We start from the raw sequence: 56,831 nt of genomic DNA on the forward strand, positions 1-56,831 counted from the left end.
TTGGCAACAGCTACCTTCAACTTGGAAGATGGCATGCTTACGACGGACTTTTCAGCCATCTGGGCATTACGGATACGAGTTAGCATGTCCGCTAACGGGTCCTGCATACTCATGGGCTAGACGCTCCTAATACAAAAAAATTAGCCTTGCGGCTACATATGTCGCCGAGAATCTCCGAGCGTAAAACACACGGGCTCAGGCGAGCCGCGTATTTTAGACACACTCCAGAAATGAAACAAGCCCCAAAAGGGGCTTGTTCCAGATTCAAGGCCACCGGCGGTCAGTATCTTGCGATACCAACCGCCTGGACTCTGAAAGTACTTACCAGCTGGCTTTAACCAGACCTGGTACGTCACCACGCATTGCCGCTTCACGCAGTTTGTTACGGCCGAGGCCGAACTTGCGGTAAACGCCGTGTGGACGACCGGTCAGGCGGCAGCGGTTACGCATGCGCGAAGCGCTTGCGTCACGTGGCTGCTTCTGCAGAGCTACTGTAGCTTCCCAACGTGCTTCTGGACTTGCGTTCAGATCAACGATGATTGCTTTCAGTGCTGCACGCTTCTTGGCGTACTTGGCAACCGTGAGCTGACGCTTCAGCTCGCGGTTTTTCATGCTCATCTTGGCCATGGTCCTACTCCAATCAGTTGCGGAACGGGAATTTGAACGCACGCAGCAGAGCGCGGCCTTCATCATCGTTCTTGGCAGTGGTGGTCAGGGTGATGTCCAGACCGCGGAGAGCATCGATCTTGTCGTAGTCGATTTCCGGGAAGATGATCTGCTCTTTCACGCCCATGCTGTAGTTACCACGACCATCGAAGGACTTGGCATTCAGGCCGCGGAAGTCGCGGACCCGAGGCAGGGAGATCGACAGCAGACGATCCAGGAATTCGTACATACGCTCACGGCGCAGAGTCACTTTGACGCCGATCGGCCAACCTTCACGGACTTTAAAGCCAGCGATGGATTTCCGAGCGTAAGTCACAACGACTTTTTGACCGGTGATCTTTTCCAGGTCAGCAACAGCGTGTTCGATGACTTTTTTGTCGCCGACCGCTTCGCCCAGACCCATGTTCAGGGTGATTTTGGTAACGCGTGGAACTTCCATCACGTTCGAAAGCTTAAGTTCTTCCTTAAGCTTCGGTGCGATTTCTTTCCAGTAAATCTCTTTTAGTCGTGCCATGGTCTTCTACCTAGCAGTGTTCAAGCATCAACCGCTTTTTGGGTCGACTTGAAGACACGAATTTTCTTGCCATCTTCTACTTTGAAACCAACGCGGTCAGCCTTGTTGGTTTCGCCGTTGAAAATGGCGACGTTAGAAGCGTCCAGCGGAGCTTCTTTTTCGACGATACCGCCTTGTACGCCCGACATCGGGTTAGGCTTGGTATGACGCTTAACCAGGTTCAGACCGCCGATAACCAGACGGTTATTAGCGAGAACCTTAAGCACCTTACCGCGCTTACCTTTGTCTTTGCCGGCGATCACGATGATCTCGTCGTCACGACGAATCTTTTGCATGTCGGATCTCCTTACAGCACTTCTGGGGCGAGCGAGACGATCTTCATGAACTTCTCAGTACGAAGTTCACGGGTCACTGGCCCAAAGATACGGGTGCCGATCGGCTCTTGCTTGTTGTTCAGAAGAACAGCAGCGTTGCCATCAAAGCGGATAATGGAGCCATCTGCACGGCGTACGCCGTGACGAGTGCGGACTACAACAGCAGTCATCACTTGGCCTTTTTTCACTTTACCGCGAGGAATTGCTTCCTTCACGGTAACTTTGATGATGTCACCGATACCAGCGTAACGACGATGGGAGCCACCCAGCACCTTGATGCACATAACACGGCGAGCGCCGCTGTTATCGGCCACATCGAGCATGGATTGAGTCTGAATCATATAATTTCTCCGACCCCTAGTCCTTAGACTTCCACAGCGCGTTCGAGAACATCAACCAGTGCCCAAGACTTGGTCTTGGCCAGCGGACGAGTTTCACGAATAGTGACTTTGTCGCCGATGTGGCACTGGTTGGTTTCGTCGTGCGCGTGCAGCTTAGTCGAACGCTTAACATATTTACCGTAGATCGGGTGCTTAACGCGACGCTCGATCAAAACGGTGATGGTTTTGTCCATCTTGTCGCTGACAACACGGCCAGTCAGCGTACGGACAGTCTTTTCGGCTTCAGCCATGATCACTTACCTGCCTGCTGGTTGAGCACAGTCTTCACGCGAGCAATGTCACGCTTAACTTGCGAGAGCAGATGAGACTGCCCCAACTGGCCAGTTGCTTTCTGCATACGCAGATTGAACTGGTCGCGCAGCAGGCCGAGCAGTTGCTCGTTCAGCTGCTGTGCGGATTTTTCACGAAGTTCATTCGCTTTCATCACATCACCGTCCGTTTAACAAAGGCGGTGGCGAGCGGCAGCTTTGCAGCAGCCAGGGCAAAAGCCTCACGCGCCAGCTCTTCAGTTACACCCTCGATTTCATACAGGACTTTGCCTGGCTGAATCTGGGCTACCCAGTATTCCACGTTACCCTTACCTTTACCCATCCGAACTTCGAGGGGCTTTTTGGAAATCGGCTTGTCCGGGAATACACGGATCCAGATCTTGCCGCCACGTTTAACGTGACGGGTCAGAGCACGACGCGCTGACTCGATCTGACGAGCGGTGAGACGACCACGAGCTACAGACTTCAGCGCGAACTCGCCGAAGCTGACTTTGCTACCGCGCTGAGCCAGACCACGGTTGTGGCCTGTCATCTGCTTGCGGAACTTCGTACGCTTTGGTTGCAACATTTGGCGTACCCCTTACTTAGCAGCTTTTTTACGAGGCGCTGGTGCTTGTGGTTTCAGTTCTTCTTGGCGACCACCAATTACTTCGCCTTTGAAGATCCAAACCTTTACACCGATCACACCGTAAGTGGTGTGAGCTTCGTAGTTGGCATAGTCGATGTCGGCACGCAGGGTGTGCAGTGGCACACGACCTTCGCGATACCATTCAGTACGTGCGATTTCAGCACCGCCGAGACGACCGCTCACTTGGATTTTGATGCCTTTGGCACCAATGCGCATGGCGTTCTGTACGGCACGCTTCATAGCGCGACGGAACATTACGCGACGCTCCAGCTGCTGAGCTACGCTCTGCGCAACCAGCATACCGTCGAGCTCCGGCTTACGGATCTCTTCGATATTGATGTGCACAGGCACACCCATTTGCTTGGTCAGGTCCTGACGCAGTTTCTCAACATCTTCACCTTTCTTCCCGATAACGATACCTGGACGAGCGGTGTGGATGGTGATACGTGCAGTTTGCGCCGGACGATGGATATCGATACGGCTTACGGACGCGCTTTTTAGTTTGTCTTGGAGATACTCACGCACCTTCAGATCAGCGAACAAATAGTCCGCATAAGTCCGACCGTCTGCGTACCAGACGGAGGTGTGCTCCTTGACGATTCCCAGGCGAATGCCAATGGGATGTACTTTCTGACCCATCTCTTCGACTCCGTTACTTGTCAGCAACCTTGACAGTGATATGGCAAGACCGCTTGACGATGCGATCAGCACGGCCTTTGGCACGTGGCATGATGCGCTTCAGCGAACGCCCTTCGTTGACGAAAACGGTGCTGACCTTCAGGTCATCAACGTCTGCGCCTTCGTTATGCTCGGCGTTGGCTACGGCCGACTCCAGCACTTTCTTCATGATCTCGGCGGCTTTCTTACTGCTGAAAGCCAACAGGTTGAGCGCTTCGCCCACCTTCTTCCCGCGGATCTGGTCGGCGACCAAGCGGGCTTTCTGGGCGGAGATTCGAGCGCCCGACAACTTAGCGGCTACTTCCATTTCCTAACCCCTTAACGCTTGGCTTTCTTGTCTGCCACGTGCCCACGATAAGTGCGGGTACCGGCAAACTCGCCTAGTTTGTGGCCGACCATGTCTTCGTTAACGAGAACTGGGACGTGTTGACGACCGTTGTGTACTGCGATGGTCAGACCGACCATTTGTGGCAGGATCATCGAACGACGCGACCAGGTTTTCACCGGTTTGCGATCATTCTTTTCCGCCGCCACTTCGATCTTCTTCAGTAGGTGAAGATCAATAAAAGGACCTTTTTTCAGAGAACGTGGCACTGTCGTATCCCTCTATTTACTTGCGACGACGGACGATCATTTTGTCGGTACGCTTATTACCACGAGTCTTCGCGCCCTTAGTCGGGAAGCCCCATGGCGATACCGGATGACGACCACCAGAGGTACGACCTTCACCACCACCGTGTGGGTGGTCAACCGGGTTCATGGCAACACCACGAACGGTTGGGCGAACGCCACGCCAGCGTTTGGCACCAGCTTTACCCAGCGAACGCAGGCTGTGCTCGGAGTTCGAGACTTCACCCAGGGTCGCGCGGCATTCAGCCAGCACTTTACGCATCTCACCAGAACGCAGACGCAGGGTCACGTAGACACCTTCACGAGCGATCAGCTGAGCCGAAGCACCAGCGGAACGAGCGATTTGCGCGCCTTTACCTGGCTTCAATTCGATGCCGTGTACGGTGCTACCAACTGGAATGTTACGCAGTTGCAGAGCGTTGCCCGGCTTGATCGGTGCCAGAGCACCTGCGATCAGCTGGTCACCAGCACTCACGCCTTTAGGGGCGATGATGTAGCGACGCTCGCCATCTGCGTACAGCAGCAGAGCGATGTGAGCAGTACGGTTTGGATCGTATTCGATACGCTCGACAGTGGCAGCGATGCCATCTTTGTCGTTGCGACGGAAGTCGACCAGACGATAATGCTGTTTATGGCCACCACCAATGTGACGAGTGGTAATACGACCATTGTTGTTACGACCACCAGTCTTCGATTTCTTCTCGAGCAGCGGTGCGTGAGGAGCGCCTTTATGCAGCTCCTGGTTGACCACCTTGACCACAAAACGGCGGCCAGGGGAAGTCGGTTTGCATTTAACGATTGCCATGATGCACCCCTTCCTTACTCAGCACTGCTGCTGAAATCGAGATCTTGGCCTGGCTGAAGGGAGATAACTGCCTTCTTCCAGTCATTACGCTTGCCCAGACCGCGAGCAGTGCGCTTGCTCTTACCCAGAACATTCAGGGTAGTAACACGCTCAACTTTCACGCTGAACAGGCTTTCGACGGCCTTCTTGATTTCCAGCTTGGTTGCGTCAGTTGCAACCTTGAAAACGAACTGGCCTTTCTTGTCAGCCAGAACCGTAGCCTTTTCGGAAACGTGCGGGCCAAGCAGAACTTTAAATACGCGTTCCTGGTTCATCCCAGCAGCTCCTCGAATTTCTTCACGGCCGACACGGTGATCAACACCTTGTCGTATGCGATCAGACTAACTGGATCGGAACCTTGCACGTCACGTACATCAACGTGTGGCAGGTTGCGAGCAGCCAGGTACAGGTTCTGATCAACAGCTTCAGACACGATCAAGACGTCAGTCAGGCCCATGCCGTTCAGCTTGTTCAGCAGATCTTTGGTTTTCGGTGCTTCAACAGCGAAGTCCTGAACCACGACCAGACGATCAGTACGCACGAGTTCAGCAAGGATGGAGCGCAATGCTGCGCGGTACATCTTCTTGTTGAGCTTCTGAGTGTGATCCTGTGGACGAGCTGCGAAAGTGGTACCACCGCCACGCCAGATTGGGCTACGGATAGTACCGGCACGAGCGCGGCCAGTACCTTTCTGACGCCAAGGGCGCTTACCGCCACCACGAACGTCGGAACGGGTCTTTTGCTGCTTGCTACCTTGACGGCCGCCGGCCATGTAGGCCACGACTGCTTGGTGAACCAGCGTCTCGTTGAACTCGCCGCCAAACGTCAGTTCGGAAACTTCGATCGCTTGAGCGTCATTTACATTTAATTGCATGTCAGCTTCCCCTTAACCGCGAGCCTTGGCCGCTGGACGTACAACCAGGTTGCCGCCAGTAGCGCCAGGAACAGCACCCTTGACCAACAACAGATTGCGTTCAGCGTCGACGCGCACTACTTCGAGGGACTGCACGGTCACGCGCTCAGCGCCCATATGACCGGACATTTTTTTGCCCTTGAATACACGACCAGGAGTCTGGCACTGGCCAATAGAGCCCGGGACGCGGTGGGAAACGGAGTTACCGTGAGTGTTGTCTTGTCCACGGAAATTCCAACGCTTGATCGTACCCTGGAAGCCCTTACCTTTGGACTGACCGGTTACATCAACCAGTTGACCAGCAGCGAAGATTTCAGCGTTGATCAGATCGCCAGCCTGGTAGTCACCCTCTTCAAGACGGAACTCCATAACAGTGCGACCAGCTGCAACGTTTGCTTTAGCGAAGTGACCTGCTTGAGCAGCAGTCACGCGCGAAGCACGACGCTCGCCGACAGTGACTTGCACTGCACGATAGCCATCGGTCTCTTCAGTTTTGAACTGGGTGACGCGATTCGGTTCGATCTCAATGACCGTAACCGGAATGGAGACACCTTCTTCGGTGAAAATACGGGTCATACCGCATTTACGACCGACTACACCAATAGTCATGTTGTAAACCTCATGAGTGTACGGGGCTTTCACCCGCTATGGCCGCCCATTTCAGAGCGTTACACGACTAAGACCCAAGTCTTAGCCGAGGCTGATCTGTACTTCCACACCGGCCGCCAGATCAAGCTTCATAAGTGCATCAACGGTTTTATCCGTTGGCTGGACGATGTCCAGTACGCGCTTATGAGTACGGATCTCGTACTGGTCACGCGCGTCTTTGTTGACGTGCGGGGAGACCAGAACGGTGAACCGCTCTTTACGGGTAGGCAGTGGAATTGGACCACGCACTTGTGCACCAGTACGTTTCGCGGTTTCCACGATTTCCTGGGTGGATTGGTCGATCAGGCGATGGTCAAAAGCCTTCAACCTGATACGGATTTGCTGATTTTGCATTGGATTTCAGACTCCGGCTGCTATTCCCAGCGAGCGCAATACGCCCGTTAAAAGGAGGCGCAATTCTATAGACGGCCCAGATAGGTGTCAACCCAATAAAAAAGGCCCCCGCTGAGCGGGGGCCTTTTCAAAACATCAAGGCAATCTCAAAAGAGATAATTACTCGATGATTTTAGCTACAACGCCAGCACCAACGGTACGGCCGCCTTCGCGGATAGCGAAACGCAGACCGTCTTCCATTGCGATGGTTTTGATCAGGGTAACAACCATTTTGATGTTGTCGCCTGGCATAACCATTTCAACGCCTTCCGGCAGCTCGCAGTTACCAGTCACGTCAGTAGTACGGAAGTAGAACTGTGGACGGTAGCCTTTGAAGAACGGAGTGTGACGACCGCCTTCTTCTTTGCTCAGAACGTACACTTCAGCTTCGAACTTGGTGTGCGGCTTAACCGAACCTGGCTTAACCAGAACCTGGCCACGCTCAACGTCGTCACGCTTGGTACCACGCAGCAGAACGCCGCAGTTCTCGCCAGCACGACCTTCGTCGAGCAGCTTACGGAACATTTCAACACCGGTGCAGGTGGTGACAGTAGTGTCACGCAGACCAACGATTTCCAGTGGATCTTGAACCTTAACGATACCGCGCTCGATACGACCAGTCACAACAGTACCACGACCGGAGATCGAGAATACGTCTTCGATTGGCATCAGGAACGGCTTGTCGATAACACGAACTGGATCCGGGATGTAGCTGTCCAGAGTTTCAACCAGTTTACGAACGGACGTGGTGCCCATTTCGTTATCGTCTTTGCCTTCCAGAGCCATACGAGCAGAACCGATGATGATCGGAGTGTCGTCACCTGGGAAGTCGTAAGTGCTCAGCAGATCGCGCACTTCCATCTCAACCAGTTCCAGCAGCTCAGCGTCGTCTACCAGGTCAGCCTTGTTCAGGTAAACCACGATGTACGGAACGCCAACCTGACGGGACAGCAGGATGTGCTCACGGGTCTGTGGCATCGGACCATCAGCGGCCGAACAAACCAGAATCGCGCCGTCCATCTGGGCAGCACCGGTGATCATGTTCTTCACATAGTCAGCGTGACCTGGGCAGTCAACGTGAGCGTAGTGACGGATCAGCGAGTTGTATTCAACGTGCGCGGTGTTGATGGTGATACCACGAGCTTTTTCTTCTGGTGCGCTGTCGATTTTATCGAAATCAACGATTGCCGAACCGAATACTTCGGAGCAAACGCGAGTCAGAGCAGCAGTCAGAGTGGTTTTACCGTGGTCAACGTGACCGATGGTGCCAACGTTGACGTGCGGTAGGGAACGATCAAATTTTTCTTTAGCCACGACAATTAACTCCTTGCCTAAAGGACTGAATCAGCCTTGTTTTTTGGATACAGTTTCAGCGATGTGCGCCGGAGCTGTGTTGTATTTTTTGAATTCCATAGAGTAGCTTGCGCGACCCTGAGACATGGAGCGAACGTCGGTCGCATAACCGAACATCTCACCCAACGGAACCTCGGCGCGAATCACTTTGCCGGAAACCGTGTCTTCCATGCCCAAGATCATGCCGCGACGACGGTTAAGGTCGCCCATGACATCACCCATATAGTCTTCAGGTGTAACAACTTCTACCGCCATGATTGGCTCAAGCAACTCACCACCGCCCTTCTGGGCCAGTTGCTTGGTTGCCATGGAAGCAGCCACCTTAAACGCCATCTCGTTGGAGTCGACGTCGTGGTAAGAACCGTCAAAAACGGTTGCTTTCAGGCCGATCAGCGGATAGCCGGCAACAACACCGTTCTTCATCTGCTCTTCGATACCCTTCTGGATAGCAGGGATGTATTCCTTAGGAACCACACCACCTACTACTTCGTTCACGAATTGCAGACCTTCCTGACCTTCGTCAGCAGGAGCAAAACGGATCCAGCAGTGACCGAACTGACCACGACCGCCGGACTGACGAACGAACTTGCCTTCGATTTCACAGTTCTTCGTGATGCGCTCACGATAGGAAACCTGAGGCTTACCGATGTTGGCTTCGACGTTGAACTCACGGCGCATCCGGTCAACCAGGATGTCCAGGTGCAACTCGCCCATGCCGGAGATGATCGTTTGACCAGTCTCTTCATCAGTTTTGACGCGGAAAGATGGATCTTCCTGAGCAAGCTTGCCCAGAGCGATACCCATTTTTTCCTGGTCATCCTTGGTCTTAGGCTCTACGGCAACCGAAATAACCGGCTCCGGGAAGTCCATGCGAACCAGGATGATTGGCTTGTCAGCGTTGCACAAAGTCTCACCAGTGGTGACGTCCTTCATGCCGATCAAGGCCGCGATGTCACCAGCGCGTACTTCCTTGATCTCTTCACGGGCGTTTGCGTGCATTTGCACCATACGACCCACGCGCTCTTTTTTGCCTTTAACCGAGTTGATCACGCCGTCGCCGGAGTTCAACACGCCCGAGTAAACGCGGACGAAGGTCAAGGTACCCACGAATGGGTCAGTGGCAATTTTAAATGCCAGAGCGGAGAACGGTTCTGCGTCGTCTGCATGACGCTCCAGCTCGATAGTCTCGTCATCCGGGTCAGTACCCTTGATGGCAGGAATATCCACTGGTGCTGGCAGGTAGTCGATCACAGCATCGAGAACCAGGGGAACGCCCTTGTTCTTGAACGAGGAACCGCAAACAGCCAAGACGATCTCACCAGCGATAGTACGCTGACGCAGAGCGGCCTTGATTTCCACGTTGGTGAGTTCTTCACCTTCGAGGTACTTGTTCATCAGCTCTTCGTTGGCTTCGGCCGCAGCTTCAACCATGTTGTTGCGCCATTCGTCAGCCAGTTCCTGCAATTCAGCAGGGATAGGCTTGCGAACAGGAACCATACCCTTGTCAGCATCGTTCCAGTAAACAGCTTCCATGGTCAGCAGATCGATCTGGCCCTGGAAGTTGTCTTCGGAACCGATAGCCAACTGGATTGGCACCGGGGTGTGACCCAGGCGCTGCTTGATCTGACCGATCACGCGCAGGAAGTTAGCACCGGCACGGTCCATCTTGTTTACATAAACAAGACGTGGAACGCCGTATTTGTTGGCTTGACGCCATACGGTTTCCGACTGAGGCTCAACACCCGAGGTACCGCAGAACACAACGACAGCGCCGTCGAGTACGCGCAGGGAACGTTCAACTTCAATAGTGAAGTCTACGTGGCCCGGGGTATCGATTACGTTGAAGCGGTGCTCATCCTTGTACTGCTTCTCGGAACCTTTCCAGAAGGCGGTAATAGCAGCAGAAGTAATGGTAATACCACGCTCCTGCTCCTGAACCATCCAGTCTGTGGTCGCGGCGCCGTCATGCACCTCGCCCATCTTGTGACTTTTGCCGGTGTAAAACAGTACGCGCTCGGTGGTGGTGGTTTTACCAGCATCCACGTGAGCAACGATACCGATGTTACGGTAGCGGCTAATCGGAGTAGTACGAGCCATAAAGCCCTCGCAAAATTAGTGAAGCTAAGATTAGAAGCGGTAGTGCGAGAAAGCTTTGTTAGCTTCAGCCATACGGTGCACGTCTTCACGCTTCTTAACAGCAGCACCTTTACCTTCAGCAGCGTCCAACAGTTCGCCAGCCAAACGCAGAGCCATAGACTTCTCGCCGCGCTTACGGGCGAAGTCTACCAACCAGCGCATTGCCAGGGCGTTACGACGGGACGGACGAACTTCAACCGGAACCTGGTAAGTAGCACCGCCTACACGGCGCGACTTCACTTCGACCAGCGGAGCGATGGCGTCGAGAGCTTTCTCGAAGATTTCCAGGGGGTCGCTGTTCTTGCGTTCTTTAACCTTTTCCAGCGCGCCATAAACGATACGCTCGGCAACGGCTTTCTTGCCGCTTTCCATCACGTGGTTCATGAACTTGGCCAGAATTTGGCTTCCGTATTTTGGATCGTCAAGCACTTCGCGCTTGGCTGCTACGCGTCTTCTTGGCATGGATAAGCCCTCAAACGGTCTTCAGGTTCGCTCGGAATCGGTGCCCTTGCGGGACGCCTCCGACCTTACTCTTATCGACTCAGAAAATAAGATGATTCAGTTTTACAAAAAGCCGCTACTACTTAGGCTTCTTGGTACCGTACTTCGAACGACCCTGGTTACGACCTTTAACGCCGGAAGTATCCAAGGAGCCGCGTACGGTGTGGTAACGAACACCTGGCAAGTCTTTTACACGACCGCCGCGGATCAGTACCACGCTGTGCTCTTGCAGGTTGTGGCCTTCACCGCCGATGTACGAGGAAACCTCGAAACCATTGGTCAGACGCACACGGCATACTTTACGCAGTGCCGAGTTAGGTTTTTTCGGCGTAGTGGTATACACGCGAGTGCATACGCCACGACGTTGCGGGCAGTTCTGCAGCGCAGGCACGTCGGATTTCTCGACGATACGCTTACGCGGCTGACGTACCAGCTGGTTGATAGTTGCCATCTACTAGCTCCACTGTTGTCTTGCGACGCTATTGTCTTGCAAGAAAAGCAAAATGGCAGGAACGAATTCCCGCCAAATTTAGGGGTACAAGAGTCTAAAGAGGATCTTGCCCCCAGTCAAGGCAAGGCCCCGACCTCCCCTCTCGTCGAACCGGGGCAAACCTGCCTCGATCCGACGAATGGGGCTGCCAGGGCCCAGACTTATTTATCGCAGAACTCAGTTACCGCTTGAGTTCAGCGCTTCGGTCAGTGCAGCTTCCACTTCACTGGCGCTTACGCGCAGCGGCTTGTCAGCATCACGGCGGCGCTTGCGCTCGCTGTGGTAAGCCAAACCGGTACCCGCCGGGATCAGACGACCCACAACCACGTTTTCTTTCAGGCCGCGCAGGTAATCGCGCTTGCCGGTTACCGCTGCTTCGGTCAGTACGCGAGTGGTCTCCTGGAAGGAGGCCGCCGAGATGAACGACTCAGTGGACAACGACGCTTTGGTGATACCCAGCAACACACGAGTGAACTTGGAGACAAATTTGTCATCCGCGCCCAGACGTTCGTTTTCTACCAGTACGTGAGTCAGTTCCATCTGGTCGCCCTTGATGAAACTGGAATCGCCGGATTCAGCAATTTCAACTTTACGCAGCATCTGACGCAGGATGGTCTCGATGTGCTTATCGTTGATCTTAACGCCTTGCAGACGGTAAACGTCCTGGATCTCGTTAACGATGTACTTGGCCAGCGCACTCACACCCAGCAGACGCAGGATGTCGTGTGGATCGCTCGGACCGTCGGAGATAACTTCGCCGCGGTTTACCTGTTCGCCTTCGAAGACGTTCAGGTGACGCCACTTCGGAATCAGCTCTTCATACGGATCGCTACCGTCGTTCGGGGTAATGACCAGACGGCGCTTGCCTTTGGTCTCTTTACCGAACGCGATGGTACCGCTGACTTCAGCCAGAATCGACGCTTCTTTCGGACGACGAGCTTCGAACAAGTCGGCAACACGCGGCAGACCACCGGTGATGTCACGGGTCTTCGAAGTTTCTTGCGGGATACGAGCGATAACATCACCGATCGCGATCTTCGCACCATCCGCTACACCGACCAGGGCGTTGGCTGGCAGGAAGTACTGAGCGATTACGTCAGTGCCTGGCAGCAACAAGTCCTTGCCGTTGTCATCGACCATCTTCACGGCAGGACGGATGTCTTTACCGGCAGCTGGACGATCTTTCGCGTCGAGTACTTCAATGTTGGTCATACCGGTCAATTCGTCAGTCTGACGCTTGATCGTGATGCCTTCTTCCATGCCCACGTAGGTCACGGTACCTTTCATTTCGGTAACGATTGGGTGAGTGTGCGGATCCCACTTGGCCACGATTGCGCCAGCGTCGACCTTGTCACCTTCTTTAACCGAAATCACGGCACCGTACGGCAGCTTGTAACGCTCGCGTTCACGACCGTAGTCATCAGCGATTGCCAGCTCACCGGAACGGGACACAGCAACCAGGCAACCATCCACTCGCTCAACGTGCTTCAAGTTGTGCAGACGGACGGTACCGCCATTCTTCACCTGAACACTGTCAGCTGCGGAGGTCCGGCTTGCCGCACCACCAATGTGGAACGTACGCATGGTCAGCTGGGTACCCGGCTCACCGATGGACTGGGCAGCAATAACGCCGACCGCTTCACCGATGTTCACCTGGTGACCACGAGCCAAGTCACGGCCGTAGCACTTGGCGCAAATGCCGTAGCGGGTTTCGCAGCTGATCGGCGAGCGAACAATCACTTCGTCGATGCTGTTGAGTTCAATGAACTCGACCCACTTCTCGTCTACCAGTGTGCCGGCAGGAACGATAATTTCCTCGGTACCTGGCTTGAATACGTCACGGGCGATTACTCGACCCAGTACGCGCTCACCCAGCGGCTCTACAACGTCGCCGCCTTCGATGTGCGGAGTCATCAGCAGACCGTGTTCGGTGCCGCAGTCGACTTCAGTCACAACCAAGTCTTGCGCCACGTCTACCAGACGACGAGTCAGGTAACCGGAGTTAGCAGTTTTCAACGCGGTATCCGCAAGACCCTTACGAGCACCGTGAGTGGAGATGAAGTACTGAAGTACGCTCAAACCTTCACGGAAGTTCGCAGTAATCGGCGTTTCAATGATGGAACCGTCCGGCTTGGCCATCAGGCCACGCATACCGGCGAGCTGACGGATCTGCGCAGCAGAACCCCGTGCGCCCGAGTCGGCCATCATGTACATCGAGTTGAACGACTCTTGATCGACTTCTACGCCATGACGGTCGATAACCTTCTCTTTCGAGAGGTTAGCCATCATCGCCTTCGACACTTCGTCGTTGGCCTTGGACCAAAGGTCGATCACTTTGTTGTACTTCTCGCCCTGGGTTACCAGGCCGGAGGCGTACTGGCTTTCGATTTCTTTCACTTCATCAGTAGCAGCATTGATGATCTGGGCTTTTTCATCCGGGATAACGAAGTCGTTAACACCGATGGAAACGCCGGAAATGGTCGAGTATGCAAAGCCGGTGTACATCAACTGGTCAGCGAAGATCACAGTCTCTTTCAAACCAACCACGCGGTAGCACTGGTTGATCAGCTTGGAGATCGCCTTTTTCTTCATCGGCAAGTTGACGACGTCGTACGACAGACCTTTTGGCACAACCTGATACAGCAGCGCACGGCCGACAGTAGTGTCGACAATACGAGTGCCGCTCACGCTGCCGCCATCACGGTCGTTGACGGTTTCGTTGATCCGCACTTTGACCTTGGCATGCAGTGCGGCTTCGCCGGCACGGAACACACGGTCAACTTCTTGCAGGTCAGCGAACACACGACCTTCGCCCTTGGCGTTGATCGCTTCACGCGTCATGTAGTACAGACCCAATACAACGTCCTGCGACGGAACGATGATTGGCTCACCGTTGGCTGGCGACAGAATGTTGTTGGTCGACATCATCAACGCGCGCGCTTCCAACTGGGCTTCCAGTGTCAGCGGTACGTGCACGGCCATTTGGTCGCCGTCGAAGTCGGCGTTGTACGCAGCACAGACCAGAGGGTGCAGCTGGATAGCCTTACCTTCGATCAGTACCGGTTCAAACGCCTGGATACCCAGACGGTGAAGGGTCGGTGCACGGTTGAGGAGAACCGGGTGTTCGCGAATTACTTCAGCGAGAACGTCCCAAACCTCAGGCAGTTCGCGCTCGACCATTTTCTTGGCCGCTTTGATGGTAGTCGCGAGACCGCGCATTTCCAGCTTACCGAAGATGAACGGTTTGAACAGCTCGAGAGCCATCTTCTTAGGCAGACCGCACTGGTGCAGACGCAAGGTCGGGCCTACGGTAATTACCGAACGACCGGAGTAGTCAACACGCTTACCGAGCAAGTTCTGACGGAAACGACCTTGCTTACCCTTGATCATGTCAGCCAAGGATTTCAGAGGACGCTTGTTCGAACCAGTGATAGCGCGGCCACGACGACCGTTGTCGAGCAGAGCATCGACAGCTTCTTGCAACATACGCTTTTCGTTGCGCACGATGATGTCCGGTGCGGACAGATCGAGCAGACGCTTCAAGCGGTTGTTACGGTTGATCACGCGACGGTACAGGTCGTTGAGGTCGGAAGTCGCGAAGCGACCGCCATCCAACGGTACCAGCGGACGCAAGTCTGGCGGCAGAACCGGCAGAACGGTCAGCACCATCCACTCTGGCAAGTTGCCGGAACCTTGGAAGGCCTCCATCAACTTCAGACGCTTGGACAGCTTCTTGATCTTGGTTTCGGAGTTGGTTTGCGGAATTTCTTCACGCAGACGGCCAATCTCGTGTTCCAGGTCGATAGCGTGCAGCAGTTCGCGGACAGCTTCGGCACCCATGCGGGCATCAAAATCGTCGCCGAACTCTTCCAGCGCTTCGAAGTACTGCTCGTCGTTCAGCAGCTGACCTTTTTCAAGGGTGGTCATGCCTGGATCGATAACGACATAGCTCTCGAAGTAGAGAACGCGTTCGATATCACGCAGGGTCATGTCCATCAGCAAGCCGATACGGGACGGCAGCGATTTCAGGAACCAGATGTGGGCAACCGGCGAAGCCAGTTCGATGTGCGCCATGCGCTCACGACGAACTTTAGCCAGCGCAACTTCAACGCCGCACTTCTCGCAGATCACACCACGGTGCTTCAAGCGCTTGTACTTACCGCACAGGCACTCGTAATCCTTTACCGGGCCAAAGATCTTGGCGCAGAACAGGCCGTCACGCTCAGGTTTGAACGTACGGTAGTTGATGGTTTCCGGCTTTTTAACTTCACCGAACGACCACGAACGGATCATCTCAGGCGATGCCAATCCAATACGGATGGCGTCGAACTCTTCGACTTGACCCTGGTTTTTCAGCAAATTCAGTAGGTCTTTCAAGGCCTTTCCTCCTGGCGGAGCAGAGAGCGGGCTAAACAGCCCCGCTCTCGATTCGCGTCACGTGTTATTCGGTTTCCAGATCGATATCGATGCCGAGGGAACGAATTTCTTTGATCAACACGTTGAAGGACTCGGGCATGCCCGGCTCCATACGGTGATCGCCGTCCACGATGTTTTTGTACATCTTGGTCCGACCGTTCACATCGTCCGACTTCACTGTGAGCATTTCTTGCAGAGTGTAAGCAGCACCGTATGCTTCCAGTGCCCAGACCTCCATCTCCCCGAAACGCTGACCACCGAACTGAGCCTTACCACCCAGCGGCTGCTGGGTAACCAGGCTGTACGAACCGGTAGAACGAGCGTGCATCTTGTCGTCTACCAAGTGGTTCAGCTTCAGCATGTACATGTAGCCAACAGTAACCGGGCGCTCAAACTTGTTGCCGGTACGGCCGTCGAACAGCTGCATCTGGCCGCTTTCTGGCAGGTCTGCCAGTTTCAGCATGGCCTTGATTTCGCTTTCCTTGGCACCGTCGAACACCGGGGTAGCCATTGGAACGCCGCCGCGCAGGTTCTTCGCCAGATCCAGGATTTCCTGGTCAGTGAAGGTGTCCAGCTCTTCGTTGCGACCGCCGATCTCGTTGTAGATCTCGTGCAGGAACTTGCGCAGGTCAGCAACCTTGCGCTGCTCTTCGATCATACGGTTGATCTTCTCGCCCAGACCTTTGGCCGCGAGGCCCAGGTGGGTTTCAAGGATCTGACCAACGTTCATACGCGAAGGTACGCCCAACGGGTTGAGGACGACGTCGACCGGGGTGCCATTGGCATCGTGCGGCATGTCTTCAACCGGCATGATCACGGAGACCACACCTTTGTTACCGTGACGACCGGCCATCTTGTCGCCCGGCTGGATGCGACGACGGATTGCCAGGTAAACCTTGACGATTTTCAGCACGCCTGGAGCCAGGTCATCGCCCTGCTGCAGTTTGCGCTTCTTGTCTTCGAACTTGTCGTCCAGCAGACGGCGACGATCAACGATGTAGGCCTGGGCCTTCTCGAGCTGCTCGTTCAGAGCATCTTCAGCCATGCGCAGTTTGAACCACTGGCCGTGCTCAAGACCGTCGAGGATCTCGTCGGTGATGTCCTGACCTTTCTTCAGACCTGCGCCGCCTTCAGCCTTGTGGCCTACCAGAGCGGAACGCAGACGTTCGAAGGTCGCGCCTTCAACGATACGGAACTCTTCGTTCAGGTCCTTGCGGATCTCGTCGAGTTGAGTCTTCTCGATGGACAGTGCACGAGCATCACGCTCAACGCCGTCACGGGTGAAGACCTGTACGTCGATGACAGTACCCTTGGTACCGGTAGGTACGCGAAGGGAAGTGTCTTTAACGTCGCTGGCTTTTTCACCGAAGATGGCACGCAACAGCTTCTCTTCCGGAGTCAGTTGGGTCTCGCCTTTCGGAGTGACCTTACCCACCAGGATGTCGCCTGCGCCAACTTCAGCACCTACGTAAACGATACCGGCTTCGTCCAGCTTGTTCAGTGCAGCTTCACCCACGTTCGGGATGTCTGCAGTGATTTCCTCTGGCCCAAGCTTGGTGTCACGCGCCACACAGGTCAGTTCCTGAATGTGGATCGTGGTGAAACGATCTTCCTGAACCACACGCTCAGAGAGACAGATGGAGTCTTCGAAGTTGTAACCGTTCCAGGCCATGAACGCGATGCGCATGTTCTGACCCAGTGCCAGCTCACCCATATCGGTGGAAGGACCGTCTGCCATGATGTCGCTACGCTGAACGCGATCACCCTTGCTCACCAGCGGACGCTGGTTGATGCAGGTGTTCTGGTTCGAGCGGGTGTATTTGGTCAGGTTGTAGATGTCGACACCGGCTTCGCCAGTTTCAACTTCGTCATCGGCAACACGAACCACGATACGGCTGGCATCAACAGAGTCGATCACGCCGCCACGACGAGCCACGACGCAAACGCCGGAGTCACGGGCTACGTTACGCTCCATGCCAGTACCTACCAGCGGCTTGTCAGCGCGCAGGGTGGGTACAGCTTGACGCTGCATGTTGGAACCCATCAACGCACGGTTGGCGTCATCGTGTTCCAGGAACGGGATCAGCGACGCTGCAACCGAAACTACCTGCTTCGGCGATACGTCCATCAAGGTGACGTCTTCCGGCGCCTTGACGGTGAACTCGTTCAAGTGACGAACAGCTACCAGCTCGTCGATCAGCATTTTCTTGTCGTTCATCGTGGCCGAAGCCTGAGCGATCACGTGATCAGCTTCTTCGATGGCGGACAGGAACACGATCTCGTCGGTGACCAGTGCGTCTTTCACCACACGGTACGGGCTCTCAAGGAAGCCGTACTGGTTGGTGCGCGCATAAGCGGCCAGGGAGTTGATCAGGCCGATGTTCGGACCTTCCGGCGTTTCAATCGGGCATACACGACCGTAGTGAGTCGGGTGTACGTCACGAACTTCAAAGCCTGCGCGCTCACGCGTCAGACCGCCCGGGCCCAGTGCGGAAACACGGCGCTTGTGGGTGATCTCGGAGAGCGGGTTGTTCTGGTCCATGAACTGCGAGAGCTGGCTGGAACCGAAGAACTCTTTCACCGCGGCAGCCACTGGCTTGGCGTTGATCAAGTCTTGCGGCATCAGGCCTTCGCTTTCAGCCATCGACAGACGCTCTTTGACCGCACGCTCAACACGCACCAGGCCAACGCGGAACTGGTTCTCGGCCATTTCGCCTACGCAGCGAACACGACGGTTACCCAGGTGGTCGATGTCATCGACGATGCCTTTACCGTTACGGATGTCGACCAGGGTCTTCAGTACCGCGACGATATCTTCCTTGCACAGCACGCCCGAACCTTCGATCTCGGTACGACCGATACGACGGTTGAACTTCATCCGGCCGACCGCAGACAGGTCATAGCGCTCAGGGCTGAAGAACAGGTTGTTGAACAGGGTCTCGGCAGCGTCTTTGGTTGGTGGCTCACCAGGACGCATCATGCGATAGATCTCGACCAGCGCTTCCAATTGGTTGCTGGTGGAGTCGATCTTCAGTGTGTCGGAGATGAACGGACCGCAGTCGATGTCGTTGGTGTACAGGGTCTCGATGCGAACAACCTGAGCCTTGGCGATTTTTGCCAGGATCTCGGTGTTCAGCTCGGTGTTGCACTCAGCCAGGATTTCGCCTGTAGCTGGGTGAACGATGACCTTGGCAGTGGTGCGACCCAGGACGTAGTCCAGAGGCACGTCCAGCGACTTGATACCGGCTTTTTCGATCTGGTTGATGTGGCGCGCGGTAATACGGCGGCCGGCTTCAACGATGACCTTGCCATTTTCATCCTGGATATCCAGGACGGCAATTTCACCACGCAGACGCGAAGCAATCAGTTCCAGGCTGAGGGTTTCATCCTTCAGACTGAATACGTTGGTGGTGTAGAAAGCATCCAGCACTTGCTCAGTGGTATAGCCGAGCGCGCGCAGCAGTACCGAGGCCGGCAGCTTACGACGACGGTCGATACGCACGAACACGCAGTCTTTCGGGTCGAACTCGAAGTCCAACCACGAGCCGCGGTACGGAATGATCCGCGCGGAGTACAGGAGCTTACCGGAGCTGTGCGTCTTGCCGCGGTCGTGGTCGAAGAACACGCCCGGGGAACGGTGCAGCTGGGAAACGATAACGCGCTCGGTACCGTTGATAACGAAGGTACCGTTTTCAGTCATCAATGGGATTTCGCCCATATAGACTTCTTGCTCTTTGATGTCCTTGATCGCTTTGTTCGACGATTCTTTGTCGAAAATGATCAGACGGACTTTTACCCGCAAAGGTACGGCGTACGTAACACCGCGCAACACGCATTCTTTGACATCAAATGCCGGTTCGCCCAGGCGATAACCCACGTACTCCAGCGCAGCATTGCCGGAGTAGCTGATGATCGGGAAAACGGATTTGAAGGCCGCATGCAGGCCCACGTCGCGGAACTGATCTTTAGTCGCTCCCGCTTGCAAGAATTCACGATACGAATCCAGCTGGATAGCCAGAAGGTACGGGACATCCATGACGTCCGGCAACTTGCTAAAGTCCTTGCGGATACGTTTTTTCTCAGTATATGAGTAAGCCATCAGCGTTCCCCAGCTTGGTCACCTGCTTGTTTGGCCCCTCCCGACGGGAGCAGCCAGAAAATCTCGCAAACCCCATGGTTTGCACCACCGCATCGGGTGGCTACAGCGCGTTAATGGCGGCGACCGAGTCGACAGCCAAGAACGGAAAAAGGCCGGTGGCAAGAGCCACCAGCCATCAGCCTTCAGCTTAACGCTTGGGCTGGAGACGCAAGGTCGATGCTTACTTCAGCTCGACTTTAGCGCCTGCTTCTTCCAGCACTGCTTTGGCTTTGTCAGCGGCGTCTTTCGACACTGCTTCCAGAACCTGGGCAGGAGCGCCGTCAACTACAGCCTTGGCTTCTTTCAGGCCCAGACCGGTCAGTTCACGTACTGCCTTGATCACGTTTACTTTCTTCTCGCCAGCTTCCAGCAGCATGACGTTGAATTCGGTTTGCTCTTCAGCAACAACTGCGGCAGCAGCTGGGCCAGCAGAAGCAGCTGCAGCGGAAACGCCGAATTTTTCTTCGAAAGCTTTGATCAGCTCAACAACCTGCAGAACCGACATTTCAGCTACGGCGTTGAGGATATCGTCTTGGGAGATAGACATTGCTGTATTTCCTGAATTGGGGGACGGCCTACGCGGCCATCGAAATAAACAAAAATACGCGAAAGAAGTCGCTCAGCCTTAGGCTGCGGCAGCTTCTTTTTGCTCGCGAACTGCGGCCAGAGTACGAGCCAACTTGCTGGTAGCGCCTTGAATCACGCTCATCAGCTGAGAAATAGCTTCGTTACGGGTCGGCAGTGTTGCCAGTACGTCGATTTGGTTAGCTGCGAGGAACTTGCCCTCGAACGCAGCTGCCTTGATCTCGAACTTATCCTGACTCTTGGCGAATTCCTTGAACAAACGGGCAGCAGCACCCGGATGATCTTTGGAGAACGCGATCAGAGTCGGGCCAGTGAACACGTCGTTGAGGACACTGTATTCAGTGTCAGCAACAGCGCGCTTGAGCAGGGTATTACGTACAACACGTACGTATACGCCAGCTTCACGAGCCTCTTTACGGAGTCCGGTCATAGCGCTTACTGTCACACCACGGGCATCAGCCACGACAGCGGACAGAGCAGCTTTGGCAGCCTCGTTGACTTCAGCGACGATGGCCTTCTTGTCTTCGAGATTAATTGCCACGGGTTTAACTCCTGCTTGTTACCGTTTCATCTGGCCGAAGCCGGATGTCGTTTTGGTGTCTGATTCGGTAAGGAACCGGGAGCACCATCTGCGTAGGCTTGAGGTTTAAGGCTTGCGCCGCCTACGGTCTTGGATAGCCCCCGCCAGGCAGGGACCCCAATTTTTTCAGTTGCCGCGATCTCTCGCGACAACTTGTGTCTTATACGTCCAGCGAGCCTTGGTCGATGACCAGACCTGGGCCCATAGTGGTGCTCAGGGTAACGCGCTTAACGTAGATACCTTTCGAGGAAGCTGGCTTGATACGCTTAAGATCAGCGATCAGGGCTTCAACGTTTTCCTTCAGCTTGACGGCGTCGAAGCCGACTTTGCCAACGGAGGTGTGAATGATGCCGTTTTTGTCGGTGCGATAACGAACCTGACCAGCCTTGGCGTTTTTAACCGCGGTAGCTACGTCTGGCGTTACGGTGCCGACTTTAGGGTTAGGCATCAGACCACGTGGACCGAGGATCTGGCCCAGCTGACCTACAACGCGCATTGCATCCGGGGAAGCAATAACTACGTCGTAGTTCAGGTCGCCGCCTTTCATTTCGGCAGCCAGGTCGTCCATACCAACGCGATCGGCGCCGGCGGCCAGAGCAGCTTCAGCTGCTGGGCCTTGGGTGAAGACAGCAACACGTACAGTCTTGCCAGTACCGTGTGGCAGCACAGTAGCGCTACGAACGACCTGGTCGGATTTACGTGGGTCAACACCCAGGTTTACAGCAACGTCAACGGACTCGCTGAACTTGACAGTCGACAGCTCAGTCAGCAGGGCAGCAGCGTCTACAAAGTTGTAGGCCTTGCCTGCTTCGATTTTGCCGGCGATAGCCTTTTGGCGCTTGGTCAGCTTAGCCATTACACACCCTCCACGTTAAGGCCCATGCTACGAGCAGAACCGGCGATGGTACGCACGGCTGCATCCATATCAGCTGCAGTCAGATCCGCGTTTTTGGTTTTCGCGATTTCTTCCAGCTGAGCACGAGTTACGGTGCCAACCTTAACGGTGTTAGGACGAGCGGAACCGCTAGTCAGACCTGCAGCCTTCTTCAACAAAACCGAAGCCGGGGTCGACTTGGTTTCGAAAGTGAAGCTACGGTCGCTGTATACAGTGATGATCACTGGAGTCGGCAGACCTGGCTCAATACCCTGAGTACGGGCGTTGAAGGCCTTGCAGAATTCCATGATGTTCACGCCGTGCTGACCCAGAGCCGGGCCGACAGGTGGACTAGGGTTGGCCTGAGCGGCCTTCACTTGCAGCTTGATGTAAGCGGTAATCTTCTTGGCCATGAGGCACTCCAATTACGGGTTCAAACGCCTCGAAAGGCTCCCCGGTTACTTGCGCGTTTATCCCAGTGACGACAAAACCCCACAGCCTAAGGCTGCGGGGTTGGGATGCTTGCTCAGCTAGACCTTCTCGACCTGGCTGAACTCCAACTCTACCGGAGTAGAGCGACCGAAAATGAGCACTGCCACTTGGATCCGGCTCTTTTCGTAGTTAACTTCTTCGACGGTGCCGTTGAAATCAGCAAACGGACCATCTGTGACACGAACAACCTCACCCGGCTCGAACAACGTCTTCGGCTTAGGCTTGTCGCTACCATCAGCAACACGACGCAGAATTGCTTCCGCCTCTTTGTCAGTGATAGGAGCAGGCTTATCGGCAGTACCGCCAATGAAACCCATGACACGAGGAGTGTCCTTGACTAAGTGCCAAGTACCTTCATTCATGTCCATCTGAACCAGCACGTAGCCAGGGAAGAACTTGCGTTCGCTTTTGCGCTTCTGACCATTCCGCATTTCAACCACTTCTTCAGTGGGAACCAGAATTTCGCCGAAGCCATCTTCCATGCCTGCCAGCTTTACGCGCTCTAGCAAAGAGCGCATAACATGCTTCTCGTAACCCGAGTAAGCATGCACAACGTACCAACGCTTAGCCACGGGACACCCTTAGCCAACAATCAAGGAAACAAGCCAGCCGAGCAGGGAATCAAGCCCCCACAACAGCAACGCCATAACCAGAACAACAGCCACAACGATCAACGTGGTCTGCGTGGTTTCTTGGCGAGTCGGCCAAACGACTTTACGGATTTCGGTGCGAGCTTCCTTTACCAGGACCGCGAAAGACTTGCCTTTGGCAGTCTGCAGGCCTACAAAGGCAGCTACAGCAGCAAGGGCCAGCAAAGCGAGCACACGGTACAGGATCGGCGAAGCAGAATAATACTGATTGCCAACAACGCCTACGACCACCAACGCGACTACGGCGAGCCACTTGACGAGATCGAAACGAGAGCTTTGAGCTTCAGCCTTAGGAGTCATCTATGAAGATCCTGTGAAAAGAAAGCCAGATACACCACGTGGATCTGGCAGGTCAGGAGGGAATCGAACCCCCAACCTACGGTTTTGGAGACCGTCGCTCTGCCAATTGAGCTACTGACCTAAAACAAAATCAGGCCGACCATTATGCAGGCCTGAAAAAGACATTACAACAACCAACCCCAACAGACTTGAAATCACCTGACGATAAAGCCAGATACAACACTATCAAGCCGAGGCAGCTGTTAAAACAAAGGCAGATATTTTCATATCTGCCTTGTTATATGGAGCTCTTGAGCGGATTTGAACCGCTGACCTCACCCTTACCAAGGGTGTGCTCTACCAACTGAGCTACAAGAGCAAAACACCGTGCACAACCTGCAAACTTGGAGCGGGTAGCGGGAATCGAACCCGCATCATCAGCTTGGAAGGCTGAGGTTCTACCACTAAACTATACCCGCGGAGCTTGCAGCTCACGCTAAAAATGGTGGAGGGGGAAGGATTCGAACCTTCGAAGTCGTAGACGTCAGATTTACAGTCTGATCCCTTTGGCCGCTCGGGAACCCCTCCTAAGCGAGCCGGCATTCTACATCACGCCGGCCTTCTGTCAAGCATTTTCTCATTAAAAATATGAGGTTAGCTGCGTTGACCTTCGCTTCACGCTGTAGACCGTAAAGGTCTTCACTGCGAAGCGGGCGCCATTCTATGCAAACTATTCGACAGTTGCAACGCCTTCGCACAACATTATTTTATGTTTTAACTCATTGAATTCCTTAGCAAGGTTTTCAAACGGCAGATCGTCAGCCAGGCGCCTGCTTTCCGGGGCTACACGGAGCCAGTAGCCGGATGCCTCAGCAGTATTGAGCAATTGCACCTTGACCTTTATATCCAGGCTTGTAAGGCGCTGCTCCATCGACTGCGCCTGCCTCTGATCAGTAAAACCACCTATGTATAAGCAGGTATTTTGTGCGTCTGGGGCCTTTACTCGATCACGCCGAACCATTGGATCAGAAGACTCACTTAACAGGCGAATATCCTGCTGAGAGCCCTTATAGAGACTCAGGGGCGTTACGTCCTTAGCGCGCAACGGCGCTTCTTGTTGATGCCAAATGTAATAGAAGGCATTGAGAACGAGCAAAAGCAAAAACAGCCAACGCATAAATACCTCAGGACAAAGGGCACGCCATCGCCAGACCAACAAAAACCAGATCCGGAACATGGCGAGCCTGCGGCACAGCATCCGAGACCAGGTCAGCATCCCCACCCGTTAGAAAAACCGTGAAATTATCGCCCCAATAGCTTTGAGCCAGCTCAAGCTGAGTCAATACAAACCCCCTGAGCATTAGCGTACAACCTCGCTCAACCGCCTCCACAGTCGTTCGACCGGGTGAGAGGCGCTCCACAGCTTGCTCGGCCGCAACGTCGTCGTAGCGAATCTTGCGAGTGTGGGTTCGCAGTTGACTGCGCATGAGGGGCATCCCTGGACATATAAAGCCGCCAAGGTGCTCACCGTCAGCAGCAATGAAATCTGCAGTCGCCGCAGTACCAAAGTCGAGCACCAGACAGGCCCCTGACGCTAACTTGAACCCCCCCAGCATTGCCAACCAACGATCAAGCCCAAGACGCTCATACTCTTCGTAGCCATTACGAACGCCAGCCATTTCTCGCGCCGGGGCAGCACAGGAGACGACAACACCAAAAGCCCCCTGCAACGCCTCAACCAACTGCCCAGTCTCCTGCGAAGCACGAACACTCACCAAACGGCAACGCGTCAGAGACAGCCCTGGTATCGCTACCAGACTCTCAATCAATGCGAGATCCGAACCGACAATACCTTCGGAAGATACCCCAGCCATGTGCGAATCGAGTACACGCCATTTGATAAAGCTATTCCCACAGTCGAGCTCAAGAATCATCACGCAACCTCAGGCTTAACTCACCACCGCTGTATATTTTCTCGACACCATCGACATTCAAGCGCAGCGCGCCTTGGTGGTCGATCCCTAGCACAATCCCATCAATCTGGTTAACGCCCGCAATGAGGGATACGGCCCGTCCCTGCCACAAATGATTTTGCTCCCACTCTTCTTGGAGCGCAGTAAAGCCGAAAGCTTTATGTCGCTGCAGATAACTTTGCAATTGCAGCCCCAGCCGTGCAACCAGGTCATTGCGATCGACAGTAGAACCTGTTTCCAGCTGTGCTGAAGTCCACTGCTGATCGACCTCCGCAGCCTTTTGCATGTTTACGTTGATACCTATTCCAAGGACAACGTGGCAGATGTCTGCAGGATCTCCTACCAATTCAAGCAAGATACCGGCAATTTTTTTGTGCCCCACCAGGACATCGTTTGGCCACTTCAACGCCGCGCCTTTCACACCCAGCTCGCGGAGGCACTGCATGACCGCCAAGCCGACAACAAGACTGAGCCCCTCTAACTGCCGCAGCCCGCCGTCAATGCGCAAGACAAGGCTGTAATACACATTCTGAGCAAACGGGCTAACCCACTTACGGCCTCGCCTACCCCTTCCTGCAGTTTGCTGCTCTGCAAGCACCAGAAATGGCGCCATGCAGCCTGCGTCGACAAGCCGCAAGGCTTCGGCATTAGTGGAGTCAATGGAGTCAGAGATGTAAACGGGCCACACCAAAGAAGCAGCATTCGCTTCAATTTCTTTAGCGCTCAAGAAAACCAACGGGGACGCAAGCTGATACCCCTTGCCACGGACTTTATGAATGGGCAGGTTCAATTCAGACTCAAGATGCTGGAGCTGCTTCCAAACAGCACTGCGACTGACGCCCAAGGCAGCACCCAGCGCTTCTCCAGAGTGGAATCGGCCATCTTTCAGAAGTTCTAACAACGTCAGCATGCAAGTATCGCCTCACAATGAGGCACGCATGATAGCCATGCATAAGGCCATTGCATAGAAAGGACGGGGTTTAGCACTGTAGGCGGCTGCAATAAGCCCCTTTGCACTTTTCGACCGTCCAAAACAAAACCCCTGTCTGCGTTAGCAAACAGGGGTTCTGGAATTTAATCTTGACGATGACCTACTCTCACATGGGGAAACCCCACACTACCATCGGCGATGCATCGTTTCACTGCTGAGTTCGGGATGGGATCAGGTGGTTCCAATGCTCTATGGTCGTCAAGAAATTCGGGTACTGAGTCGTGGCCAGCTGGCCTCGCTTCAGCAAATTGGGTATGTGACAGCTTTCGGTGTTTTGTGAGATTCGAACTTTCGGTTCTATCGTCTTCACACACCGCAATCTGGTCTCTTTCGCTTTACAGCTCGGAGCATGCAAATTGCTTGGGTGTTATATGGTCAAGCCTCACGGGCAATTAGTATTGGTTAGCTCAACGCCTCACAGCGCTTACACACCCAACCTATCAACGTCGTAGTCTTCGACGGCCCTTCAGGGGACTCAAGGTCCCAGTGAGATCTCATCTTGAGGCTAGTTTCCCGCTTAGATGCTTTCAGCGGTTATCTATTCCGAACATAGCTACCCGGCAATGCCACTGGCGTGACAACCGGAACACCAGAGGTTCGTCCACTCCGGTCCTCTCGTACTAGGAGCAGCCCCTCTCAAATCTCAAACGTCCACGGCAGATAGGGACCGAACTGTCTCACGACGTTCTAAACCCAGCTCGCGTACCACTTTAAATGGCGAACAGCCATACCCTTGGGACCGGCTTCAGCCCCAGGATGTGATGAGCCGACATCGAGGTGCCAAACACCGCCGTCGATATGAACTCTTGGGCGGTATCAGCCTGTTATCCCCGGAGTACCTTTTATCCGTTGAGCGATGGCCCTTCCATACAGAACCACCGGATCACTAAGACCTACTTTCGTACCTGCTCGACGTGTCTGTCTCGCAGTCAAGCGCGCTTTTGCCTTTATACTCTACGACCGATTTCCGACCGGTCTGAGCGCACCTTCGTACTCCTCCGTTACTCTTTAGGAGGAGACCGCCCCAGTCAAACTACCCACCATACACTGTCCTCGATCCGGATAACGGACCTGAGTTAGAACCTCAAAGTTGCCAGGGTGGTATTTCAAGGTTGGCTCCACGCGAACTGGCGTCCACGCTTCAAAGCCTCCCACCTATCCTACACAAGCAAATTCAAAGTCCAGTGCAAAGCTATAGTAAAGGTTCACGGGGTCTTTCCGTCTAGCCGCGGATACACTGCATCTTCACAGCGATTTCAATTTCACTGAGTCTCGGGTGGAGACAGCGCCGCCATCGTTACGCCATTCGTGCAGGTCGGAACTTACCCGACAAGGAATTTCGCTACCTTAGGACCGTTATAGTTACGGCCGCCGTTTACCGGGGCTTCGATCAAGAGCTTCGCGTTAGCTAACCCCATCAATTAACCTTCCGGCACCGGGCAGGCGTCACACCCTATACGTCCACTTTCGTGTTTGCAGAGTGCTGTGTTTTTAATAAACAGTCGCAGCGGCCTGGTATCTTCGACCGGCATGAGCTTACGGAGCAAGTCCTTCACCCTCACCGGCGCACCTTCTCCCGAAGTTACGGTGCCATTTTGCCTAGTTCCTTCACCCGAGTTCTCTCAAGCGCCTTGGTATTCTCTACCCAACCACCTGTGTCGGTTTGGGGTACGGTTCCTGGTTACCTGAAGCTTAGAAGCTTTTCTTGGAAGCATGGCATCAACCACTTCGTCATCTAAAAGATGACTCGTCATCAGCTCTCGGCCTTAGAATCCCGGATTTACCTAAGATTCCAGCCTACCACCTTAAACTTGGACAACCAACGCCAAGCTGGCCTAGCCTTCTCCGTCCCTCCATCGCAATAACCAGAAGTACAGGAATATTAACCTGTTTTCCATCGACTACGCTTTTCAGCCTCGCCTTAGGGACCGACTAACCCTGCGTCGATTAACGTTGCGCAGGAAACCTTGGTCTTTCGGCGTGGGTGTTTTTCACACCCATTGTCGTTACTCATGTCAGCATTCGCACTTCTGATACCTCCAGCAAGCTTCTCAACTCACCTTCACAGGCTTACAGAACGCTCCTCTACCGCATCACTTACGTGATACCCGTAGCTTCGGTGTATGGTTTGAGCCCCGTTACATCTTCCGCGCAGGCCGACTCGACTAGTGAGCTATTACGCTTTCTTTAAAGGGTGGCTGCTTCTAAGCCAACCTCCTAGCTGTCTAAGCCTTCCCACATCGTTTCCCACTTAACCATAACTTTGGGACCTTAGCTGACGGTCTGGGTTGTTTCCCTTTTCACGACGGACGTTAGCACCCGCCGTGTGTCTCCCATGCTCGGCACTTGTAGGTATTCGGAGTTTGCATCGGTTTGGTAAGTCGGGATGACCCCCTAGCCGAAACAGTGCTCTACCCCCTACAGTGATACATGAGGCGCTACCTAAATAGCTTTCGAGGAGAACCAGCTATCTCCGAGCTTGATTAGCCTTTCACTCCGATCCACAGGTCATCCGCTAACTTTTCAACGGTAGTCGGTTCGGTCCTCCAGTTAGTGTTACCCAACCTTCAACCTGCCCATGGATAGATCGCCCGGTTTCGGGTCTATTCCCAGCGACTAGACGCCCTATTAAGACTCGCTTTCGCTACGCCTCCCCTATTCGGTTAAGCTCGCCACTGAAAATAAGTCGCTGACCCATTATACAAAAGGTACGCAGTCACCCAACAAAGTGGGCTCCCACTGCTTGTACGCATACGGTTTCAGGATCTATTTCACTCCCCTCTCCGGGGTTCTTTTCGCCTTTCCCTCACGGTACTAGTTCACTATCGGTCAGTCAGTAGTATTTAGCCTTGGAGGATGGTCCCCCCATATTCAGACAAAGTTTCTCGTGCTCCGTCCTACTCGATTTCATGACTAAGAGATTTTCGCGTACAGGGCTATCACCCACTATGGCCGCACTTTCCAGAGCGTTCCGCTAATCTCAAAGCCACTTAAGGGCTAGTCCCCGTTCGCTCGCCACTACTAAGGGAATCTCGGTTGATTTCTTTTCCTCAGGGTACTTAGATGTTTCAGTTCCCCTGGTTCGCTCCATACACCTATGTATTCAGTGTAAGGTAACCATCTTATGATGGCTGGGTTCCCCCATTCAGACATCTCCGGATCAAAGTCTGTTTGCCGACTCCCCGAAGCTTTTCGCAGGCTACCACGTCTTTCATCGCCTCTGACTGCCAAGGCATCCACCGTATGCGCTTCTTCACTTGACCATATAACCCCAAGCAATCTGGTTATACTGTGAAGACAACATTCGCCGAAAATTCGATAATACTCAATTACGAGTAACTCACAAATTTTACCTTAGCCTGATCCGTTACCAGTGAAAGTAACGTTCAGTCTATCTTTCTATCACATACCCAAATTTTTAAAGAACGATCTAATCAAAGACTAGAAATCAACATTCACCATCATAACGATGGAATGCTCATTTCTAAGCTTTCAAAACTTCAGAAGCAGTAGTGGTGGAGCCAAACGGGATCGAACCGTTGACCTCCTGCGTGCAAGGCAGGCGCTCTCCCAGCTGAGCTATGGCCCCGTATTTCTACAGGCGTTTCCCACACAAAATTGGTGGGTCTGGGCAGATTCGAACTGCCGACCTCACCCTTATCAGGGGTGCGCTCTAACCAACTGAGCTACAGACCCAATTTCGGGCTGCTTCTTATCGTCTTCTTCAATGAATCAAGCAATTCGTGTGGGAACTTATGGAGCAGCTGATGTCGTCGATTAAGGAGGTGATCCAGCCGCAGGTTCCCCTACGGCTACCTTGTTACGACTTCACCCCAGTCATGAATCACACCGTGGTAACCGTCCTCCCGAAGGTTAGACTAGCTACTTCTGGTGCAACCCACTCCCATGGTGTGACGGGCGGTGTGTACAAGGCCCGGGAACGTATTCACCGCGACATTCTGATTCGCGATTACTAGCGATTCCGACTTCACGCAGTCGAGTTGCAGACTGCGATCCGGACTACGATCGGTTTTGTGGGATTAGCTCCACCTCGCGGCTTGGCAACCCTCTGTACCGACCATTGTAGCACGTGTGTAGCCCAGGCCGTAAGGGCCATGATGACTTGACGTCATCCCCACCTTCCTCCGGTTTGTCACCGGCAGTCTCCTTAGAGTGCCCACCATTACGTGCTGGTAACTAAGGACAAGGGTTGCGCTCGTTACGGGACTTAACCCAACATCTCACGACACGAGCTGACGACAGCCATGCAGCACCTGTCTCAATGTTCCCGAAGGCACCAATCTATCTCTAGAAAGTTCATTGGATGTCAAGGCCTGGTAAGGTTCTTCGCGTTGCTTCGAATTAAACCACATGCTCCACCGCTTGTGCGGGCCCCCGTCAATTCATTTGAGTTTTAACCTTGCGGCCGTACTCCCCAGGCGGTCAACTTAATGCGTTAGCTGCGCCACTAAGAGCTCAAGGCTCCCAACGGCTAGTTGACATCGTTTACGGCGTGGACTACCAGGGTATCTAATCCTGTTTGCTCCCCACGCTTTCGCACCTCAGTGTCAGTATTAGTCCAGGTGGTCGCCTTCGCCACTGGTGTTCCTTCCTATATCTACGCATTTCACCGCTACACAGGAAATTCCACCACCCTCTACCATACTCTAGTCAGTCAGTTTTGAATGCAGTTCCCAGGTTGAGCCCGGGGATTTCACATCCAACTTAACAAACCACCTACGCGCGCTTTACGCCCAGTAATTCCGATTAACGCTTGCACCCTCTGTATTACCGCGGCTGCTGGCACAGAGTTAGCCGGTGCTTATTCTGTCGGTAACGTCAAAACACTAACGTATTAGGTTAATGCCCTTCCTCCCAACTTAAAGTGCTTTACAATCCGAAGACCTTCTTCACACACGCGGCATGGCTGGATCAGGCTTTCGCCCATTGTCCAATATTCCCCACTGCTGCCTCCCGTAGGAGTCTGGACCGTGTCTCAGTTCCAGTGTGACTGATCATCCTCTCAGACCAGTTACGGATCGTCGCCTTGGTGAGCCATTACCTCACCAACTAGCTAATCCGACCTAGGCTCATCTGATAGCGCAAGGCCCGAAGGTCCCCTGCTTTCTCCCGTAGGACGTATGCGGTATTAGCGTCCGTTTCCGAACGTTATCCCCCACTACCAGGCAGATTCCTAGGCATTACTCACCCGTCCGCCGCTCTCAAGAGAAGCAAGCTTCTCTCTACCGCTCGACTTGCATGTGTTAGGCCTGCCGCCAGCGTTCAATCTGAGCCATGATCAAACTCTTCAGTTCAAACATCTTTGGGTTTTTAAGAAACCCTAAACTTGGCTCAGCAATCGTTGGTTACATCTTTGATTTCTCGCGGAGTAACTTGTGATGCTGATAATCTTGTTGACTATCAGTCTGACTCCACAAGCACCCACACGAATTGCTTGATTCAGTTGTTAAAGAGCGGTTGGTTAAGATCTTTCGTCTCAACCGAGGCGCGCATTCTACAGCAGCCTCATTTGCTGTCAAGTGATTATTTTCAGAAGTTTTCGAAGAATTCTTCAACAACTTCAACCACTTGCGCTTCCGATCTCTCGTTAGCGGGAGGCGAATTCTACAGCGTTACACGCTGCTGTCAACACCTCTTTTTCTCCGCTTTCGACCGAGAGGATCGAAACGTTAATAGAGCCAAACAACACTGCCCTACCAACTCCTTCTCGGCTTCGATGAACTGAAGCAACTCGCTGTCGAACTCCGCATAACTTCTTGTTTACCAAGGAGTTTTTCGTTTCGACTGCGCCGGAAGTGGGACGAATTATAGACTTCCAGAATTTGCCGTCAACACCTTTTTCATATTTCTGTCATATAGGTCAAAAAGGCCACAAAACGCAAAAGCCGGCCCCAAGGGGCCGGCTTTTCACTACAACGCCTTACAAACTAGGAAAGGCAAACTGCGAGGCTTCATGGCTGGCCCGTTGCGGCCAACGCTGGGTAATCGCCTTGCGCCGGGTATAGAAACGCACCCCATCGGGCCCATAGGCATGCAAGTCGCCAAACAACGACCGCTTCCAGCCACCAAAGCTGTGATACGCCACAGGCACCGGCAGCGGGACGTTAACACCGACCATACCCACTTCAATCTCGTCACAGAACAGGCGCGCCGCCTCCCCATCACGGGTGAAGATGCAGGTGCCATTGCCATACTCGTGATCATTGATCAGTTGCATCGCCGCTTCCAGGCTATCAACTCGCACCACACACAACACCGGCCCAAAGATCTCTTCTTTATAGATGCGCATCTCAGGGGTCACACGGTCAAACAGACTGCCGCCCAGGAAGAAGCCCTCTTCATGTCCGGCAACACTCAAGCCACGTCCGTCCACCACCAGCTCAGCACCCGCCGCCACACCGTCTTCTATATAGCCACTGACTTTGTCCCGCGCCTGGCCAGTCACCAATGGCCCCATATCCAGACCACACGAAGTGCCTGCACCGATCTTCAGTGCCTTGACCTGCGGCACCAGCTTGGCAATCAACGCATCCGCTACCTGGTCACCCACGCACACGGCCACCGAGATCGCCATACAGCGCTCACCGCAGGAACCATACGCCGCGCCCATCAAGGCGCTCACGGCGTTATCCAGATCCGCATCCGGCATCAGCACTGCGTGGTTCTTCGCCCCGCCCAGCGCCTGCACGCGTTTGCCGCGTTTGGTCGCTTCGGAGTAGATGTATTCGGCAATCGGCGTCGACCCTACAAAGCTCAACGCTTTCACTTCCGGTGCTTCGATCAGCGCATCCACCGCGCCCTTGTCACCGTGTACCACGCTCAACACGCCTTTAGGCAGGCCAGCCTCCTGCAGCAACTGTGCAATGAGCAGCGTCGAACTTGGATCACGCTCCGAGGGTTTCAGGATGAAACAGTTACCGCACACGATCGCCAGCGGGTACATCCACAACGGCACCATCGCCGGGAAGTTGAACGGGGTGATACCGGCCACCACGCCCAACGGCTGAAAATCCGACCACGCATCAATGTTCGGCCCCACGTTACGGCTGTATTCGCCCTTGAGAATCTCCGGCGCCGAACAGGCGTACTCCACGTTCTCGATCCCGCGCTTCAATTCGCCCGCAGCGTCTTCCAAGGTCTTGCCATGCTCTTCGCTGATCAACTGCGAGATACGTGCCTCGTTCTGCTCCAGCAATTGCTTGAAACGAAACATCACCTGAGCACGCTTGGCCGGTGGGGTATTACGCCAGGCCGGGAAGGCAGCCTTGGCCGAGTCGATTGCACGTTGAATGGTTTCGCGGCTGGCCAACGGCACCTGATGAATCACCTGGCCGGTGGACGGGTTATACACATCGGCAGTACGACCGGACTCACTGACCAACTGGCCGTTGATCAAATGCTGGATAAGGCTCATGCGGGGCTCCTGAAAAGTTGTTCTATATAGAAGGAGAAATCAATCGATCTTGTTCAGCACTTCGCCGACCGCATCGAACAGGCGATCCAGGTCCTGCGGCTTGCTGTTAAAGGTTGGCCCGAACTGCAGGGTGTCACCGCCAAAGCGCACGTAGAAACCGGCTTTCCACAAAGCCATGCCAGCCTCGAATGGACGCACGATGGCATCACCGTCACGCGGGGCAATCTGGATTGCACCGGCCAGGCCGTAGTTGCGAATGTCGATCACATTCTTGCTGCCCTTCAAACCGTGCAGCGCATTCTCAAAGTGCGGGGCGACTTCGGCTACGCTCTGCACCAGGTTTTCTTTCTGCAACAGGTCCAACGCCGCCAGGCCAGCGGCGCAAGCCACTGGGTGCGCCGAGTAGGTGTAGCCGTGGGGGAATTCCACCGCGTACTCCGGCGTCGCCTGGTTCATGAAGGTCTGGTAGATCTCGCTGCTGGCAATCACCGCGCCCATCGGGATCGCGCCATTGGTGACTTGCTTGGCGATGCACATCAGGTCCGGGGTCACACCGAAGCTGTCAGCACCGAACATCGAGCCGGTACGGCCGAAACCGGTGATCACTTCATCAAACACCAACAGGATGTTGTGCTGGTCGCAGATCTCACGCAGACGCTTGAGATAACCTTGCGGCGGCACCAGCACGCCAGCGGAGCCGGCCATCGGCTCGACAAACACCGCAGCGATGTTCGACGCGTCATGCAATTCGATCAGTTTGAGCAGCTCATCGGCCAAGGCGATACCGCCCAGCTCCGGCATGCCACGGGAGAAGGCATTGCTCGCCAGCAAGGTGTGAGGCAGGTGGTCAACATCCATCAAGCCCTGACCAAACAGCTTACGGTTACCGTTGACGCCACCCAGGCTGGTACCGGCAATGTTGACACCGTGATAACCACGGGCGCGGCCGATCATTTTGGTCTTGGTCGCCTGGCCCTTCAGGCGCCAGTAAGCGCGCACCATCTTCACTGCGGTATCGGCGCACTCGGAGCCGGAATCAGTGAAGAACACGTGGTTCAGGTTGCCTGGGGTCAGGTCGGTAATCTTTTCTGCCAGTTGGAATGACAATGGATGACCGTATTGGAAGCCCGGGGAGTAGTCCAGGGTGCCCAATTGCTTGGACACAGCTTCCTGGATTTCCTTGCGGGTGTGCCCTGCGCCGCACGTCCACAGGCCCGACAATGAGTCGTACACCTTGCGGCCCTTGTCATCGGTCAACCAGCTGCCTTCGGCGGCCACGATCAGGCGCGGGTCACGCTGGAAGTTACGGTTGGCGGTGTAGGGCATCCAGTGAGCATCCAACTTCAGTTGGCTGGCCAGGGACGAAGGGGCGTTTTCGGGCATGTTCATCAGCAAAACCTCGCAAGGCAAAAGGCAGCGTCGGGATTGAAAAGCGTTCTTGCAGCTAAATTGCCACGGGGATAAAGTCGGTGAAATTCAACTCTTCTAACCTTCAGTCAGGCCTTCACTAAACTATGAGCATCCGTCGACCCGATCCTCTGGCCCAAGTCAGCGACTTCGATATTCGCCTGTTGCGCATTTTCCGCAGCGTGGTGGAGTGCGGTGGCTTTTCGGCGGCGGAAACCGTACTGGGTATCGGCCGCTCGGCTATCAGCCAGCAAATGAGCGACCTGGAGCAACGCCTCGGATTAAGGCTGTGCCAACGCGGGCGCGCCGGGTTCTCCCTGACCGAAGAAGGCCGTGAGGTTTATCAATCGGCCCTGCAGCTATTGAGTGCCCTGGAAAGTTTTCGCACTGAGGTGAACGGACTGCACCAGCATTTGCGCGGCGAGTTGATCATCGGCCTCACCGACAACCTCGTCACCCTGCCCCATATGCGCATCACCCATGCCCTGGCGCAGCTGAAGGAACGCGGCCCGGACGTGCAAATCCAGATCCGCATGATCGCCCCCAACGAAGTCGAGCAAGGTGTACTCGACGGCCGCCTGCATGTCGGTGTGGTGCCCCAGGCCAGCGCCTTGTCGGGCCTCGAATACCAACCGCTGTACAGCGAGCGCTCGCTGCTCTACTGCGCGGTCGGCCACCCATTGTTTTATGCCGACGACAAGCAACTGGACGACACCCGTATCGACAGCCAGGACGCCATCGCCCCAACCTTCCGCCTGCCCGCCGACATCCAGGCCCATTACCAGGCACTCAACTGCACCGCCAGCGCCTCGGACCGCGAAGGCATGGCCTTCCTGATTCTCACCGGCCGCTATATCGGCTACCTGCCCGATCACTACGCCAGTCTTTGGGTACAACAAGGCCGACTGCGCGCGCTGAAACCGGCTACCCGTTTTTACGATTTAAGCCTCGCATCGGTCACGCGCAAGGGGCGTCGCCCTCATTTGGTGCTGGAAAGCTTTCTCGAGAGTCTGGCGGCAACGCGCTAACGCGCGCCTTTCGCTAAAAGCTGAGCAACTGGACAGCTTTTTGCAAGGGAGCAAGGACCTTGAACCGTCCGCCTCGAGTTTGCCCGCCATGCCACCAGAATCCTCCAGCCCCAGCGACCTGATCTACGGCCTCAACGATCGCCCCAAACCGATCCCCGCTCTACTGGCAGCCCTGCAACATGTGCTGGCTGCCTTCGTCGGCATCATCACTCCACCGCTGATCATCGGCTCCACCCTGGGCCTCACCGCCCACCTGCCCTACCTGATCAGCATGGCGTTGATGGTTTCCGGCGCAGGAACGTTCATCCAGGCGCGTAGACCTTTTGGTATCGGTGCCGGGATGATCTGCCTGCAAGGCACCAGCTTTGCGTTTCTCGGCGCGGTGTTGTCGGCGGGGTTCCTGGTGAAGCAACGTGGCGGCAGCCCGGAGGACATCATGGCGATGATCTTCGGCGTGTGCTTCTTCGGCGCAGCGGTACAAATTGTGCTGAGCCGGTTTATCGGGCAACTGCGCCGAGTCATCACGCCATTGGTCACCGGAATCGTCATCACCTTGATCGGTATCAGCCTGATCAAAGTCGGCATCACCGACCTTGGCGGTGGTTTCAACGCCCCCGACTTCGGCGCGCCGACCAACCTGGCCCTGGGCCTGTTCGTGGTGCTGACCATCATCCTGCTGAACCGCTCGAACACCCCGTGGGTGCGCCTCTCGGCGATCATCATCGGCCTGGCCCTCGGCAGCCTCGCGGCATGGTTCAGTGGCAAGCTGGTGCCGCAAGCCTTGCCCGACCTGCCGCTGGTCAGCCTGCCGATACCGTTTCGCTTCGGTTTCAATTTCGACTGGAGCGCCTTCCTGCCCATCGCGCTGATTTATCTGATCAGCAGCATCGAAACCGTCGGCGACCTCACCGCCAATTGCATGATCGCTCGCCAGCCTATCAGCGGCCCGTCTTATATAAGCCGGCTCAAAGGCGGCGTACTCGGCGATGGCGTGAGTTGCATGATCGCCGCCACCTTCAGCGCTTTCCCTAACACGACCTTCGCGCAGAACAATGGCGTGATTCAACTCACCGGCGTGGCCAGCCGCTACGTCGGCTTATACATCGGCGTGGTGCTGTGTTGCCTCGGCTTGTTTCCGCTGATTGGCGCCGTATTGCAGCAAATCCCCAAGCCGGTATTGGGCGGCGCGACCCTGGTGATGTTCGGCAGCGTGGCCGCCGCCGGTGTGCGCATCCTCGCGCAGGCACCGCTGGACCGGCGCAGCATGCTGATCATCGCCACCTCATTTGGTGTCGGCCTGGGCATTGCCGCCCAGCCGAACCTGCTGCATTTGATGCCGCCCTTGGTGCAAAACCTGTTCGACTCGGCCATCACCAGCGGCGGCCTGACCGCTATCGTGTTGTGCCTGTTATTGCCGGAAGCCAAAGCAACATCAGTTGCCGCAAACCACGCACTGGAAAGCGACACGCTGGAACCGCTTTGACGGTTTTATTGCATCGGGACTTGTCTGAGGCTTGAGGGTGGGTTATCTGTGCACACGTCGCCTCTATCGATCAGCACGGAAACCTCCATGAGCCTCGAAGTTCCTGCCCACAGCAACCACGCCGGTAAACCCGCCAGCCGCATTCGGCAAAAGAACGAACAAGCGATTCTCCAGGCTGCTGAAGACGAGTTCGCGCGCCATGGCTACAAAGGCACCAGCATGAACACCATTGCGTCGAGTGCCGGGCTGCCCAAGGCCAACCTGCATTACTACTTCACCAACAAGCTCGGCCTGTATATCGCGGTGCTCAGCAATATCCTTGAACTGTGGGATAGCACCTTCAATGCGCTGACCGCCGAGGACGACCCGGCCGTGGCGCTCACCCGCTACATCCGTACGAAGATGGAATTTTCCCGGCGCCATCCGCAAGCTTCGCGGATCTTCGCCATGGAAATCATCAGTGGCGGCGAATGCCTTACCGAATATTTCAGCCAGGACTACCGCGCCTGGTTCAGCGGTCGGGCAGCCGTGTTCCAGGCCTGGATCGACGCCGGCAAGATGGACCCCATCGACCCCGTGCACCTGATCTTCCTGCTGTGGGGCAGCACCCAGCACTACGCCGACTTCGCCACCCAGATCTGCCGTGTCACCGGGCGCACCAAGCTGACCAAGCAAGACATGGAAGACGCCGGCACCAACCTGATCCACATCATTCTCAAAGGCTGTGGCATCAAGCCGGCCCTATAAACGAAGCGATTTATGCCTTTCACGCTCACAGGCCTTTGCGAATTTCGTGAAGAAATACGCAAAAGCCGCTTTATCACCCTGGCGGCGCCGATCACCAGCCCGCAAGACGCCCAGGCGTTTTTCGAGCAGCACAGTGACCTGAACGCCACGCACAACTGCTGGGCCTGGAAACTGGCCGACCAGTACCGCAGCAATGACGATGGTGAGCCCGGCGGCACTGCCGGGCGACCGATTCTGGCGGCCATCGAAGCCCAGGGGTTTGATCAAGTCGCGGTACTGGTGATTCGCTGGTACGGCGGCATCCAGTTGGGCACCGGCGGCCTGGCCCGTGCCTACGGCGGCGGTGCAAACAAATGCCTGCAGACTGCCGACCGCATCGAGTTGATCAGCCGCGTACCGCTGAGTTGCGCCTGCGGCTTTTCCGAATTGAACCTGGTGAAACTGCGCGTTGCCGAACTGGGCGGGCTGGTGATGGAAGAAACCTTCACCGCCAACGGCGTCGAGTTACAGCTTGCGCTGGGAGAAGCACACATCGACACGCTGCAGACTCAACTCGCCGACCTGAGCCGTGGGCGTATCCTGCTGGAACGCTGAAACTGCCCACATCTACTGTGCACCCGCCTGTGGATAACCTGAGCACATCCGCCTGTAACCCTGCTGTCACAAGGCGTTGCGCGCGCTGTTCACTTTTTGTCCAATGAGACTTCGCGCCATTTACCCAAGTCTGCGCTAATGTAGTTCGCTCAATTCCCTGAACCGCGACGTCAAAGGAAGCCCTGCATGTCTACGCCAAAAACTGCACTGATCATCGGCGCCTCGCGCGGGCTGGGCCTTGGCCTGGTCAAGCAATTGCTCCAGGACGGCTGGGACGTGACCGCCACCGTGCGCGATCCGAACAAGGCCGATGCCCTGAAAGCCGTTGGCCCGGTACAGATCGAGAAACTGGACATGGACGATCAGCAAGCCGTGATCGCCCTGAGCCAGCGCCTCAAGGACCGCACCTTCGACCTGCTGTTCGTCAACGCGGGCGTCAAAGGCCCGGCCAATCAGGAACCCGGCCACGCCACCCTGGCGGAAGTCGGCCAGCTGTTTTTCACCAACGCCGTCGCGCCGATCAACCTGGCCCAGCGTTTTGTCGGGCAGATCCGCAAAGACAGCGGCGTTCTGGCCTTCATGAGCTCAGTGCTCGGCAGCGTGACCATTCCCGATGGTTCGGACCTGGCGCTGTACAAGGCCAGCAAGGCCGCACTCAACTCCATGACCAACAGCTTTATCACCCAACTGGGCGACCACAAACTTACCGTGCTGTCGCTGCACCCGGGCTGGGTGAAGACCGACATGGGCGGCGAAAACGCACAGATTGATGTCGACACCAGCGTGCGCGGCCTGGTGGATCAGGTGAATGCCTACACAGGCAAGGGCGGCCATCATTTTGTCGACTACAAAGGCGACACCATCGCCTGGTAAGGACCACGGTTCAACAGGTGGGAGGGCGCGCGACTTGCTCCCTCCCACACTGATCGCACCCGATTTCCTACACCTAGACCAGATCGCGAACTACACGTAATCTAGCCACCTCGCCTTTACCGGCGACCCTGGATCAGCAGACAGGGCAACACTGAGCTGGCAAACCTGAACCCATCATTCAGAGGAGCCGGCCAATGCCTGCGACCCGTATCTGGTTAAAAAACCCCCTCGCGATTTTCACTGCCAATGGCCTCGATGCCCGTGGTGGCCTGGTGCTGCAAGACGGTGTGATCACCGAAGTGCTGGGCTGGGGCCAAGCGCCCGCAGTACCTTGTGGACAAGTGTTCGACGCCCGTGAGCACGTGATTCTTCCCGGCTTGATCAACACTCACCACCATTTCTATCAAACCCTGACACGCGCCTGGGCGCCGGTCGTCAATCAGCCGTTGTTCCCGTGGCTGAAAACCCTGTATCCGGTTTGGGCACGGCTAACCCCTGAAAAACTCGCCCTGGCCTCAAAAGTCGCGCTCGCGGAACTGCTGCTCTCGGGCTGTACCACGGCAGCCGATCACCACTACCTGTTTCCCGACGGTCTGGAAAATGCCATTGACGTACAGGTGGATAGCGTGCGCGAACTGGGCATGCGCGCCATGCTCACCCGAGGTTCCATGAGCCTGGGCGAAGCCGATGGCGGCCTGCCGCCGCAACAAACCGTGCAACAAGGCCAAGTCATTCTTGAAGACAGCCAACGCCTGATCCGCGAATACCACCAGCGTGGCGACGGCGCGCAGATCCAGATTGCCCTGGCGCCCTGCTCGCCGTTTTCCGTGACGCCGGAAATCATGGAAGCCAGTGCCGAACTGGCCAACAGCCTCGACGTGCGCCTGCACACTCACCTGGCGGAAACCCTCGACGAGGAAGACTTCTGCCTGCAGCGTTTCGGCCTGCGCACCGTGGATTATCTCGACAGTGTCGGCTGGCTCGGCCCACGCACCTGGCTGGCCCATGGCATTCACTTCAACCCGGATGAAATCGCGCGCCTGGGGGCTGCAGGCACGGGTATCTGCCATTGCCCGAGTTCAAATATGCGCCTGGCTTCCGGAATCTGCCCGACCCTGGACCTGCTTGCCGCCGGTGCGCCCATTGGCCTTGGCGTGGACGGTTCCGCCTCCAACGATGCGTCCAACATGATTCTCGAAGCCCGCCAGGCCCTGTACATTCAGCGCCTGCGTTACGGCGCCGAAAAGATCACGCCTGAAGGCGTGCTGGGCTGGGCGACCAAGGGCTCGGCGCAACTGCTGGGGCGTACGGACATCGGTGAGTTGGCGGTAGGCAAACAGGCTGACCTGGCGCTATTCAAACTCGACGAGCTGCGTTTCTCCGGCAGCCACGATCCGATTTCGGCGCTGCTGTTATGCGGCGCCGACCGTGCGGACAGGGTGATGATTGGCGGCAAATGGCGAGTCATCGACGGCCAGGTTGAAGGCCTGGACCTCAAAGGCTTGATCGCCGACCACACCCAGGCGGCGCGGCAGTTGATCGCCGGAACCTGAGTCAAACATAAATCAAAATGTGGGAGCGGGCTTGCCTGCGACAGCGGTATGCCAGTCGACGCTGAAGGTGACTGAACCACCGCCATCGCGGGCAAGCCCGCTCCCACATGAGTTCTTCGGCACTACTAAATCGGTTACAACCCAAGCAGCGACAGCATGATAAAGGTCGCAAACAACACGAAATGGGTCATCCCTTCGATGGCGTTGGTTTCGCCATCGTTGAGGTTGATCGCGCTGACGACCAGCGTGATCAACACCATCACGGTCTGCACCGGCGTCATCGCCATCTGGAACGGCTGGCCGGTGTAAAGCGCCATGGCCTCCATCACCGGCACCGTCAGAATGACGGTCGACAATGAAGCGCCCAAGGCGATGTTCACGACAGATTGCATACGGTTGGCCAGGGCCGCGCGCAATGCAGTCAAAATTTCCGGTGCCGCCGAAATGGCCGCGACCACAATTGCCGTGATGACCGGCGGTGCGCCGGTGCCTTCCAGGCCCAGGTCGAGGGTCTTGGACATCACCTCGGCCAGCGCGCCGATCACAATCACCCCGAACACCAGCGTACCGATGGAGAACGCCAGACTTATCGGCGGTTCCTGCTGTTCTTCAGGCTGTTTTTTGCGGCGTTTTTCCGGGTAGCTGTAGCTGAAGAAATAGCTGTGCGGCCCTACCTGCATGCGCAGAAACAAGGTGTAGAGCACCACCATCGCGCCGATGGTGAAGGCCGAGTAAATTTTCCAGTCAGCCTCTGGGATAAATTCCGGCACCACCATCGACACGCCCATCGCGGTGAGGATCATCACACTGTAAGTACGTGCCGAATCGTCGTTGTAGGACTGCTCGCCATGCTTGATGCCGCCCATCAATGCGGCCAGGCCGAGGATGCCGTTGATATCGAGCATCACCGCCGAATAGATGGTGTCACGCACCAACGTGGGCGACGGCTCGTTGCTCATCATGATCGCCAGGATCACCACCTCCACCAGCACGGCGGCGAGCGTCAGGATCATGGTGCCATAGGGGTCACCGACTTTTTCCGCGAGTTGTTCGGCATGGTGCGCCACGCGCATCGACGCCACGACGATAAAGCCGATCAGTGTTACGCCGGCCAGCAGCGCCACCATTTGCCCGTTGTGGAGCATCCAGTGCTCCAGCGGGTAGGCTGCGATGGCGGCAATCAGCGCCAGCAGCATGTATTTTTCTTGCTTGAGGGATGTGAGCATTCCGGGCCTTTTCATACGGCTAATCAGTCATTGATGGGGTACAGACTGCACCACGCTGCTAACGTTTCGTTACACCTTAGTTCACAAGGCCTATACGTGAAGAAAAACGAATACTCTCCTGCTGGTCAGGTTTTGCCGATTATTTCAGCCATGGCCTGTAGAATGCCGCCATTGCACCTGATGAGAATTTAGACATGTACGATTGGCTCAACGCCCTGCCCAAGGCTGAATTGCACCTGCACCTGGAAGGCTCGCTGGAGCCTGAGTTGCTGTTCGCCCTGGCCGAACGCAACAAGATTGCGCTGCCGTGGAACGACGTCGAAACCCTGCGCAAGGCCTACGCCTTCAACAACCTGCAAGAGTTTCTCGACCTGTATTACAAGGGCGCCGATGTGCTGCGCACCTCCCAGGATTTCTACGACCTGACCTGGGCCTACTTGCTGCGCTGCAAAGAACAGAACGTGATCCACACCGAGCCATTCTTCGATCCGCAAACCCACACCGACCGTGGCGTGCCATTTGAAGTGGTGCTGAACGGCATCGCGGCGGCACTCAAAGATGGCGAACAGCAACTGGGCATCACCAGCGGCTTGATCCTCAGTTTCCTGCGCCATTTGAGTGAAGCCGAAGCCGAGAAAACCCTCGACCAGGCGCTGCCGTTCCGTGACGCGTTTGTGGCCGTGGGCCTGGACAGTTCGGAAATGGGTCACCCGCCGAGCAAGTTCCAGCGTGTGTTCGACCGTGCCCGTCATGAAGGCTTCCTCACCGTGGCCCACGCCGGCGAAGAAGGCCCGCCCGAGTACATCTGGGAAGCCCTCGACCTGCTGAAAATCCAGCGGATCGACCATGGCGTGCGCGCTATCGAAGACGAGCGTTTGATGCAACGGATCATCGACGAGCAGATCCCGCTGACTGTGTGCCCGTTGTCCAACACCAAGCTGTGCGTGTTCGATGACATGGCTCAACACAACATCCTCGACATGCTCGAGCGTGGCGTGAAGGTGACCGTGAACTCGGATGATCCGGCGTACTTCGGCGGTTATGTCACCGAGAACTTCCACGCGCTGCACACCTCGCTGGGCATGACCCAGGACCAGGCCAAACGCCTGGCGCAGAACAGCCTGGATGCGCGGTTGGTAAAGCCATAAGCAACACTGATTGAATGAATACTGGCTAAATGTGGGAGCGGGCTTGCTCGCGAATGCGGTGTGTCAGTCACCAGATACATTGACTGACACACCGCATTCGCGAGCAAGCCCGCTCCCACACTGGCCTCACCAGCCTTTAGATTTCAGTTAGCTCTTCCAGCGTCTTGCCCTTCGTCTCCTTCCCGAACACCCACACCACCAGCGCCGCCACCGCAAAGCACAGCGCGCCCAGGGCAAACACCCCGCCCTGCCCGGTTATCGGGAACACCAGCCCGGTCACCAACGGCCCCAGCAATGACCCGACCCGGCCAATCGCCGACGCAAACCCGGAGCCCGTCGCCCGCGCCGAGGTGGGATACAGCTCAGGCGTGTAGGTGTACAGCACCGCCCACATGCCAAACAGAAAGAACTGCATCAACAACCCTGAAGTAATCAGCAGCCCTACGTTGCCGCCGAATACCGCACTTTGCCCATACAAAAACGCCATCACCCCGCCGCCCAGCAATGTCACGACGCACACCGGTTTGCGCCCCCAGCGTTCCACCAGCCAGGCCGCCATCAGGAACCCGGGAATCCCGCCCAGGGAAATGATCACCGTGTAGTACACCGACTGCGTCACGGCAAAACCCGACTGCTGCAATAACGCACTCAGCCAGGACGTCAGCCCGTAGAAGCCGAGCAAGGCAAAAAACCACACGCTCCAGATCATCATCGTGCGCTGGCGGTACTGCGCCGACCACAATTGCTGAAACGCCGAGAAAAAAGTGCCCGGCACGCTCTCCACACGTGGCAAGGCAATCGGCTCCGGCAAGTCAGCGCGGCCCAGGGACTCGCGCACTTTGCGCTCAATGCCCTGCAACACCTTATCTGCAGCCTCATGCCGCCCTGCCTGCTCAAGCCAGCGCGGCGACTCCGGGATAAAAAATCGAATCGCCAACACAAACACCGCCGGCACCGCCAACACCAAAAAGATGTCCCGCCATCCAATCACTGGCAGCAGGAAATAAGACAGCACACCCGCCGCGACAAAACCCAAAGGCCAGAAGCCATCCATCAAGGCGATATAGCGCCCGCGCCCTTTGGCGGGGATCAGTTCTGAAAGCATCGACTGCGCGATCGGAAACTCCATGCCCATGCCGATCCCCAGCAGGATGCGAAACAGCGTCAGCGTCTCCACCGTCTGCGCCGTGGAACACAGGTAGCTGGCGATGCCCCACAACACGATGCTCCACTGGAACACCGGTTTGCGCCCAAAACGATCAGCCAACATGCCGGATAAAGAAGCACCGACCACCATGCCGAAAAAGCTCGAACTGGCGAGTAACCCCGCCTGGGCAGTGCTCAGGCCGAACTCGGTTTTGATCGAACCTAAAAGGAAGGTCATCATCGCCAGGTCCATGGAGTCGAAGAAAAACGCCAGGGCGATGATGATGAAGATGATTCGGTGGTAACCGCTGATGGGCAACCGTTCCAACCGTTCCGCTGCGCTATAGCCTTGCATACCCATGCCGCACCCCTGTGTGAAAAATCCCCAAAGCGAGTGTGCGGCATCGTTTTGCCCGGTTATTGCTGGATACGACCTGACTGAAACTCTGAACGACGCTTGCGTCTATCCCGCAGTCAGCCGGTTGATTTGCGCAAGCCCGATATCGGTCACCGACAAAGCGCAGGACTCGTTGATCACGTTGATCCATCCGGACTGTAAAAAGAGTTGCAACAGCCCCACCCCCAACGTGCCCCCCAAGTGCGGTTGCTGCTGACTCCAATCGACACAGTCGCAGGCCAGGGGTGCTGCCAGTGCCTGGGTAAAAATACCCAGGCCCGCCAGATGCTGAGCGCCCTTGACGGTGACGTCGGTGCGCTGTTCATGACGGTTGATCCAGCCTGCTTCCAGCATCCGCCGGTACAGCCTTGCCGCCAACTCACCGCCCAGATGCCCATGACATAACCGGGCATGACGCAATGATGCCGGGGCTGCCAATGCCTGCGGCACAGCCAGCGGTGAACCACGCGCCGCGCTGGCCATGGTGGTACTGGCCAAGGCATCGATAGCGGCACTCACATCGGTAGCCGCTACACGATAGAGCCGCTTGCCACGCCGAGCCTCGATCCGCAGCAAACCGCCGCCCGTCAGACGTGCCAAATGCGCATTGGCCGATGCCGCTGACAGCCCGGCGAGTGTCGCCAACTCATCCGAAGTCTTTGCCGAGCCGTCCATCAAGGACCAGAGCATCGCGGTGCGCTTGGGTTCAGCGAGCAAGCTGGCGATCTGACTGATGCAAGGTGCTTCTTCCATGTATTCACTCCTTGTTAAATCATTTGTCTGCTGCGGTTGGAACCGAAGTATAAGGGCGCAAACCGCCCGCTCCGCGGCGTCTGACAGCGCAGATTGGGACAGGATCTGAGTGAAATTTCCTGCTGTAGTGAAGGCGATTACGCAGTACGCAATGGCCCCGGCCGTTGCGCGGTCAAAACCGCACAACGGGACACGAGCATTTCCCGCAGCAGGTTAATGGGTTTGCTCAATTGCGCACGGTGGGCGCACAGCAAATTGAGCGGCGTACGCTCGCCACGCAACTCCGGCAGGATCAAGCGCAAGCGCCCGGCCAACACGTCGCTGCTCACATCCAGCCAGGATTTGTAGGCAATGCCGACCCCCGCCACTGCCCAGCGGCGCACCACATCGGCGTCGTCACTGAAGCGGTCCCCGGTCACCGTCAGGCTGACCTCGCGTTTGCCATCGTGAAAACTCCAATGGTCGTGCACACGACTGCCGAGCATGTACAGCAGGCAATTGTGCTGGGCCAGTTGCTCCAGATGGCGGGGTTCGCCATGCCGGGCGAGGTAGCTGGGTGCGGCGCACAGCACCCGGATATTATCCGGGGCGATGGGCAGCGCGATCAGGCTGGAGTCTTCAGGCTCGCCGTAGCGCAGCGCGATGTCCACCGGCTGGCGGAACAGGTCGGCCATCCGGTCGCCGAGCAGCAGGCGTATGTTCAGTTGCGGGTATTCACGCTGAAACTCATCCAGCCACGGCAACAACTGATTACGCCCGAAGTCCGAAGGTGCCGACAGTTGCAACACGCCGCTGACATGGTCCTGCCCGCTGGCCAACAAGCGCCGCCCTTCGTCCAGCGAACTCAACGCGGCGCGAGCATATTCCAGGAAGCCCTCGCCCTCGGCAGTCAAACGCAGGCTGCGGGTGGAACGTGCCAGCAAGCGTGCACCGAGTTGCTGCTCGATACGCTTCAACGCGGCGCTGGCTACCGCGGGCGACAGGTCCATCACCCGTGCCGCCGCCGACAAACTGCCCAGGTCCGCCGCCCGCACAAACAACTGCAAATCATCAAAGCGCAGCATGCATTCCCACCCACTATCAAAATTCTATTGAAACAGACTGCTGTTTTAGCCGCTTTTATCTTGATGGGAAATAGCCAATCATCTGCCCATACCGTTCATCACGTGCCAGGAGTCGAATATGTCCGCTGCCTTTAACGTCATCGCCACGCTGATCGCCAAACCCGGCCAACACGCCACCCTCGAGCCCCTGTTGCGCGATTTGCTGGAACCGACCCGCCTCGAAGCCGGTTGCGAGCAGTACGACCTGCATCAGGACCTGCAACACCCCGAGACCTTCTACATGCTCGAACGCTGGAGTGACGAGGCAGCGCTGGCCGATCACGACCAGAGCCCGCATATCCAGAACTTCCGCGCCAAGGCTGCCGATGTGATCGAACACTTCGAACTCAAGCGCCTGAAGTTTCTCGCCTGATTACCGCCTTTTTCCGGAGTCCCCATGAAAGCTATTGCCTACTACGCCTCACTGCCGATCAACGATCCAAAATCCCTGCAAGACATCGAACTGCCAGAGCCCGTCGCCGGCCCACGCGACTTGCTGGTGGAGGTCAAAGCCATCTCGGTCAACCCGGTGGACACCAAAGTGCGCCAGAACGTAGCCCCGGAAAATGGCGCCGCCAAGGTGCTGGGCTGGGACGTGGCCGGTGTGGTCAAGGCCGTCGGCAGCGAAGTGACGTTGTTCAAAGCCGGTGACAAGGTGTTCTACGCCGGCTCCCTGGTCCGCCCGGGCGGTAACAGCGAGCTGCACACGGTGGATGAACGCATCGTCGGCCACATGCCCAAAAGCCTGGGTTTCAGCGATGCCGCCGCGCTGCCGCTGACCGCCATCACCGCTTGGGAGCTGCTGTTTGAGCGCCTGCAAGTACGTGAAGGGAAACAGGACGAAGGCCAGAGCCTGCTGGTCGTCGGCGCCGCTGGCGGTGTGGGTTCGATCCTGACCCAACTGGCCAGCCAGCTCACCGCGCTGAAAGTCATCGGCACCGCCTCGCGCCCGGAAACCCAGGAATGGGCAAAGGCGCTCGGCGCCGACCTGGTGATCGATCACAGCCAACCGTTGAGCGAAGCGCTGAAAAACGCCGGCCACCCACACGTGACCCACGTCGCCAGCCTGACCCAGACCGACCATCACCTGGACCAACTGGTGGAAGCCCTGGAACCTCAAGGCAAGCTCGCGTTGATCGACGACCCCAAGGCGCTGGATGTGAGCAAGCTCAAGCGCAAGAGCCTGTCGCTGCACTGGGAGTTCATGTACACACGCTCGATGTTCGAGACGCCGGACATGATCGAACAACACAACCTGCTCAACCGCGTGGCAGAACTGATCGACGCCGGCACCTTGAAAACCACGGTGGGCGAGCACTTCGGTGTGATCAATGCGGCAAACCTGCGCCGCGCCCATGCGCTGCTGGAAAGCGGCAAGGCCAAGGGCAAGATTGTGCTGGAAGGGTTCTAATAGAAAGTCTGTCGGTGTGGTCCATTATTCATGTGAGTAATGGACCACACCGCTAGTCAGAGAGTTGATCTTTGTCATATTTGTGAGCGCATTCGGGTTTATATTGGCCGCCTTTGCCACGATTCTTTTACGTGAGGAAGTCAGCAATGAAGATCCTGATAAGAGCGTTAGCAAAATCCCCAGGCAACAAATGGCAAGTCAGCCTCGACGGCGACGCCTTCACCTTCCGCAATGAAGCCGAGGCCCGTGCCTTTGCCGACACCCTGCAGGCGCGTATCCAGGCGCCCCACCGCATTCCCCTCAGCCAGCAACGTTCCGCCGCCGGCTGATCCGTACCTCAGACCTGCGCCTGTGCGGCCCTCGCCCGTTGCAGGCGCTGGGTCGACATTGCAATGGTCACTGCCAACACACCGCACACGCTGATGACAATCGCCATCGGCATGGCCGTGCCGTCATGCAATACGCCCACCAGCGACGCCGCGCCCGCCGCCACACCAAACTGAATGCAGCCAAGCAGCGCCGACGCACTGCCGGCCCGCGCACCCTGCCCGCTCATGGCGCAGGCCGAGGTGTTAGGCAAAATGCAGCCCAGGCTTGCGATGCAGATAAACAGCGGCACCAGCAATGGCCACAAGGCTTCAGTGCGCAGGGCGGCAATGCCCAGCAGCGTCAACGCTGCCGCTACGTAGACCCACACCGTGCGCGACAGCAAAAACGCCGGGCCACGCTTGGCCAGCAAGCGCGCATTGAGCTGTGCTACCAGGATAAAGCCGGCGGCGTTGGAGCCGAACAGCCAGCCGTAATGCTCGGCAGGCACACCGTACAGCTTGATGAATACGAACGGTGAGCCGGCGATGTAGGCAAACATCCCGGCAATCGAGATGCCGCCGGTCAAGGCGTAGCCGAGGTAAACCCGGTCTGACAACAGCGCGGCGTAGCGGCGCAGTGACCCGGACAACGGCTGGCGAGGCTGGTTGGCCGGAAAGGTTTCCGGCAACCCGACGGCCACGGCAATGGCCGCCATGACACTGAACACCGACAACGCCAGGAAGATCGACTGCCAACCCCACAACCCGACCATCACCCCACCCGCCAAAGGTGCGAGGATCGGCGCCAAGCCGGTGACCAGCATCAGTTGCGAATAAACCTTGGCCGAACCCACGGCATCACATTTATCGCTGACTACCGCCCGTGAAATCACCATGCCCGCGCAGCCACCAAGGGCCTGCACGAAGCGCGCGCCGATCAGCCATTCCAACGACGGCGCATAAGCGCAGGCGAAGGACGCCAAGGTAAACAGGGTGACGCCGCTGAGCAGCGGCACGCGCCGACCAAAGCGGTCCGCCAGTGGGCCGTAAATCAATTGGCCGATGGCCAGGCCGCCGAAATACACCGCCAGGGTCAGCTGGATATGTTTTTCATCGGTCGCGAAAGCCGTGGCCATTGCCGGAAAGCCCGGCAGGTAAAAGTCGATCGCCAACGGCGCGAAGGCGCTCAAGGCGCCCAGGATCAGGATTATGCGGAGGTTCATCAGACACCCAAGTGAGTCGGCAGCCCGACAGTCTAGCCGTGCTTGGGTGCCCTGAACATTACGATAGCTCGCTAACTATCAAAAAACTCAAGCAAGCTTGGCGTTGTAGCCTTCTTCAGTGATCAGGCTGATGACCTGATCGGCAGACAGATGACTATTTTCAACACTCACTGCTTTCGCCGCCAGGTCGACCTTGACGCTCGCCGCCGGGTCCTGGCTTTGCACCGCCTGGGTAACCGCCCGGACGCAATGGCCGCAGGTCATTCCTTCAACGCTGAATACTTGCATGAGATGACTCCTTTGATGAGGTTGTGGCCAGTTTTGACCTTGCCACGATGGCAAGGTCAAGCGTTGAAACTGTCGGCCGGGCTGGTATTCAGCCGCCGCCTCGGCCAAGCTTCATTTCTCTTAGATATGAACCACGGAGCATTCGCCATGCGCTGGTCGTTTTTTAGCCTTATCGGCCTGTTGAGCTTGTCTGCCGCTGCGCCCATGGCCTGCGCCGATGAGGATTATGCGGTGCTGATCATCTCCCGCGAACGCCTGGAAGTACCGACCAACTGCGAGATCGGCCTCTACATTCAGGACCAGTTGGCCGGGCGTCTGTTTCAGGAACAGGCCACCTCGTTTAACTTGCCTGCTGGCAATGTGTCGCTGCGCCTGAAGCTGCTGCCGGGCCAATCGCCTGGTTGCCTGCCGGGCATGCTCGCCCCGCCGGCGCAGAACATCACGCTGAAAGCCGGCGACATACGCAAGTTGCGGATCGCCCAAGGCCCGGACGGCATGTACCTGAAACCCGCTGCACTGGAATATTAAAGGCGCTTGACCTTCCCCACAGGTCAAGGTTGATTCTAGGGGCAACTTCTTCTGGAGGACTGCCCCATGAATGGACCCACCACATTTGACCTGCCCATCAGCGGCATGACCTGCGCCAGCTGTGCCGGCCGCGTCGAGCGGGCGTTGGGCAAAGTGCCAGGGGTGCAAAGCGTCAGCGTCAACCTGGCCAATGAACGCGCGCATGTCGAAGTGCTGGGCAAAATGGACCCCGCAGTATTGATCGCCGCCGTCGACAAAGCCGGTTACACCGCCACGCTGCCCCAAAGCGAAACCGTCACCGACGCCAATCAAGCCCAACGCCTGTACCGCGAGCGTTGGGCGTTGCTGCTGGCGATTGTATTAGCACTGCCGTTGGTTCTACCGATGCTCGTGGAGCCCTTCGGCCTGCACTGGATGCTCCCCGCCTGGGTGCAGTTCGCCCTGGCCACGCCGGTGCAGTTCATTTTGGGCGCGCGTTTCTATATCGCCGCCTGGAAAGCCGTGCGCGCCGGCGCCGGCAATATGGATTTGCTGGTCGCCATCGGTACCAGCGCCGGTTACGGCCTGAGCCTGTATGAATGGCTCACCGCGCCCGCAGGCACCCTGCCGCATCTGTACTTCGAAGCCTCCGCCGTGGTGATCGCCCTGGTGCTGCTCGGTAAGTACCTGGAAAGCCGCGCCAAACGCCAGACCGCCAGTGCCATCCGCGCCCTCGAAGCCTTGCGCCCCGAGCGCGCGATTCGCGTGCTTGAAGGACGCGAAGAAGACGTCGCCATCGGCGCGTTAAAGCTCGGCGACCTGGTGCTGGTGAAGCCCGGCGAACGCTTCCCGGTCGACGGGGAAGTGGTAGACGGCCAGAGCCATGCCGACGAAGCCTTGATCAGCGGCGAAAGCCTGCCCGTGCCGAAACAGCCGGGTGACAAGGTCACCGGCGGCGCCATCAACGGTGAGGGCCGTTTGTTGGTGCGCACCCGGGCTGTCGGTGGGGAAAGTGTGTTGGCACAGATCATCCGCCTGGTGGAAGACGCCCAGGCGGCCAAAGCCCCGATCCAGAAACTGGTGGATAAGGTCAGTCAAGTCTTTGTGCCCGCCGTGCTGGTGCTGGCGCTGATCACATTGGTGGGCTGGTGGCTGTACGGTGCGCCTCTGGAAACCGCGATCATTAATGCCGTCGCTGTGCTGGTAATTGCCTGCCCGTGCGCATTGGGGCTGGCCACACCGACGGCGATCATGGCCGGCACCGGCGTCGCCGCGCGCTACGGCATTCTGATCAAAGATGCCGAAGCGCTGGAGCGCGCCCATGATGTCAGCGCCGTGGTCTTCGACAAGACCGGCACCCTCACGTCCGGCACGCCGAAAATTGCGCATTTGGCGGCGATGGACGGTAATGAGGCTCTGCTGCTGCAACAAGCCGGCGCGCTGCAACGCGGCAGCGAGCACCCATTGGCCAAGGCCGTACTGGATGCCTGCAGCGAAAAAGGGCTGCACGTGGCGGATGTGAGCGCCAGCCAATCGCTGACCGGGCGCGGCATTGCCGGCACGCTTGACGGCCAGCAACTGGCGCTGGGCAACCGCCGAATGCTGGAAGAAAACGGCTTGAATGCAGGCAACCTGGCCGAGTCCGCCAAGGCGTGGGAAGCCGAAGGCCGCACGTTATCCTGGTTGATCGAACAAGGCGCACAACCCCGTGTGCTGGGGCTGTTCGCTTTTGGCGACACCCTCAAGCCCGGCGCACTGGAGGCGGTGGCACAACTCAAGGCCGAGCACATCAGCAGCCATTTGCTCACCGGCGACAACCGCGGCAGTGCTCGTGTGGTGGCCGAAGCCCTGGGTATCGACGATGTACACGCCGAAGTCCTTCCCGCCGATAAGGCCGCCACCGTCGCCGAGCTGAAAAAAAACGGTGCAGTGGCAATGGTCGGCGACGGCATCAATGACGCCCCGGCCCTGGCCGCCGCCGACATCGGTATCGCCATGGGCGGCGGCACCGACGTGGCGATGCACGCGGCCGGGATCACCCTGATGCGCGGCGACCCACGCCTGGTGCCGGCCGCGCTGGAGATCAGCCGCAAGACCTACGCCAAAATCCGTCAGAACCTGTTCTGGGCCTTTGTGTATAACTTGATCGGTATTCCGCTGGCGGCGTTCGGCTTCCTCAACCCGGTATTGGCGGGTGCGGCCATGGCCTTGTCCAGCGTCAGTGTGGTGAGCAATGCGTTACTGTTGAAAACCTGGAAGCCCAAGGATTTGGAGGATCAACACCCATGAACATCGGCCAGGCAGCCCGTCAGAGCGGGCTGAGCGCGAAGATGATTCGCTATTACGAATCCATCGGCCTGCTCAAAGCCGCGCACCGCACCGACAGCGGCTATCGGGTGTATGGCGCCGACGACTTGCACACGCTTGCGTTTATCAAACGCTCGCGGGACTTGGGGTTTTCGTTGGAAGAGGTCGGCAAGCTGCTGACCTTGTGGCAAGACCGGCAGCGGGCCAGCGCCGACGTAAAAGCCTTGGCGCGCCAGCACATCGAGGCGCTGAATCAGAAGATTCTGGAGCTGGGGCAACTGCGCGATACGTTGCAGGACCTGGTGGAGCACTGCCAGGGCGATCATCGGCCGGATTGTCCGATTCTCAAGGAGTTGGCGTCGGGCAGTTGTTGCGCCTGAGCGGATGCACACAACACACCTGTGGGAGCTGGCTTGCCTGCGATGCAGACACCTCGGTATGTCAGTTACACCGCGGTGATGCTATCGCAGGCAAGCCAGCTCCCACATTCGATCGCCGTACTGAGCCTTACTGCATCCAGGGCGGCGGCGGTGGCTCGTCGGGCACTTTACTCGCAGGCGCATCATCCGCCGCCCGTATCGCCTGGCGACGCTCTTCATCCAGCCGCGCCGCTTCGATCTCGCGGATCACACCGCCCACGTCCGCCAACTCTTCCGGCTCGTCGAACTCGCCGGTCAAGATGCTGGCCGGGTGCAAGGTGCCGGCTTCATACAACGCCCACATTTCCTTGGCGTACTTGGTCGTCTTCAACTCCGGGGCAAAGCGCCCGAAGTAGGAAGCCATGTTGCCCACATCCCGCTCCAGCATGCTGAACGCGTGGTTGTTGCCCGCCGCATCCACCGCCTGGGGCAGGTCGATGATCACCGGGCCCGTCGGCGTGAGCAGTACGTTGAACTCGGACAGGTCACCGTGCACCAGGCCGGTACACAGCATCAGTACGATCTGGGAAATCAGGAAGGCGTGGTATTCGCGCGCCTGGTCCGGCTCCAGCGTGACGTCGTTCAAGCGCGGGGCCGCATCGCCGTATTCGTCGGCCACCAGTTCCATCAACAGCACGCCTTCAAGGAAGTCGTACGGCTTGGGCACGCGAACGCCCGCACCCGCCAGACGGAATAATGCCGCGACTTCAGCGTTCTGCCAGGCGTCTTCGGTTTCTTTCTTGCCGAACTTGGAGCCCTTGGCCATGGCCCGGGCCTGGCGGCTGTTGCGGACCTTGCGGCCTTCCTGGTATTCGGACGCCTGACGAAAACTTCGTTTATTAGCCTCCTTGTAAACCTTGGCGCAACGCAATTCGTTGCCGCAGCGCACCACATAAACAGCTGCTTCTTTACCACTCATGAGTGGGCGCAGCACTTCGTCGACCAGACCGTCTTCGATCAGGGGTTCAATGCGTTTAGGAGTCTTCATCAGCTTTTATTGTGGGTCCTTTATTACCAAATACGCGTATGGCACTCGTTATACGGCAATCAGCTCGCCGGTGGGAGGGGCTACCGACCTCTGACCACTGAAGAATGCATGCAATAGGCCAATTTTGTCGGCAATTACCGTTCGATGATCGCCGTCACCCCCTGACCGCCGGCGGCGCAGATCGAAATCAGCCCGCGGCCCTTGCCCGCTGCATCCAGCAATTTGGCCAGATTGGCGACGATGCGCCCGCCGGTGGCGGCAAACGGGTGCCCGGCCGCCAATGAACTGCCTTTGACGTTCAGCCGGCTGCGGTCAATGGCGCCCAGCGGCGCATCCAGCCCCAGGCGCGTCTTGCAGTAGTCGGCATCTTCCCAGGCCTTGAGCGTGCACAACACCTGGGCAGCGAACGCTTCGTGAATCTCGTAGTAATCGAAGTCCTGCAATGTCAGGCCATTCCTCGCCAGCAGGCGCGGCACGGCGTACACCGGCGCCATCAATAGCCCTTCGGCACCGTTGACGAAATCCACCGCGGCCGCTTCACCATCGCGCAAGTAGGCGAGGATCGGCAAACCCCGCTCCTTGGCCCAGGCTTCACTGCCCAGCAATACCAGGGAGGCGCCGTCGGTCAGCGGCGTCGAGTTGCCGGCGGTGAGCGTGCCCTTTTCGCTGCGTTCGAACACCGGTTTGAGGCTGGCGAGTTTTTCCAGGGTCAAGTCCGGGCGCAAGTTGTTGTCACGGGTAAGACCCAGAAAGGGCGTGAGTAAATCGTTGTGCCAGCCTTCGGCGTAGGACGCGGCCATTTTCTGGTGGCTCTCCAGCGCCAGTTGATCCTGCTCGGCGCGGGGGATTTGCCAGGTCTGCGCCATCAACTCGCAGTGCTGGCCCATCGACAAGCCGGTGCGCGGCTCGCCATTACGCGGCAGTTCCGGTTTGAGGTGATGCGGACGAAGTTGTAACAAGACTTTTAACTTATCCGCCATGGACTTGCTGCGGTTGGCTTGCAGCAGGATCTTGCGCAGCCCCTCATTCACCCCGATAGGCGCGTCGGACGTGGTGTCGACGCCACCGGCAATCCCACATTCGATCTGGCCCAGGGCGATCTTGTTGGCCACCAGCAACGCAGCTTCCAGGCCGGTGCCGCACGCCTGCTGAATGTCGTACGCCGGCGTTTGCGGCGACAGGCGCGAGCCCAGCACGCACTCGCGGGTCAGGTTGAAATCCCGTGAATGCTTGAGCACCGCACCCGCCGCCACCTCGCCGATGCGCAGGCCGTGCAGGTTGTAGCGTTCGATCAGGCCTTCCAGCGCCGCCGTCAACATCGCCTGATTACTCGCCGTGGCATAAGGGCCATTGGAGCGGGCGAAGGGGATGCGATTACCGCCAATGATCGCTACACGGCGCAATTGAGTCATGGAAAGCTCCCTGAAGGTTATGAGGTGAGTCTGTGAGACTAGCCTAGGCTCAATCGAACGACTTTCACCTCTTGATGGTCCACCGTTTGAACCCCAGCACTCGGAGAGCGTTCCATGTCTGACCGTTATATCGACTTCGCCAACTCAAGCCTCGGCCATCGCCTGGTCGCCGCCATTGGCCTGCCGTCACCGGTACGCCTGGAACGCTGGCAGGCCGGGCGCCTGCGTCCGGTGGAAGGTGCGCTGTTGCTGGGCGGCGGCGCGCTCGCGGCCAAGGTGCTGCCGTTTGCCAATAAACTCACCGACGCCATTTACAGCTACGGCCCCGAGCCATTGGCAGCGCCCGCGTGGATCCCCGGGCATGGCCCCAAACTCAAGGCCGTGGTGTTCGATGCCAGCGACTTGCAGCACACCGACCAGCTCAAACAGCTGCGCGAGTTCTTTCAGCCGTTGCTGAAAAATCTTGAGCACAGCGCCCACGTGGTGATCCTTGGCCGCGCCCCGGAAACCCTCAGCGATCCGTTCGCCGCCAGCGCACAGCGTGCCCTCGAAGGCTTCAGCCGGTCCCTGGCCAAGGAGCTGCGCAGCGGCGGCGTGCTGCAATTGTTGTATGTCGGCGAAGGCGCCGAAGACCAGTTGGAAGGCGCTCTGCGCTTTTT

Annotated in this window: 55 protein-coding genes, 6 tRNA genes and 3 rRNA genes (2 of these 64 cut by a window edge); 14 read left to right on the forward strand and 50 right to left on the reverse strand. The window is 56.8% G+C overall.

All coding sequences use genetic code 11. The features are described from left to right. The 42 genes from rpsH to ACDZ94_RS05145 form a co-directional block, all read right to left on the reverse strand. Positions 1-113 carry the 5' end (the start) of a 30S ribosomal protein S8 gene (gene rpsH / locus ACDZ94_RS04940; protein WP_010566853.1) on the reverse strand. 280 nt of this gene lie to the left of the window's left edge, so only the first 113 of its 393 coding nucleotides appear in the window; its start codon is at positions 111-113; its stop codon lies beyond the left edge, outside the window. Positions 114-321: 208 nt separating this feature from the next. Continuing rightward, positions 322-627 (reverse strand): 30S ribosomal protein S14, encoded by a 306-nt coding sequence (gene rpsN / locus ACDZ94_RS04945; protein WP_003176414.1) that lies wholly within the window; start codon positions 625-627, stop codon positions 322-324. A 13-nt stretch (positions 628-640) separates the two neighbouring features. Next, entirely contained in the window at positions 641-1,180 is a 540-nt protein-coding gene (gene rplE / locus ACDZ94_RS04950; RefSeq protein ID WP_003176415.1) for a 50S ribosomal protein L5, read from the reverse strand. Positions 1,181-1,200: 20 nt separating this feature from the next. Continuing rightward, positions 1,201-1,515, reverse strand: a complete 315-nt coding sequence (gene rplX, locus ACDZ94_RS04955; protein ID WP_003176416.1) for a 50S ribosomal protein L24 — start codon at positions 1,513-1,515, stop codon at positions 1,201-1,203. Between the two features lie 11 nt (positions 1,516-1,526). Continuing rightward, complete coding sequence (rplN, locus tag ACDZ94_RS04960) at positions 1,527-1,895, reverse strand: 50S ribosomal protein L14 (RefSeq protein ID WP_002555479.1); 369 nt, start codon at positions 1,893-1,895, stop codon at positions 1,527-1,529. A gap of 23 nt (positions 1,896-1,918) precedes the next feature. Further along, the gene (gene rpsQ / locus ACDZ94_RS04965) at positions 1,919-2,185 is read right to left on the reverse strand and encodes a 30S ribosomal protein S17 (RefSeq protein ID WP_003176419.1); all 267 of its coding nucleotides are present in this window, start codon (positions 2,183-2,185) and stop codon (positions 1,919-1,921) included. 2 nt (positions 2,186-2,187) lie between these two features. Further along, positions 2,188-2,379, reverse strand: coding sequence for a 50S ribosomal protein L29 (rpmC, locus tag ACDZ94_RS04970; protein WP_002555481.1), 192 nt, complete (start codon positions 2,377-2,379; stop codon positions 2,188-2,190). After that, the gene (gene rplP / locus ACDZ94_RS04975) at positions 2,379-2,792 is read right to left on the reverse strand and encodes a 50S ribosomal protein L16 (RefSeq protein ID WP_003232424.1); all 414 of its coding nucleotides are present in this window, start codon (positions 2,790-2,792) and stop codon (positions 2,379-2,381) included. The genes rpmC and rplP overlap by 1 nt, the downstream gene beginning before the upstream one ends. A 12-nt stretch (positions 2,793-2,804) precedes the next feature. Further along, positions 2,805-3,491, reverse strand: coding sequence for a 30S ribosomal protein S3 (gene rpsC / locus ACDZ94_RS04980; RefSeq protein WP_003176422.1), 687 nt, complete (start codon positions 3,489-3,491; stop codon positions 2,805-2,807). 13 nt (positions 3,492-3,504) lie between these two features. Further along, positions 3,505-3,837, reverse strand: coding sequence for a 50S ribosomal protein L22 (rplV, locus tag ACDZ94_RS04985; protein ID WP_003103908.1), 333 nt, complete (start codon positions 3,835-3,837; stop codon positions 3,505-3,507). An 11-nt stretch (positions 3,838-3,848) separates the two neighbouring features. Next, positions 3,849-4,124 (reverse strand): 30S ribosomal protein S19, encoded by a 276-nt coding sequence (gene rpsS, locus ACDZ94_RS04990; protein WP_002555486.1) that lies wholly within the window; start codon positions 4,122-4,124, stop codon positions 3,849-3,851. Between the two features lie 16 nt (positions 4,125-4,140). Continuing rightward, positions 4,141-4,965: a 50S ribosomal protein L2 gene (gene rplB / locus ACDZ94_RS04995; RefSeq protein ID WP_003210080.1), complete on the reverse strand. Its 825-nt coding sequence runs from the start codon at positions 4,963-4,965 to the stop codon at positions 4,141-4,143. Positions 4,966-4,979: 14 nt separating this feature from the next. Next, on the reverse strand, positions 4,980-5,279 hold the full coding sequence (gene rplW / locus ACDZ94_RS05000) for a 50S ribosomal protein L23 (protein WP_002555488.1): 300 nt from the start codon (positions 5,277-5,279) through the stop codon (positions 4,980-4,982). Then, the gene (gene rplD, locus ACDZ94_RS05005) at positions 5,276-5,878 is read right to left on the reverse strand and encodes a 50S ribosomal protein L4 (RefSeq protein ID WP_003210082.1); all 603 of its coding nucleotides are present in this window, start codon (positions 5,876-5,878) and stop codon (positions 5,276-5,278) included. The genes rplW and rplD overlap by 4 nt, the downstream gene beginning before the upstream one ends. Before the next feature lie 12 nt (positions 5,879-5,890). Further along, positions 5,891-6,526, reverse strand: coding sequence for a 50S ribosomal protein L3 (rplC, locus tag ACDZ94_RS05010; RefSeq protein ID WP_007253310.1), 636 nt, complete (start codon positions 6,524-6,526; stop codon positions 5,891-5,893). An 81-nt stretch (positions 6,527-6,607) separates the two neighbouring features. Then, positions 6,608-6,919 (reverse strand): 30S ribosomal protein S10, encoded by a 312-nt coding sequence (rpsJ, locus tag ACDZ94_RS05015; protein WP_003186070.1) that lies wholly within the window; start codon positions 6,917-6,919, stop codon positions 6,608-6,610. 159 nt (positions 6,920-7,078) lie between these two features. After that, positions 7,079-8,272 carry an elongation factor Tu gene (gene tuf, locus ACDZ94_RS05020; RefSeq protein WP_003176426.1) on the reverse strand — a complete coding sequence of 398 codons (1,194 nt, stop codon included), beginning with the start codon at positions 8,270-8,272 and terminating at the stop codon, positions 7,079-7,081. Positions 8,273-8,302: 30 nt separating this feature from the next. After that, positions 8,303-10,408: an elongation factor G gene (fusA, locus tag ACDZ94_RS05025; RefSeq protein WP_015886136.1), complete on the reverse strand. Its 2,106-nt coding sequence runs from the start codon at positions 10,406-10,408 to the stop codon at positions 8,303-8,305. A 30-nt stretch (positions 10,409-10,438) separates the two neighbouring features. Continuing rightward, on the reverse strand, positions 10,439-10,909 hold the full coding sequence (gene rpsG / locus ACDZ94_RS05030; protein WP_002555493.1) for a 30S ribosomal protein S7: 471 nt from the start codon (positions 10,907-10,909) through the stop codon (positions 10,439-10,441). A 118-nt stretch (positions 10,910-11,027) separates the two neighbouring features. Continuing rightward, positions 11,028-11,399: a 30S ribosomal protein S12 gene (rpsL, locus tag ACDZ94_RS05035; RefSeq protein WP_002555494.1), complete on the reverse strand. Its 372-nt coding sequence runs from the start codon at positions 11,397-11,399 to the stop codon at positions 11,028-11,030. Positions 11,400-11,615: 216 nt separating this feature from the next. Further along, positions 11,616-15,815: a DNA-directed RNA polymerase subunit beta' gene (rpoC, locus tag ACDZ94_RS05040; protein ID WP_064454356.1), complete on the reverse strand. Its 4,200-nt coding sequence runs from the start codon at positions 15,813-15,815 to the stop codon at positions 11,616-11,618. A 64-nt stretch (positions 15,816-15,879) separates the two neighbouring features. Then, on the reverse strand, positions 15,880-19,953 hold the full coding sequence (gene rpoB / locus ACDZ94_RS05045) for a DNA-directed RNA polymerase subunit beta (protein WP_064454357.1): 4,074 nt from the start codon (positions 19,951-19,953) through the stop codon (positions 15,880-15,882). A gap of 220 nt (positions 19,954-20,173) precedes the next feature. Then, the gene (gene rplL / locus ACDZ94_RS05050) at positions 20,174-20,539 is read right to left on the reverse strand and encodes a 50S ribosomal protein L7/L12 (RefSeq protein ID WP_064454358.1); all 366 of its coding nucleotides are present in this window, start codon (positions 20,537-20,539) and stop codon (positions 20,174-20,176) included. 78 nt (positions 20,540-20,617) lie between these two features. Beyond that, positions 20,618-21,118 carry a 50S ribosomal protein L10 gene (rplJ, locus tag ACDZ94_RS05055; protein WP_056861893.1) on the reverse strand — a complete coding sequence of 167 codons (501 nt, stop codon included), beginning with the start codon at positions 21,116-21,118 and terminating at the stop codon, positions 20,618-20,620. A 199-nt stretch (positions 21,119-21,317) separates the two neighbouring features. Continuing rightward, positions 21,318-22,013, reverse strand: a complete 696-nt coding sequence (gene rplA / locus ACDZ94_RS05060) for a 50S ribosomal protein L1 (RefSeq protein ID WP_003232403.1) — start codon at positions 22,011-22,013, stop codon at positions 21,318-21,320. Further along, on the reverse strand, positions 22,013-22,444 hold the full coding sequence (gene rplK / locus ACDZ94_RS05065) for a 50S ribosomal protein L11 (protein ID WP_003210097.1): 432 nt from the start codon (positions 22,442-22,444) through the stop codon (positions 22,013-22,015). The genes rplA and rplK overlap by 1 nt, the downstream gene beginning before the upstream one ends. Before the next feature lie 117 nt (positions 22,445-22,561). Next, on the reverse strand, positions 22,562-23,095 hold the full coding sequence (gene nusG, locus ACDZ94_RS05070) for a transcription termination/antitermination protein NusG (protein ID WP_003176436.1): 534 nt from the start codon (positions 23,093-23,095) through the stop codon (positions 22,562-22,564). A 9-nt stretch (positions 23,096-23,104) separates the two neighbouring features. After that, a complete protein-coding gene (gene secE, locus ACDZ94_RS05075; protein ID WP_003194658.1) occupies positions 23,105-23,473 on the reverse strand; it encodes a preprotein translocase subunit SecE in 369 nt (122 codons plus the stop codon). Between the two features lie 45 nt (positions 23,474-23,518). Then, positions 23,519-23,594: transfer RNA gene (locus ACDZ94_RS05080), tRNA-Trp, on the reverse strand. Positions 23,595-23,755: 161 nt separating this feature from the next. Continuing rightward, positions 23,756-23,831, reverse strand: a tRNA-Thr gene (locus tag ACDZ94_RS05085). Positions 23,832-23,857: 26 nt separating this feature from the next. After that, positions 23,858-23,931, reverse strand: a tRNA-Gly gene (locus tag ACDZ94_RS05090). 24 nt (positions 23,932-23,955) lie between these two features. Then, positions 23,956-24,040, reverse strand: a tRNA-Tyr gene (locus ACDZ94_RS05095). Between the two features lie 142 nt (positions 24,041-24,182). Beyond that, entirely contained in the window at positions 24,183-24,629 is a 447-nt protein-coding gene (locus tag ACDZ94_RS05100; protein ID WP_064454359.1) for a hypothetical protein, read from the reverse strand. Positions 24,630-24,636: 7 nt separating this feature from the next. Beyond that, positions 24,637-25,386, reverse strand: coding sequence for a pantothenate kinase (locus tag ACDZ94_RS05105; RefSeq protein ID WP_064454360.1), 750 nt, complete (start codon positions 25,384-25,386; stop codon positions 24,637-24,639). Next, positions 25,376-26,335 carry a bifunctional biotin--[acetyl-CoA-carboxylase] ligase/biotin operon repressor BirA gene (gene birA, locus ACDZ94_RS05110; RefSeq protein WP_221295750.1) on the reverse strand — a complete coding sequence of 320 codons (960 nt, stop codon included), beginning with the start codon at positions 26,333-26,335 and terminating at the stop codon, positions 25,376-25,378. Before birA ends, ACDZ94_RS05105 begins: the two co-directional genes overlap by 11 nt. A 168-nt stretch (positions 26,336-26,503) precedes the next feature. Beyond that, a 5S ribosomal RNA gene (gene rrf / locus ACDZ94_RS05115) occupies positions 26,504-26,619 on the reverse strand. 168 nt (positions 26,620-26,787) lie between these two features. Continuing rightward, positions 26,788-29,679, reverse strand: a 23S ribosomal RNA gene (locus ACDZ94_RS05120). Positions 29,680-29,929: 250 nt separating this feature from the next. Further along, positions 29,930-30,005, reverse strand: a tRNA-Ala gene (locus ACDZ94_RS05125). 30 nt (positions 30,006-30,035) lie between these two features. Next, positions 30,036-30,112: transfer RNA gene (locus ACDZ94_RS05130), tRNA-Ile, on the reverse strand. 82 nt (positions 30,113-30,194) lie between these two features. Beyond that, positions 30,195-31,731, reverse strand: a 16S ribosomal RNA gene (locus ACDZ94_RS05135). Together the 16S, 23S and 5S rRNA genes with 2 tRNA genes alongside form the textbook arrangement of a ribosomal RNA operon. Before the next feature lie 626 nt (positions 31,732-32,357). Next, the gene (locus ACDZ94_RS05140) at positions 32,358-33,851 is read right to left on the reverse strand and encodes a CoA-acylating methylmalonate-semialdehyde dehydrogenase (protein WP_053254187.1); all 1,494 of its coding nucleotides are present in this window, start codon (positions 33,849-33,851) and stop codon (positions 32,358-32,360) included. Positions 33,852-33,890: 39 nt separating this feature from the next. Beyond that, positions 33,891-35,240, reverse strand: a complete 1,350-nt coding sequence (locus tag ACDZ94_RS05145; protein WP_064450534.1) for an aspartate aminotransferase family protein — start codon at positions 35,238-35,240, stop codon at positions 33,891-33,893. A gap of 125 nt (positions 35,241-35,365) precedes the next feature. On the opposite strand from ACDZ94_RS05145, the gene ACDZ94_RS05150 reads away from it, so the two are divergent. From ACDZ94_RS05150 to ACDZ94_RS05175, 6 genes are all read left to right on the forward strand, one after another. Beyond that, positions 35,366-36,286 (forward strand): LysR family transcriptional regulator, encoded by a 921-nt coding sequence (locus ACDZ94_RS05150; RefSeq protein ID WP_064450533.1) that lies wholly within the window; start codon positions 35,366-35,368, stop codon positions 36,284-36,286. A gap of 88 nt (positions 36,287-36,374) precedes the next feature. Beyond that, the gene (locus ACDZ94_RS05155; RefSeq protein WP_128592035.1) at positions 36,375-37,769 is read left to right on the forward strand and encodes a uracil-xanthine permease family protein; all 1,395 of its coding nucleotides are present in this window, start codon (positions 36,375-36,377) and stop codon (positions 37,767-37,769) included. 87 nt (positions 37,770-37,856) lie between these two features. After that, entirely contained in the window at positions 37,857-38,516 is a 660-nt protein-coding gene (locus ACDZ94_RS05160) for a TetR/AcrR family transcriptional regulator (RefSeq protein ID WP_053254183.1), read from the forward strand. 12 nt (positions 38,517-38,528) lie between these two features. Further along, positions 38,529-39,110: an IMPACT family protein gene (locus ACDZ94_RS05165; protein WP_064450531.1), complete on the forward strand. Its 582-nt coding sequence runs from the start codon at positions 38,529-38,531 to the stop codon at positions 39,108-39,110. A gap of 186 nt (positions 39,111-39,296) precedes the next feature. Beyond that, on the forward strand, positions 39,297-39,983 hold the full coding sequence (locus ACDZ94_RS05170) for an SDR family oxidoreductase (RefSeq protein WP_221293823.1): 687 nt from the start codon (positions 39,297-39,299) through the stop codon (positions 39,981-39,983). Between the two features lie 194 nt (positions 39,984-40,177). Further along, on the forward strand, positions 40,178-41,536 hold the full coding sequence (locus ACDZ94_RS05175; protein WP_432751163.1) for an 8-oxoguanine deaminase: 1,359 nt from the start codon (positions 40,178-40,180) through the stop codon (positions 41,534-41,536). Between the two features lie 134 nt (positions 41,537-41,670). Here ACDZ94_RS05175 and ACDZ94_RS05180 read toward each other — a convergent pair whose 3' ends face one another. Beyond that, complete coding sequence (locus tag ACDZ94_RS05180; protein ID WP_064450528.1) at positions 41,671-42,762, reverse strand: calcium:proton antiporter; 1,092 nt, start codon at positions 42,760-42,762, stop codon at positions 41,671-41,673. A 194-nt stretch (positions 42,763-42,956) separates the two neighbouring features. On the opposite strand from ACDZ94_RS05180, the gene ACDZ94_RS05185 reads away from it, so the two are divergent. Then, a complete protein-coding gene (locus tag ACDZ94_RS05185; RefSeq protein WP_064450527.1) occupies positions 42,957-43,910 on the forward strand; it encodes an adenosine deaminase in 954 nt (317 codons plus the stop codon). A gap of 136 nt (positions 43,911-44,046) precedes the next feature. On the opposite strand, the gene ACDZ94_RS05190 is transcribed toward ACDZ94_RS05185, so the two are convergent. The 3 genes from ACDZ94_RS05190 to ACDZ94_RS05200 all read right to left on the reverse strand — a co-directional run bounded on the left by ACDZ94_RS05190 (position 44,047) and on the right by ACDZ94_RS05200 (position 47,270). Next, positions 44,047-45,417, reverse strand: coding sequence for an MFS transporter (locus tag ACDZ94_RS05190; protein ID WP_432751164.1), 1,371 nt, complete (start codon positions 45,415-45,417; stop codon positions 44,047-44,049). Between the two features lie 102 nt (positions 45,418-45,519). After that, the gene (locus ACDZ94_RS05195) at positions 45,520-46,206 is read right to left on the reverse strand and encodes an ArsR/SmtB family transcription factor (RefSeq protein WP_064450525.1); all 687 of its coding nucleotides are present in this window, start codon (positions 46,204-46,206) and stop codon (positions 45,520-45,522) included. Between the two features lie 137 nt (positions 46,207-46,343). Further along, entirely contained in the window at positions 46,344-47,270 is a 927-nt protein-coding gene (locus tag ACDZ94_RS05200; protein WP_064450524.1) for a LysR family transcriptional regulator, read from the reverse strand. A 118-nt stretch (positions 47,271-47,388) separates the two neighbouring features. Here ACDZ94_RS05200 and ACDZ94_RS05205 point away from each other — a divergent pair, with 118 nt between their 5' ends. The 3 genes from ACDZ94_RS05205 to ACDZ94_RS05215 all read left to right on the forward strand — a co-directional run bounded on the left by ACDZ94_RS05205 (position 47,389) and on the right by ACDZ94_RS05215 (position 49,049). Further along, a complete protein-coding gene (locus ACDZ94_RS05205) occupies positions 47,389-47,682 on the forward strand; it encodes a putative quinol monooxygenase (RefSeq protein WP_064450523.1) in 294 nt (97 codons plus the stop codon). 24 nt (positions 47,683-47,706) lie between these two features. Further along, positions 47,707-48,720 (forward strand): zinc-binding alcohol dehydrogenase family protein, encoded by a 1,014-nt coding sequence (locus tag ACDZ94_RS05210; RefSeq protein WP_221293822.1) that lies wholly within the window; start codon positions 47,707-47,709, stop codon positions 48,718-48,720. 146 nt (positions 48,721-48,866) lie between these two features. Beyond that, positions 48,867-49,049 (forward strand): hypothetical protein, encoded by a 183-nt coding sequence (locus tag ACDZ94_RS05215; RefSeq protein ID WP_064450521.1) that lies wholly within the window; start codon positions 48,867-48,869, stop codon positions 49,047-49,049. An 8-nt stretch (positions 49,050-49,057) separates the two neighbouring features. Here the strand turns inward: ACDZ94_RS05215 and ACDZ94_RS05220 are convergent, their stop codons facing one another. Both ACDZ94_RS05220 and ACDZ94_RS05225 read right to left on the reverse strand, forming a co-directional pair. Continuing rightward, positions 49,058-50,251, reverse strand: coding sequence for a multidrug effflux MFS transporter (locus ACDZ94_RS05220; RefSeq protein WP_064450520.1), 1,194 nt, complete (start codon positions 50,249-50,251; stop codon positions 49,058-49,060). An 87-nt stretch (positions 50,252-50,338) separates the two neighbouring features. Continuing rightward, the gene (locus ACDZ94_RS05225) at positions 50,339-50,539 is read right to left on the reverse strand and encodes a heavy-metal-associated domain-containing protein (protein ID WP_064450519.1); all 201 of its coding nucleotides are present in this window, start codon (positions 50,537-50,539) and stop codon (positions 50,339-50,341) included. A 147-nt stretch (positions 50,540-50,686) separates the two neighbouring features. Here ACDZ94_RS05225 and ACDZ94_RS05230 point away from each other — a divergent pair, with 147 nt between their 5' ends. From ACDZ94_RS05230 to cueR, 3 genes are all read left to right on the forward strand, one after another. Next, positions 50,687-51,067, forward strand: coding sequence for a hypothetical protein (locus ACDZ94_RS05230; protein ID WP_053254169.1), 381 nt, complete (start codon positions 50,687-50,689; stop codon positions 51,065-51,067). A gap of 66 nt (positions 51,068-51,133) precedes the next feature. Further along, positions 51,134-53,335, forward strand: a complete 2,202-nt coding sequence (locus ACDZ94_RS05235; protein WP_432751165.1) for a heavy metal translocating P-type ATPase — start codon at positions 51,134-51,136, stop codon at positions 53,333-53,335. Then, the gene (gene cueR, locus ACDZ94_RS05240) at positions 53,332-53,733 is read left to right on the forward strand and encodes a Cu(I)-responsive transcriptional regulator (RefSeq protein WP_221293820.1); all 402 of its coding nucleotides are present in this window, start codon (positions 53,332-53,334) and stop codon (positions 53,731-53,733) included. The genes ACDZ94_RS05235 and cueR overlap by 4 nt, the downstream gene beginning before the upstream one ends. 127 nt (positions 53,734-53,860) lie before the next feature. Here the strand turns inward: cueR and ACDZ94_RS05245 are convergent, their stop codons facing one another. Both ACDZ94_RS05245 and ACDZ94_RS05250 read right to left on the reverse strand, forming a co-directional pair. Further along, positions 53,861-54,760 carry a PA4780 family RIO1-like protein kinase gene (locus tag ACDZ94_RS05245; protein WP_221293819.1) on the reverse strand — a complete coding sequence of 300 codons (900 nt, stop codon included), beginning with the start codon at positions 54,758-54,760 and terminating at the stop codon, positions 53,861-53,863. A 134-nt stretch (positions 54,761-54,894) separates the two neighbouring features. Beyond that, entirely contained in the window at positions 54,895-56,172 is a 1,278-nt protein-coding gene (locus ACDZ94_RS05250; RefSeq protein WP_064450515.1) for an acetyl-CoA C-acetyltransferase, read from the reverse strand. Between the two features lie 114 nt (positions 56,173-56,286). Here ACDZ94_RS05250 and ACDZ94_RS05255 point away from each other — a divergent pair, with 114 nt between their 5' ends. Then, positions 56,287-56,831, forward strand: the start of a protein-coding gene (locus ACDZ94_RS05255; RefSeq protein ID WP_221293818.1) for a 3-oxoacyl-ACP reductase. The gene runs 808 nt beyond the window's last position; 545 of the gene's 1,353 nt are visible here — the first part of the coding sequence; its start codon is at positions 56,287-56,289; its stop codon lies off the right edge, out of view.

It is taken from the genome of Pseudomonas sp. UBT (assembly GCF_050915955.1).
In the GTDB taxonomy this organism is placed as follows: Bacteria; Pseudomonadota; Gammaproteobacteria; order Pseudomonadales; family Pseudomonadaceae; genus Aquipseudomonas; species Aquipseudomonas antarctica_A.

Coding starts and splice junctions, on each gene's coding strand:
- rplX (WP_003176416.1), bottom strand. CDS start 1,515: ATGCAAAAGATTCGTCGTGACGACGAGATCATCGTGATCGCCGGCAAA.
- ACDZ94_RS05140 (WP_053254187.1), bottom strand. CDS start 33,851: ATGAGCCTTATCCAGCATTTGATCAACGGCCAGTTGGTCAGTGAGTCC.
- ACDZ94_RS05170 (WP_221293823.1), top strand. CDS start 39,297: ATGTCTACGCCAAAAACTGCACTGATCATCGGCGCCTCGCGCGGGCTG.
- rplL (WP_064454358.1), bottom strand. CDS start 20,539: ATGTCTATCTCCCAAGACGATATCCTCAACGCCGTAGCTGAAATGTCG.
- ACDZ94_RS05205 (WP_064450523.1), top strand. CDS start 47,389: ATGTCCGCTGCCTTTAACGTCATCGCCACGCTGATCGCCAAACCCGGC.
- rplK (WP_003210097.1), bottom strand. CDS start 22,444: ATGGCCAAGAAGATTACCGCTTACATCAAGCTGCAAGTGAAGGCCGCT.
- rplW (WP_002555488.1), bottom strand. CDS start 5,279: ATGAACCAGGAACGCGTATTTAAAGTTCTGCTTGGCCCGCACGTTTCC.
- ACDZ94_RS05180 (WP_064450528.1), bottom strand. CDS start 42,762: ATGCTCACATCCCTCAAGCAAGAAAAATACATGCTGCTGGCGCTGATT.
- ACDZ94_RS05155 (WP_128592035.1), top strand. CDS start 36,375: ATGCCACCAGAATCCTCCAGCCCCAGCGACCTGATCTACGGCCTCAAC.
- fusA (WP_015886136.1), bottom strand. CDS start 10,408: ATGGCTCGTACTACTCCGATTAGCCGCTACCGTAACATCGGTATCGTT.
- rplE (WP_003176415.1), bottom strand. CDS start 1,180: ATGGCACGACTAAAAGAGATTTACTGGAAAGAAATCGCACCGAAGCTT.
- ACDZ94_RS05150 (WP_064450533.1), top strand. CDS start 35,366: ATGAGCATCCGTCGACCCGATCCTCTGGCCCAAGTCAGCGACTTCGAT.
- ACDZ94_RS05105 (WP_064454360.1), bottom strand. CDS start 25,386: ATGATTCTTGAGCTCGACTGTGGGAATAGCTTTATCAAATGGCGTGTA.
- rpsQ (WP_003176419.1), bottom strand. CDS start 2,185: ATGGCTGAAGCCGAAAAGACTGTCCGTACGCTGACTGGCCGTGTTGTC.
- ACDZ94_RS05235 (WP_432751165.1), top strand. CDS start 51,134: ATGAATGGACCCACCACATTTGACCTGCCCATCAGCGGCATGACCTGC.
- ACDZ94_RS05230 (WP_053254169.1), top strand. CDS start 50,687: ATGCGCTGGTCGTTTTTTAGCCTTATCGGCCTGTTGAGCTTGTCTGCC.
- rpoB (WP_064454357.1), bottom strand. CDS start 19,953: ATGGCTTACTCATATACTGAGAAAAAACGTATCCGCAAGGACTTTAGC.
- rplN (WP_002555479.1), bottom strand. CDS start 1,895: ATGATTCAGACTCAATCCATGCTCGATGTGGCCGATAACAGCGGCGCT.
- ACDZ94_RS05225 (WP_064450519.1), bottom strand. CDS start 50,539: ATGCAAGTATTCAGCGTTGAAGGAATGACCTGCGGCCATTGCGTCCGG.
- rpsG (WP_002555493.1), bottom strand. CDS start 10,909: ATGCCAAGAAGACGCGTAGCAGCCAAGCGCGAAGTGCTTGACGATCCA.
- ACDZ94_RS05195 (WP_064450525.1), bottom strand. CDS start 46,206: ATGGAAGAAGCACCTTGCATCAGTCAGATCGCCAGCTTGCTCGCTGAA.
- cueR (WP_221293820.1), top strand. CDS start 53,332: ATGAACATCGGCCAGGCAGCCCGTCAGAGCGGGCTGAGCGCGAAGATG.
- ACDZ94_RS05100 (WP_064454359.1), bottom strand. CDS start 24,629: ATGCGTTGGCTGTTTTTGCTTTTGCTCGTTCTCAATGCCTTCTATTAC.
- ACDZ94_RS05160 (WP_053254183.1), top strand. CDS start 37,857: ATGAGCCTCGAAGTTCCTGCCCACAGCAACCACGCCGGTAAACCCGCC.
- ACDZ94_RS05175 (WP_432751163.1), top strand. CDS start 40,178: ATGCCTGCGACCCGTATCTGGTTAAAAAACCCCCTCGCGATTTTCACT.
- rpmC (WP_002555481.1), bottom strand. CDS start 2,379: ATGAAAGCGAATGAACTTCGTGAAAAATCCGCACAGCAGCTGAACGAG.
- rplA (WP_003232403.1), bottom strand. CDS start 22,013: ATGGCTAAGCTGACCAAGCGCCAAAAGGCTATCGCCGGCAAAATCGAA.
- ACDZ94_RS05185 (WP_064450527.1), top strand. CDS start 42,957: ATGTACGATTGGCTCAACGCCCTGCCCAAGGCTGAATTGCACCTGCAC.
- rpsL (WP_002555494.1), bottom strand. CDS start 11,399: ATGGCAACTATCAACCAGCTGGTACGTCAGCCGCGTAAGCGTATCGTC.
- rplC (WP_007253310.1), bottom strand. CDS start 6,526: ATGACTATTGGTGTAGTCGGTCGTAAATGCGGTATGACCCGTATTTTC.
- birA (WP_221295750.1), bottom strand. CDS start 26,335: ATGCTGACGTTGTTAGAACTTCTGAAAGATGGCCGATTCCACTCTGGA.
- ACDZ94_RS05250 (WP_064450515.1), bottom strand. CDS start 56,172: ATGACTCAATTGCGCCGTGTAGCGATCATTGGCGGTAATCGCATCCCC.
- rplV (WP_003103908.1), bottom strand. CDS start 3,837: ATGGAAGTAGCCGCTAAGTTGTCGGGCGCTCGAATCTCCGCCCAGAAA.
- rpsJ (WP_003186070.1), bottom strand. CDS start 6,919: ATGCAAAATCAGCAAATCCGTATCAGGTTGAAGGCTTTTGACCATCGC.
- ACDZ94_RS05215 (WP_064450521.1), top strand. CDS start 48,867: ATGAAGATCCTGATAAGAGCGTTAGCAAAATCCCCAGGCAACAAATGG.
- rplD (WP_003210082.1), bottom strand. CDS start 5,878: ATGCAATTAAATGTAAATGACGCTCAAGCGATCGAAGTTTCCGAACTG.
- ACDZ94_RS05190 (WP_432751164.1), bottom strand. CDS start 45,417: ATGGGTATGCAAGGCTATAGCGCAGCGGAACGGTTGGAACGGTTGCCC.
- rplP (WP_003232424.1), bottom strand. CDS start 2,792: ATGTTGCAACCAAAGCGTACGAAGTTCCGCAAGCAGATGACAGGCCAC.
- ACDZ94_RS05200 (WP_064450524.1), bottom strand. CDS start 47,270: ATGCTGCGCTTTGATGATTTGCAGTTGTTTGTGCGGGCGGCGGACCTG.
- secE (WP_003194658.1), bottom strand. CDS start 23,473: ATGACTCCTAAGGCTGAAGCTCAAAGCTCTCGTTTCGATCTCGTCAAG.
- ACDZ94_RS05165 (WP_064450531.1), top strand. CDS start 38,529: ATGCCTTTCACGCTCACAGGCCTTTGCGAATTTCGTGAAGAAATACGC.
- ACDZ94_RS05210 (WP_221293822.1), top strand. CDS start 47,707: ATGAAAGCTATTGCCTACTACGCCTCACTGCCGATCAACGATCCAAAA.
- ACDZ94_RS05245 (WP_221293819.1), bottom strand. CDS start 54,760: ATGAAGACTCCTAAACGCATTGAACCCCTGATCGAAGACGGTCTGGTC.
- rplB (WP_003210080.1), bottom strand. CDS start 4,965: ATGGCAATCGTTAAATGCAAACCGACTTCCCCTGGCCGCCGTTTTGTG.
- rpsC (WP_003176422.1), bottom strand. CDS start 3,491: ATGGGTCAGAAAGTACATCCCATTGGCATTCGCCTGGGAATCGTCAAG.
- rpsN (WP_003176414.1), bottom strand. CDS start 627: ATGGCCAAGATGAGCATGAAAAACCGCGAGCTGAAGCGTCAGCTCACG.
- ACDZ94_RS05220 (WP_064450520.1), bottom strand. CDS start 50,251: ATGAACCTCCGCATAATCCTGATCCTGGGCGCCTTGAGCGCCTTCGCG.
- ACDZ94_RS05145 (WP_064450534.1), bottom strand. CDS start 35,240: ATGAACATGCCCGAAAACGCCCCTTCGTCCCTGGCCAGCCAACTGAAG.